This window comes from Bhargavaea sp. CC-171006 (assembly GCF_009761675.1).
GTDB lineage: Bacteria > Bacillota > Bacilli > Bacillales_A > Planococcaceae > Bhargavaea > Bhargavaea changchunensis.
In genome coordinates, this window is record NZ_QUZH01000022.1 from 1 (window position 1) to 57,671 (window position 57,671).

53 protein-coding genes, 1 other RNA gene, 1 pseudogene and 1 riboswitch (1 of these 56 running past the window's edge) are annotated in these 57,671 nt (G+C 53.5%); of the genes and pseudogenes, 8 read left to right on the forward strand and 47 right to left on the reverse strand.

The genetic code is table 11. From position 1 onward, the window contains the following. Positions 1-45: 45 nt before the first annotated feature. Together DZC51_RS09095 and DZC51_RS09100 are read right to left on the reverse strand one after the other, a co-directional pair. A protein-coding gene (locus DZC51_RS09095; protein WP_157294948.1) for an IS3 family transposase occupies positions 46-1,601 on the reverse strand; the annotation gives its coding sequence in 2 pieces (ribosomal slippage) (positions 46-950 and positions 950-1,601; 1,557 coding nt in all). Between the two features lie 109 nt (positions 1,602-1,710). Further along, a complete protein-coding gene (locus DZC51_RS09100) occupies positions 1,711-2,250 on the reverse strand; it encodes an integrase (protein ID WP_157295069.1) in 540 nt (179 codons plus the stop codon). 379 nt (positions 2,251-2,629) lie between these two features. Here DZC51_RS09100 and DZC51_RS09105 point away from each other — a divergent pair. Both DZC51_RS09105 and DZC51_RS09110 read left to right on the forward strand, forming a co-directional pair. Continuing rightward, a pseudogene (locus tag DZC51_RS09105) lies at positions 2,630-2,860 on the forward strand (KGG domain-containing protein); the annotation flags it as partial. Between the two features lie 40 nt (positions 2,861-2,900). Further along, entirely contained in the window at positions 2,901-3,131 is a 231-nt protein-coding gene (locus DZC51_RS09110; RefSeq protein ID WP_157295071.1) for a KGG domain-containing protein, read from the forward strand. Positions 3,132-3,275: 144 nt separating this feature from the next. On the opposite strand, the gene DZC51_RS09115 is transcribed toward DZC51_RS09110, so the two are convergent. The 7 genes from DZC51_RS09115 to DZC51_RS09145 all read right to left on the reverse strand — a co-directional run bounded on the left by DZC51_RS09115 (position 3,276) and on the right by DZC51_RS09145 (position 13,907). Further along, the gene (locus DZC51_RS09115; protein ID WP_008296913.1) at positions 3,276-3,473 is read right to left on the reverse strand and encodes a DUF2188 domain-containing protein; all 198 of its coding nucleotides are present in this window, start codon (positions 3,471-3,473) and stop codon (positions 3,276-3,278) included. Between the two features lie 462 nt (positions 3,474-3,935). Further along, on the reverse strand, positions 3,936-8,303 hold the full coding sequence (locus tag DZC51_RS09120) for a S8 family peptidase (RefSeq protein WP_157295072.1): 4,368 nt from the start codon (positions 8,301-8,303) through the stop codon (positions 3,936-3,938). 681 nt (positions 8,304-8,984) lie between these two features. Next, positions 8,985-9,455: a 6,7-dimethyl-8-ribityllumazine synthase gene (ribH, locus tag DZC51_RS09125; RefSeq protein WP_157295073.1), complete on the reverse strand. Its 471-nt coding sequence runs from the start codon at positions 9,453-9,455 to the stop codon at positions 8,985-8,987. Between the two features lie 13 nt (positions 9,456-9,468). Beyond that, positions 9,469-10,662 carry a bifunctional 3,4-dihydroxy-2-butanone-4-phosphate synthase/GTP cyclohydrolase II gene (locus tag DZC51_RS09130; protein WP_157295074.1) on the reverse strand — a complete coding sequence of 398 codons (1,194 nt, stop codon included), beginning with the start codon at positions 10,660-10,662 and terminating at the stop codon, positions 9,469-9,471. A gap of 17 nt (positions 10,663-10,679) precedes the next feature. Continuing rightward, the gene (gene ribE, locus DZC51_RS09135) at positions 10,680-11,324 is read right to left on the reverse strand and encodes a riboflavin synthase (protein ID WP_157295075.1); all 645 of its coding nucleotides are present in this window, start codon (positions 11,322-11,324) and stop codon (positions 10,680-10,682) included. A gap of 680 nt (positions 11,325-12,004) precedes the next feature. Next, a riboswitch (FMN riboswitch) is annotated at positions 12,005-12,140 on the reverse strand. A 139-nt stretch (positions 12,141-12,279) separates the two neighbouring features. After that, entirely contained in the window at positions 12,280-13,059 is a 780-nt protein-coding gene (fabI, locus tag DZC51_RS09140) for an enoyl-ACP reductase FabI (protein WP_157295076.1), read from the reverse strand. Positions 13,060-13,184: 125 nt separating this feature from the next. Continuing rightward, complete coding sequence (locus DZC51_RS09145) at positions 13,185-13,907, reverse strand: gamma-glutamyl-gamma-aminobutyrate hydrolase family protein (protein ID WP_157295077.1); 723 nt, start codon at positions 13,905-13,907, stop codon at positions 13,185-13,187. 194 nt (positions 13,908-14,101) lie between these two features. Between DZC51_RS09145 and DZC51_RS09150 the strand changes: the two genes are divergently transcribed. Next, a complete protein-coding gene (locus DZC51_RS09150) occupies positions 14,102-14,311 on the forward strand; it encodes a cold-shock protein (RefSeq protein WP_008296927.1) in 210 nt (69 codons plus the stop codon). Positions 14,312-14,352: 41 nt separating this feature from the next. On the opposite strand, the gene DZC51_RS09155 is transcribed toward DZC51_RS09150, so the two are convergent. Then, a complete protein-coding gene (locus tag DZC51_RS09155; protein WP_157295078.1) occupies positions 14,353-14,541 on the reverse strand; it encodes a zinc-finger domain-containing protein in 189 nt (62 codons plus the stop codon). 98 nt (positions 14,542-14,639) lie between these two features. Between DZC51_RS09155 and DZC51_RS09160 the strand changes: the two genes are divergently transcribed. Further along, on the forward strand, positions 14,640-15,026 hold the full coding sequence (locus DZC51_RS09160; protein ID WP_157295079.1) for a reverse transcriptase-like protein: 387 nt from the start codon (positions 14,640-14,642) through the stop codon (positions 15,024-15,026). Between the two features lie 90 nt (positions 15,027-15,116). Here DZC51_RS09160 and DZC51_RS09165 read toward each other — a convergent pair whose 3' ends face one another. The 7 genes from DZC51_RS09165 to DZC51_RS09195 all read right to left on the reverse strand — a co-directional run bounded on the left by DZC51_RS09165 (position 15,117) and on the right by DZC51_RS09195 (position 25,115). Continuing rightward, entirely contained in the window at positions 15,117-15,716 is a 600-nt protein-coding gene (locus DZC51_RS09165) for a metallophosphoesterase family protein (protein WP_157295080.1), read from the reverse strand. Then, entirely contained in the window at positions 15,713-16,417 is a 705-nt protein-coding gene (locus tag DZC51_RS09170) for a DUF421 domain-containing protein (RefSeq protein WP_157295081.1), read from the reverse strand. Before DZC51_RS09170 ends, DZC51_RS09165 begins: the two co-directional genes overlap by 4 nt. An 88-nt stretch (positions 16,418-16,505) precedes the next feature. Next, positions 16,506-17,333, reverse strand: coding sequence for a sulfurtransferase (locus DZC51_RS09175; protein WP_157295082.1), 828 nt, complete (start codon positions 17,331-17,333; stop codon positions 16,506-16,508). After that, positions 17,330-20,953 (reverse strand): dynamin family protein, encoded by a 3,624-nt coding sequence (locus DZC51_RS09180; RefSeq protein WP_157295083.1) that lies wholly within the window; start codon positions 20,951-20,953, stop codon positions 17,330-17,332. The genes DZC51_RS09175 and DZC51_RS09180 overlap by 4 nt, the downstream gene beginning before the upstream one ends. Positions 20,954-21,287: 334 nt before the next feature. Then, complete coding sequence (locus DZC51_RS09185) at positions 21,288-23,183, reverse strand: ATP-dependent DNA helicase (protein WP_157295084.1); 1,896 nt, start codon at positions 23,181-23,183, stop codon at positions 21,288-21,290. A gap of 131 nt (positions 23,184-23,314) precedes the next feature. Further along, positions 23,315-24,619 (reverse strand): DUF4179 domain-containing protein, encoded by a 1,305-nt coding sequence (locus DZC51_RS09190; RefSeq protein ID WP_157295085.1) that lies wholly within the window; start codon positions 24,617-24,619, stop codon positions 23,315-23,317. After that, positions 24,612-25,115, reverse strand: a complete 504-nt coding sequence (locus DZC51_RS09195; protein ID WP_232524103.1) for a sigma-70 family RNA polymerase sigma factor — start codon at positions 25,113-25,115, stop codon at positions 24,612-24,614. The genes DZC51_RS09190 and DZC51_RS09195 overlap by 8 nt, the downstream gene beginning before the upstream one ends. A 540-nt stretch (positions 25,116-25,655) precedes the next feature. Here DZC51_RS09195 and DZC51_RS09200 point away from each other — a divergent pair. Then, positions 25,656-26,747 carry an acyltransferase gene (locus tag DZC51_RS09200; protein WP_157295087.1) on the forward strand — a complete coding sequence of 364 codons (1,092 nt, stop codon included), beginning with the start codon at positions 25,656-25,658 and terminating at the stop codon, positions 26,745-26,747. A gap of 107 nt (positions 26,748-26,854) precedes the next feature. Here DZC51_RS09200 and DZC51_RS09205 read toward each other — a convergent pair whose 3' ends face one another. The 6 genes from DZC51_RS09205 to DZC51_RS09230 all read right to left on the reverse strand — a co-directional run bounded on the left by DZC51_RS09205 (position 26,855) and on the right by DZC51_RS09230 (position 32,922). Then, positions 26,855-27,988: a THUMP domain-containing class I SAM-dependent RNA methyltransferase gene (locus DZC51_RS09205; protein ID WP_157295241.1), complete on the reverse strand. Its 1,134-nt coding sequence runs from the start codon at positions 27,986-27,988 to the stop codon at positions 26,855-26,857. 121 nt (positions 27,989-28,109) lie between these two features. Continuing rightward, positions 28,110-28,490: RNase P RNA component class B (rnpB, locus tag DZC51_RS09210), an RNA gene on the reverse strand. A 93-nt stretch (positions 28,491-28,583) separates the two neighbouring features. Continuing rightward, a complete protein-coding gene (gpsB, locus tag DZC51_RS09215; RefSeq protein WP_157295088.1) occupies positions 28,584-28,883 on the reverse strand; it encodes a cell division regulator GpsB in 300 nt (99 codons plus the stop codon). Between the two features lie 159 nt (positions 28,884-29,042). Beyond that, a complete protein-coding gene (locus DZC51_RS09220) occupies positions 29,043-30,290 on the reverse strand; it encodes a ribonuclease H-like domain-containing protein (RefSeq protein ID WP_157295089.1) in 1,248 nt (415 codons plus the stop codon). Positions 30,291-30,296: 6 nt separating this feature from the next. Beyond that, positions 30,297-32,564 (reverse strand): DEAD/DEAH box helicase, encoded by a 2,268-nt coding sequence (locus DZC51_RS09225; protein WP_157295090.1) that lies wholly within the window; start codon positions 32,562-32,564, stop codon positions 30,297-30,299. Continuing rightward, complete coding sequence (locus DZC51_RS09230; RefSeq protein WP_157295091.1) at positions 32,536-32,922, reverse strand: YppE family protein; 387 nt, start codon at positions 32,920-32,922, stop codon at positions 32,536-32,538. The genes DZC51_RS09225 and DZC51_RS09230 overlap by 29 nt, the downstream gene beginning before the upstream one ends. Positions 32,923-33,110: 188 nt before the next feature. Between DZC51_RS09230 and recU the strand changes: the two genes are divergently transcribed. Continuing rightward, positions 33,111-33,716: a Holliday junction resolvase RecU gene (gene recU, locus DZC51_RS09235; RefSeq protein ID WP_157295092.1), complete on the forward strand. Its 606-nt coding sequence runs from the start codon at positions 33,111-33,113 to the stop codon at positions 33,714-33,716. A 24-nt stretch (positions 33,717-33,740) separates the two neighbouring features. Continuing rightward, positions 33,741-36,464: a transglycosylase domain-containing protein gene (locus tag DZC51_RS09240; RefSeq protein ID WP_157295093.1), complete on the forward strand. Its 2,724-nt coding sequence runs from the start codon at positions 33,741-33,743 to the stop codon at positions 36,462-36,464. Between the two features lie 340 nt (positions 36,465-36,804). On the opposite strand, the gene nth is transcribed toward DZC51_RS09240, so the two are convergent. The 16 genes from nth to DZC51_RS09320 all read right to left on the reverse strand — a co-directional run bounded on the left by nth (position 36,805) and on the right by DZC51_RS09320 (position 51,560). Then, positions 36,805-37,473 carry an endonuclease III gene (gene nth, locus DZC51_RS09245; RefSeq protein ID WP_157295095.1) on the reverse strand — a complete coding sequence of 223 codons (669 nt, stop codon included), beginning with the start codon at positions 37,471-37,473 and terminating at the stop codon, positions 36,805-36,807. A gap of 70 nt (positions 37,474-37,543) precedes the next feature. Continuing rightward, entirely contained in the window at positions 37,544-38,254 is a 711-nt protein-coding gene (locus DZC51_RS09250; RefSeq protein WP_157295096.1) for a DnaD domain-containing protein, read from the reverse strand. Positions 38,255-38,277: 23 nt separating this feature from the next. Then, the gene (asnS, locus tag DZC51_RS09255) at positions 38,278-39,573 is read right to left on the reverse strand and encodes an asparagine--tRNA ligase (RefSeq protein ID WP_157295099.1); all 1,296 of its coding nucleotides are present in this window, start codon (positions 39,571-39,573) and stop codon (positions 38,278-38,280) included. Positions 39,574-39,596: 23 nt separating this feature from the next. Next, positions 39,597-40,790: a pyridoxal phosphate-dependent aminotransferase gene (locus DZC51_RS09260; protein ID WP_157295101.1), complete on the reverse strand. Its 1,194-nt coding sequence runs from the start codon at positions 40,788-40,790 to the stop codon at positions 39,597-39,599. 15 nt (positions 40,791-40,805) lie between these two features. Continuing rightward, a complete protein-coding gene (locus DZC51_RS09265; protein ID WP_157295103.1) occupies positions 40,806-41,285 on the reverse strand; it encodes a cell wall elongation regulator TseB-like domain-containing protein in 480 nt (159 codons plus the stop codon). A 7-nt stretch (positions 41,286-41,292) separates the two neighbouring features. After that, positions 41,293-41,463 carry a YpmA family protein gene (locus tag DZC51_RS09270; RefSeq protein ID WP_157295105.1) on the reverse strand — a complete coding sequence of 57 codons (171 nt, stop codon included), beginning with the start codon at positions 41,461-41,463 and terminating at the stop codon, positions 41,293-41,295. Between the two features lie 20 nt (positions 41,464-41,483). Next, on the reverse strand, positions 41,484-44,267 hold the full coding sequence (gene dinG / locus DZC51_RS09275) for an ATP-dependent DNA helicase DinG (RefSeq protein ID WP_157295107.1): 2,784 nt from the start codon (positions 44,265-44,267) through the stop codon (positions 41,484-41,486). 146 nt (positions 44,268-44,413) lie between these two features. Beyond that, positions 44,414-44,797, reverse strand: coding sequence for an aspartate 1-decarboxylase (gene panD / locus DZC51_RS09280; protein WP_157295109.1), 384 nt, complete (start codon positions 44,795-44,797; stop codon positions 44,414-44,416). After that, the gene (panC, locus tag DZC51_RS09285) at positions 44,794-45,651 is read right to left on the reverse strand and encodes a pantoate--beta-alanine ligase (protein WP_198304093.1); all 858 of its coding nucleotides are present in this window, start codon (positions 45,649-45,651) and stop codon (positions 44,794-44,796) included. Before panC ends, panD begins: the two co-directional genes overlap by 4 nt. Beyond that, positions 45,638-46,486, reverse strand: coding sequence for a 3-methyl-2-oxobutanoate hydroxymethyltransferase (gene panB / locus DZC51_RS09290; RefSeq protein ID WP_157295112.1), 849 nt, complete (start codon positions 46,484-46,486; stop codon positions 45,638-45,640). Before panB ends, panC begins: the two co-directional genes overlap by 14 nt. Positions 46,487-46,736: 250 nt before the next feature. Continuing rightward, entirely contained in the window at positions 46,737-47,726 is a 990-nt protein-coding gene (locus DZC51_RS09295) for a biotin--[acetyl-CoA-carboxylase] ligase (RefSeq protein ID WP_157295113.1), read from the reverse strand. Further along, positions 47,704-48,897: a CCA tRNA nucleotidyltransferase gene (locus tag DZC51_RS09300; protein ID WP_232524104.1), complete on the reverse strand. Its 1,194-nt coding sequence runs from the start codon at positions 48,895-48,897 to the stop codon at positions 47,704-47,706. The genes DZC51_RS09295 and DZC51_RS09300 overlap by 23 nt, the downstream gene beginning before the upstream one ends. Further along, positions 48,894-50,033 carry an N-acetyl-alpha-D-glucosaminyl L-malate synthase BshA gene (bshA, locus tag DZC51_RS09305; protein ID WP_157295114.1) on the reverse strand — a complete coding sequence of 380 codons (1,140 nt, stop codon included), beginning with the start codon at positions 50,031-50,033 and terminating at the stop codon, positions 48,894-48,896. Before bshA ends, DZC51_RS09300 begins: the two co-directional genes overlap by 4 nt. Then, positions 50,030-50,446, reverse strand: coding sequence for a methylglyoxal synthase (mgsA, locus tag DZC51_RS09310; protein ID WP_157295115.1), 417 nt, complete (start codon positions 50,444-50,446; stop codon positions 50,030-50,032). The genes bshA and mgsA overlap by 4 nt, the downstream gene beginning before the upstream one ends. Before the next feature lie 14 nt (positions 50,447-50,460). After that, on the reverse strand, positions 50,461-51,228 hold the full coding sequence (gene dapB, locus DZC51_RS09315) for a 4-hydroxy-tetrahydrodipicolinate reductase (protein ID WP_157295116.1): 768 nt from the start codon (positions 51,226-51,228) through the stop codon (positions 50,461-50,463). Then, positions 51,225-51,560, reverse strand: coding sequence for a nucleotide pyrophosphohydrolase (locus tag DZC51_RS09320; RefSeq protein WP_157295117.1), 336 nt, complete (start codon positions 51,558-51,560; stop codon positions 51,225-51,227). Before DZC51_RS09320 ends, dapB begins: the two co-directional genes overlap by 4 nt. A gap of 105 nt (positions 51,561-51,665) precedes the next feature. On the opposite strand from DZC51_RS09320, the gene DZC51_RS09325 reads away from it, so the two are divergent. Then, positions 51,666-52,541, forward strand: coding sequence for a YitT family protein (locus DZC51_RS09325; protein ID WP_198304096.1), 876 nt, complete (start codon positions 51,666-51,668; stop codon positions 52,539-52,541). An 81-nt stretch (positions 52,542-52,622) separates the two neighbouring features. On the opposite strand, the gene DZC51_RS09330 is transcribed toward DZC51_RS09325, so the two are convergent. The 8 genes from DZC51_RS09330 to DZC51_RS09365 form a co-directional block, all read right to left on the reverse strand. Then, complete coding sequence (locus tag DZC51_RS09330) at positions 52,623-53,291, reverse strand: zinc metallopeptidase (RefSeq protein WP_157295121.1); 669 nt, start codon at positions 53,289-53,291, stop codon at positions 52,623-52,625. A gap of 27 nt (positions 53,292-53,318) precedes the next feature. After that, positions 53,319-53,939, reverse strand: a complete 621-nt coding sequence (gene lhaT / locus DZC51_RS09335; RefSeq protein WP_157295123.1) for a lipoprotein heptaprenylglyceryl N-acetyltransferase LhaT — start codon at positions 53,937-53,939, stop codon at positions 53,319-53,321. Between the two features lie 54 nt (positions 53,940-53,993). After that, a complete protein-coding gene (locus tag DZC51_RS09340; RefSeq protein ID WP_157295125.1) occupies positions 53,994-54,776 on the reverse strand; it encodes a menaquinol-cytochrome c reductase cytochrome b/c subunit in 783 nt (260 codons plus the stop codon). 40 nt (positions 54,777-54,816) lie between these two features. After that, complete coding sequence (gene qcrB / locus DZC51_RS09345) at positions 54,817-55,491, reverse strand: menaquinol-cytochrome c reductase cytochrome b subunit (protein ID WP_157295127.1); 675 nt, start codon at positions 55,489-55,491, stop codon at positions 54,817-54,819. A gap of 23 nt (positions 55,492-55,514) precedes the next feature. Continuing rightward, positions 55,515-56,018: a QcrA and Rieske domain-containing protein gene (locus tag DZC51_RS09350; RefSeq protein WP_157295129.1), complete on the reverse strand. Its 504-nt coding sequence runs from the start codon at positions 56,016-56,018 to the stop codon at positions 55,515-55,517. Positions 56,019-56,168: 150 nt separating this feature from the next. After that, the gene (locus DZC51_RS09355) at positions 56,169-56,615 is read right to left on the reverse strand and encodes a YpiF family protein (RefSeq protein ID WP_157295131.1); all 447 of its coding nucleotides are present in this window, start codon (positions 56,613-56,615) and stop codon (positions 56,169-56,171) included. Positions 56,616-56,708: 93 nt separating this feature from the next. Beyond that, positions 56,709-57,263, reverse strand: a complete 555-nt coding sequence (locus DZC51_RS09360; protein ID WP_157295133.1) for a ReoY family proteolytic degradation factor — start codon at positions 57,261-57,263, stop codon at positions 56,709-56,711. 19 nt (positions 57,264-57,282) lie between these two features. Further along, a protein-coding gene (locus DZC51_RS09365; protein ID WP_157295135.1) for a tetratricopeptide repeat protein crosses the window boundary here: on the reverse strand, positions 57,283-57,671 show its 3' end. It continues 865 nt past the right edge of the window; 389 of the gene's 1,254 nt are visible here — the last part of the coding sequence; its start codon lies beyond the right edge, outside the window; the stop codon is at positions 57,283-57,285.

Genomic DNA, 57,671 nt, shown 5'->3' on the forward strand with positions numbered 1-57,671 from the left:
TGAACTGCACCCGGTCAAGCAGACAGAGGAAATAAGTAAAATTGATTAAGCGGCTTCAGTCCTGTATTCAATGGGACTGAGGCCGTTTAGTCGTTCCTGAAGACGGTCGTGGTTATAAAAACGGATATATGCATCAACGGCGTTCTTAAGCTCATCAAACGATTGATATGTACTCAAATAATACTCTTCGCATTTTAAGGCAGCCCAAAAAGACTCCATCGGCGAATTGTCGATGCATCGGCCAACCCTGGACATGCTTTGCGTGATGCCAGCCTGATCTAGTTTGATCTTGAATTGCCTGCTGGTGTATTGGAATCCACGGTCACTGTGGAGAATCGGCTGGGCACCTGGTTCAGCCCGCAGGGCTTGATCCAATGTCTCGAATACCAATGCATTGTTGTTGGAACGGCCCAGGACATAAGAAACGATGGAACCGTCATGGAGGTCACGGATTGCACTCAGGTATGCCTTGGATTCAACACCGTACTTGAACTCCGTGACGTCCGTGACCCATTTCTGATTGGGCTTGTCCGCAAGAAATTCCCGGTTCAGAATGTTCTCCGCCACGTGTTGCGGAGTGGATAGAAAATAGCGTTTCTTTTTACGGCGGATGACCGATTGGATTCCACCAAGTCTCATCAGGCGGTATACCCGCTTGTGATTGAATTTGCGGCCATGCCTGCGTTCAAGTACCATCTTCATTCGGCGGTATCCGTAGATGCCTTTGCGCTCCTTGTGAATCTCCCGGATGTCTGTAAGGAGTTCCTGGTTCAATTGCTCTTCTTCCGTGGGAACTCGGTTCAGCCATTGATAGTAGGAAGATCGGCCAATGCCAGCGAGTTCACACAATAATTCAATGGGATGTCCTTCCGACTCATGGACCTCGCGGATAGCCAGATAACAGTTTTCCTGCCGGACCCCGCTTAGAAACGCCTCCTTTCGATTTCGTCCAACTTTTTTAGGAGTGCATTCTGAGCCCGAAGGCGCTCATTCTCCTTCTCAATCCGCTTGATCTCCAACTTCAGACGCTCCTCGCTGGTCAGCTCTTCGTCTGCCTTTTTGCGTCCGCGTCCGTCCTTCAGTGCCTCTTCCTGGCCTTCTTCGTATTTCTTCACCCACTGGTAGACCTGATTATAGGAAACCTTGTAGGTTTCGGCTGTTCCCTGATAGTCCTTGCCGGATGCGATACATTGCTGGGCAATCTCAACCCGCTCTTTTAAGGTCGTCTTCCTTCCCTTGGTCATGGGATCCCTCCGTTCCTTAAGTCCCTTGGGGACTTCTCCATGACCATTATACTTTTTCAGCCAATCCCTCAAAACAGAACGGTCGCTGATACTGTATTTGATAACAATTTCACTGGGTGTCAGTCGACCGCTTAAGTAATCCTTAATTGCCGAGAGCTTCAGTTCCTTTGAATAAGAATTCCATCTCGAACGGGGCTTAAGACCGGTTTCTCCAAACGATTTATATAGGATTAGCCACTGTTTTAATGTGCTTTCTGACAATCCAAATTGCCGGCAGAGTCGGGCTTTCGAGATTCCACTCTCATAAGCTCGGATGACCTTCATCTTTTCTTCAAGAGAATATCCTTTGTAAGCCATAGGAAAAGCTCCCTCCAAAGTAAACAGAGTTTTGTTTTTTCCTCTGTCTGCTTTGAAGGGAGCATATCAATCAAGGGATGGTGTTTTTCCTTAGAACAATTTCTTCAAATCATTCGCCCACATCTTCTCCGGCTGCTGCCCGGTATACTTTGATCTTGCCGGCGAGGCGGCGTTCATAGGTGGAGAATGACTGGCGCCTGATCGCCTCGAAATCAAGTTCGCTGATCAGGCGGTGTTTTCGGTTTAATTCTGCTGCGTTGTCCCATGCCGTCTTCTCGGCAATCAGATTCCGCTCTTCTTCATAAATAATCTTTGCCATATTTTCAGGATTGCGTTCAAGGACTTTAGGCGGCGTCGATTTCTTCATCTGATAAACTTCCCGTGAAAGCGGCAGCCCTGCAAGAAGCGCCCTGCGATCCAATGCATGGCCTAGTTCGTGCATCGTAATTGCAGCCACATATGTTTTAAGTGAAACCGTTCGCTTCTGCTCTGCAACTGCCTCAGGAATCCGGTCAGGATCATACGTGATATAGTCATGGATAAAGTGGTAGGTCATGTTAATTCCGTTCCTCTCTAAACGGACTTCACGCGTTACCCCGACACGGACCATCGTCTCACGGATGATCTTCTCTATTTGGTGTCGTTTCACTTTCTCATTTCCCCATTTTTTATTCTTTTTGTTTAGCCTAATGTTATTTTACTATAAGTTCCTGTTTCTCGCATCTAGATGTAATTGGCAATAGAATTAAAAGAATCAATAACTTGTGACTTGTTAAATATAGTGTTGTTTCAAGATGTCCAAAATCGTTCAAATCCATTTTAAACCGCGGTATATTCATATTTATAGTATATGACTGATAGATTAAAAATATTACAAATGTTACGGTTCTTCTTCTTTAGTTTAGAAGTCACAGAACCGGAAATACAGAGGGTGAGGCTGCGATAGCTTCTTTCCAATAATAATATTTGAGGAGGAATGCAACATGGCAGACAACAACAAAAACAATAAGATGTCGAGAGAGGAAGCAGGCCGCATGGGCGGTGAAGCCACTTCCCGCAATCACGATCGTGATTTCTATGAAGAAATCGGACGTAAAGGCGGAGAGGCCACTTCTGAAAACCATGACAGTGACTTCTACTCTGAAATCGGCAAAAAAGGCGGAGAAGCCACTTCTGAAAACCATGACCGCAGCTTCTATGAAGAGATTGGCGAAAAAGGCGGCAACGCACGCAACAACAACAACAATAATAACAACTGATTGAGCACTCCACTAACCGATTAATAAAGGAGGAATCAACATGGCAAAGAACAACAATAACAATAACAACAACCGCAAAATGACAGTTGAAGAAGCAGGCCGAAAAGGCGGCGAGGCGACCGCGGAAAACCATGGCCAGGAGTTCTACGAAGAGATTGGACGCAAGGGTGGAGAAGCCACTTCCGAGAACCATGACCGCAGCTTCTATGAAGATATCGGCGAAAAAGGCGGCAAGGCCCGCAACGACAATAACAACAATAATAACAATTAATTAACGATGTTGCAAAACACGGGTGAGGTTCTCCTCCCCGTGTTTTTTCTGTCTTTTGATGTGAAGAAAAACCGGAGAGCAGCTTAAGCTACTCTCCGGCCAGTTGGTCGGCAGGATAAATTATTCAGATAGATAAAGACATGATTAATACTTGCGTTTGTCGACCACCTCGTGTGCTTCATCACAGATCTCGATCTTGCTCGGGCTGTTTGCCTTGGCCAGCATGATGGCTTCGGCAATCGCCTCGTCCTTATAAATAAAAAGCTCTTCCAAATCCTGATTGCCCATGGTAATCATCCAGCGAGAAGCTTCCTTGTCCGGTGCAACACGATAGCACTGCATGAACGGTTTCCACTCCTTGTAAAATGGTCCCGGCTCGGCCGGGTTTAAAGCTTGTTATTATTTTGTATCCTATTCACCAATTTGTCAAACTTTTTTTAGGACTTTTGGACATGGCATAATTGTATGTAAATCCAGGTTGCCATGTGAAATTTTTCCCAAATTCACCCTTGCAGTCACTCATCCCTTGAAAGGTATAGAACTGTGAGATTTTCTGTGTCTTATCCAACCACTCCATCATAGAAGAAAAACCGGAATCAGGGTATCGGGCAAGCGATGGAGAACGATGTTGCCACCCGCGTGATTGCCCTTTCCCGGTTTCTCATTCGTCCCGGATTATCATTTACTGAGTCTTTTTCGGCATTCAGCCCGACATCCTCCTTTTCGATGTCTGCAACTCCCCTGAAGCAGGAGATCGCAAATAGAAAAAGCACCCTGGATCTTTGGATCCAGGGCGCTCTCTCCTCAATCGATATTGATATAGATCTTGCCGTCCGCTGTTTTGCGGGCTTCGTTTCCGAAGTCGTCCTTCACTTTTACTTCCAGTTGCGCGCCGTTCGCCTTCATGTCTGCCGGTGCGGTCCAATAGCCGACATAGTGGCCCGGCGAGGCTTCCGTCATCGGAAGCTCAGTCGCATTGGCCGGAAGATTCGTCAATGGCATATGAATGACGAAGCTTGCCTTCAGTCCAGGCTCACTGTCAAACTCGAACTTGAAGGATTGGCCTGTTTTCAGGTTGACGTCTTCAGCAGGAACCAGGTTCTCAATGGCCGGTGCTCCATATTTAGCCTGGATCGTGACGCTTTTCGTCACTTTGTTTCCTGCCGAATCCTGTGCGACCACGCGAATCACATTTTCCCCATTATCGAGGAGGATGCGCTTGGAGTATTTACCGTCGCTCACTTCAGCCTTCTGTCCGTTTACCTTTACCCAATCAAGATTGGCATCGGACACAGAACCTTGGACCGTGACGGTCTCGCGGTTCGTCTTTTCGCCGTCAGCCGGGCTATCGATCGTGAGCTCAGGCTTCTCGGTGTCCAGCGTCACAGAGACCGGAGCGGAAACGCCGGTTTCCTTGCCGTTCAGTAGTGAAGCAGCCGTGAACGTGTTTTCGCCTTCGGCAAGCGTTACGTCAAACGAGAACTTCCCGTCGTCGCCCACTGTAGCCGTACCGACTTCTTCACCATTGTTGTCGAGGCGGATCTCGGTTGTAGCCGATGCCGTGCCCTCGACAGTGATGTCCGCTTCGTTCGTCAGTTGGCCATCGGATGGGCTCGTGATGACCGGAGTCGCGACTTCATAATCCACGCGTGCGCGGATCATATAGTTGCCCTCTGCCGCAGGTGCCGGGGACCATGCACCACCGACGAACTGATAGCTGCGCTTGGCATTCGGTCCGTTTTCATCCGTTGCGAGACCCGGAGTGTTCGGGTTCGGATTCGACTGAATGTAGACCATGTAGAAGTCTTTGCCGACATTGATGCCATGTTCTTTAAGGTCGACAACCGTCCATTCCCCGTTGCGGAGAGCTGTCGCATCGAATGGTCCGGCAAGTTTCTTGCCAGGCGCTCCGTCAGCGCCGGAAGCATCCCAGACTTCAACTGCAAAGTCTGTTCCGCCCGGCACCGGCCATGAAGTATCCCAGAAGCGGAAGACCCCGGCGGAGACGATGCCTTGCTCTTTGCCTTCAGGTAGGGACATTTTAACTGCCCAGCCGTTGCCCGCATCGTAGAATGCACGTGCGTTCTCGCCTGTGCCGTCATCATAGCCGATTTCCCCGCCCGGTACCGTGTAGAACGGCTCGAGTGTAATGTCTTGTACAGCCGGTTCGCTGCCGATTGTGACATTCTCTTCTTTGCCGTGGTAGCCGGATGCGACGATTTTCAGCGTGTAGTCGCCTTCATAGGCTTCGATCTCGTAGCGTCCTTCCGCATCGGTCGTGACCGGAGCGATGTTCGCATCTTCCACAAGGATTACGGTCGCGCCTTGGACAGGCGAACCATCCGAAGAATCCGTGATGGTACCGCTGACCGTGTTCATCGGAATTTCTTCAAGGGTGAAATTGGCTGTCGCCGTTTCATCCGCACCGACGGATACGCTTTGGTTTTCAGAACGGAATCCGTATGCTTCGGCTACAAGCGTATAGTCGCCTGCAGCAGTGCGCATCGAATATGTTCCATCCGCAGGATTCGTGTAAACCGAAGAACCTGTTTCGAGTACGCTCACCTGTGCATTAAGAGGGAGAAGAGTTGGAGCAGGCTTCTGGCCGTCTTCTACAGGCTTCACTTCATTTTTCGGCATGACCGGCTTGATCGTTGTCGGATCTATCGGATCGCCTTTCTTCAGCGCTTCGTTTTCCTTCTTGATCACGCCGAGCTGGTTGCCGTTATTTTCGGCTTTGGCATTGCCCTTGGTCTTGCCTTTGGCTTTGCCCTTGCCTTTGACCGCCGCGGATGTGGACTCGGATGTGTCAGAAAGGGCGACATCATCGAGGTACCATCCATCACGGGTCACGCTGCCGTCCGAATAAGCATTGAAGCCGATATAGACACGCTGCCCGGCATACTCGGAAAGGTCCACTTCAACATCCGTCCAGCCATCTGACTGGCCCTGAACCATGTGGAGCTGTGTCCAATTCTCGTAATCCGTGGAGATGACCACATGGCCATAGTCCCATGCGCGTCCAGTGGACGTGGACTGTTCAAAGTTGTGCCAATGCTTGAACTGCAGGTAGCTATTGCCTTCCGGAAGGTCGACCGGAGGCATGACGAGCGTCGCATTCATGCGGTTCGCATACTGGCCAGCGAGATTGGTTGCATAGACGTTCTCTCCGGAGGCCGCATTGCCCGGCCCGGAAGTCGGTACGCCCTGCTCCCAGCTATTTTCTTCACCGAACGATACCCATCCGGTCGCGTCCGCTTCAAAATCTGTCGAGTAACCGGTTGTGATGCCCGGCTTGACTATCACCGAATACTCGTCGGACGTCACTTCGTTGTTGCCGAAGTCATTGATTGTGAATGAGTAGTTGAACTGCTCGCCACCGATATGGTCACCCGGTACGGTGATGGCATAAGTGCCGTCCGTAAAGCTGCCCGACGTGCGGACGAGTTCTGCAGACTGCGCGTTGCCTTCTGCATCGGTGTAGTTGATGACTGCCGAGCTGACCGAGATGTTGTCGGTGATCCCGACAGCAAGAGTGAGGTCCATGCCGGCATATGTCTCAGTAGGTGCCGTGTGGCTGAACTCAGGTGCTTCCTCGTCATCGCCTTCCTTCATGACCTGGCCTTCAATCGTGCCGATGCCTGACATGAGAGAGGACACGGCAGCCATCGCGTCAACAAGACCATAGCCGTAGCCGTGGTTCGGAACTGTCGGATATTGGCTGTCCGTCAGAGGAACCGCTGTGTCGAGAAGGATCTGTTCCATTTCATCAACAGTGATGTCAGCATCCACCTGGCGGAGCAATGCCGCAACGGCAGAAACTGCGGGACCTGCCATCGATGTACCGTTCCAGCCGCCCTCATAGCCGCTGCCCGGAACCGAAGAACGGATATTTACGCCAGGCGCGGAAACGTCCGGCTTGATTTCGTCATAAGGAGAAGGTCCGCGGAGTGAGAAGCTTGCGACTTTGTTGTTGATGTCAGTCGCACCCGTTGCGAAAGATTCAGGATAGTTGGCAGGTGCAGCCACAGATCCCGGTCCGCCAGGATTGAAGAGTGTCGTATTGCCTGCGGAGAACTCAGGGAAGATCTGAGCCGCGCGCCAGTTTTGGACGACTTCGCGGTACCATTCGTCAAGGCCCGGTCCGCCGCCCCACGAGTTGTTCACGACATCTGGTGCCATGTCGACGCGGGCATTGCCCTCCGAATCAGTCGGTGCAAGAATCCATTGTGCCGCTGCCAGGAGGTCACTGTCTGTGCCGCCCGCTGCAGTAAAGGCTTTGACAGCGATCCACTTCGCTCCCGGTGCGACACCGACTTGGTTGCTGCCGTCCGGCTCAGCGCCGACCATCGTACCGGTCACGTGCGTGCCGTGGCCCTGGTCATCATAAGGTGTCGTGTTTCCGGCCGTTGCATCGAACCAGTTATAGTCGTGGTCCGCTTCGCCGGTCGCCGTGTTATAGCCCCGATACTTTTCCTTCAGAGCCGGGTGGTCCCACTGAACACCGGTATCGATGCTCGCGACAACCGTACCCGTACCGTCGATGCCAAGGTTCCATGCTTCAGGAGCCTTGACCCGCTCGACGTTCCACTCGACGTTTGCAATTTCGGCCTTCGGCGTTTTAGCCTCAGGCGTCTTCGTCACGAAAAGCTGGCGGTTTTCATCCGGAAGAATCTTTTCGACTTCACTGAAGCTTGCGATCTTCTCGGCCACTTCCTTCGTCGCTGTCACCGCCATGCCATTGACGATGTGGTAAGAGCGGACGTTTTCGGCTTTACCGCTCTTCTCAAGCGTAGTCAGATACTTTTTGACATCTGCCTGCGATGTCTGCGCGGTCGCCTTAAGTTCGGAGACAACTGCCGAACGGGTCGCCATCTTGGTCTGGTGCGAGGACAGCTCAGCTTTCTGTGCTGATTTCCTTGCAGCGGTCGCGGCCTTGACAGTATCGGCTTTGTCCTTGAACTTGATCAGGAATGTGACTTTCTCATCATCCTTGAACTCAGTCAGGAGCCGGTCGCTGAGTTTAGCCTGCATTTCCTTGGCAGTGTCAACCGCCGACACACTCGTCCGCTTTTCCGCGGACACGAGGCCCGGCGCGATCAGTGACGACACCATCAGCACCGTGGCGGCCATGCTCAGTAACTTCGTGGATTTCTTCTTCGATCCCGGCATTGCGTTTCCTCCCCTTCGAATGGTGTTGCCCGGTCCTGTTCAGGCCGTCCATTCCCCGGGAAGAAAAAAGACGGCCCATGCCCCACTCCTCCTTTCTGTTCTCGAGTGTCCGATCATGCTGCCGTCTTGCTTCTGTGTTGTTAGCACTACTATACATCCTAAAAACTGATATTTTTGAATAGTCAAAAGCCAATCAAAACAAATGCTTCATTAGGACCGTTTGGCACTGGGAAGAAAGCATTATCCAAAAAATGACTGATTCAGAGAGGTAAACATTTATTTCCATACAGGGCAAGGGTTTAACGATAGGACTTTCGGATATGCAGGAATGCATATTTTTCTTTAATTTGGAAAATGAACCTTTTGGAGGATTCTCCTAATTTTTGCAAGAGGCACTCCATTTTGCGCGATGGGACAATCGGGTCCTAAAGTAATCGGTCATTGTTTCCGAATGAAACTATTTACATACCGTCTGCAATAACAGAACATCATAGAGTCCTTAATCTTTGGAAACTCCGACTTATGTAACAGGTACCTTTTCTGTTGCTTTTAGGGGAGGCTTGTCATCTTTCTGTAACACCTTTAATTTCAATCCTGAATAAGGCAAACAAAAAAGCAGGCCCCGAATTCGGAGACCCACCAACTTAGCTTAAGTTTGTCTGATATGAAACAGTAAACTCCTCAATCCCTCAGTTGACGCAGCAAATTTGCCATCTCAATAGCGGCTGTTGCGGATTCGGCGCCTTTGTTTCCTGCTTTTGTTCCTGCACGTTCGATGGCCTGTTCGATCGTATCTGTAGTGATGACGCCGAAAAGTACCGGGATGCCGGTATCTGCGGCGGCTTTGGCAACACCTTTTGCAGCTTCCGCGCATACATAGTCGAAATGGGCTGTAGCGCCGCGAATGACGGCTCCAAGAGTGATTACGGCATCATATTTACCCGAGGCTGCCAGGTTCTGTGCGGCCAACGGGATTTCAAAGGCTCCCGGCACTTTTGCCACATCAATATCTTCTTCAGCTACGCCGTGACGGCGTAGTGTATCCAAAGCGCCTTCAACCAGCCGGCCGGTGATGAATTCGTTGAACCGCCCGGCGACAATAGCGATTTTCAGATCAGTTCCTACGAGATTTCCTTCCAATACGTTAACCATTATTTTGTCCTCCTCATACGTGGAGCAGATGCCCCATCTTGTCCATTTTCGTATTCAGGTAGCGATGATTCTCCTGCACGGGCTCCATCTCGATCGGAAGCCGCTCCGTGATGCGTATTCCGTATCGGATGAGCCCTTCCACTTTTCTCGGATTGTTCGTCATCAGACGGACATCGTCAATTCCCAGGTCTCTCAGCATCTGCGCCGCGGCTGCGTAATCCCTCATGTCATCCGGAAAACCGAGCCGTTCATTGGCTTCCACGGTATCAAGACCTTCTTCCTGCAGTTTGTACGCCTTCAACTTATTGATGAGGCCGATTCCTCGCCCTTCCTGTCTCATATAAAGCAGGACCCCTGCCCCTTCTTCCTCCATTTGGCGGAGGGCGGCATGGAGCTGGGGACCGCAGTCGCATCTGCGAGAGCCGAAAACATCCCCGGTCATGCATTCCGAATGGATGCGTACAGGAACGGACTTGCCTTCCCGAATTTCTCCCTTGATCAGCGCAAGATGCTCCTGGCCGGTCAGCCGGTCAGTATAGCCGATCATCCGGAATTCCCCGAATTCTGTCGGCATCCGGACTTCCGCTTCCCGGGAAACCAGGCGTTCATTCGTTTTCCTGTACTCAATCAGTTGCTTGATCGTGATCAGCTTCAGTCCCAACTCCCCTGCCATTACAGTCAGCTCGGGAAGCCGCGCCATCGTGCCGTCGTCATTCATGATCTCACAGATGACACCGCCCGGGGAGTGACCGGCCAGTCTTGCCAGGTCAACAGCAGCTTCTGTATGCCCCGGCCTTTGAAGAACCCCGCCCGGTTTTGCAATCAGCGGGAAGATGTGGCCGGGACGCCGGAAATCTGTAGGTTCCGCATGATGGTCCATTGCGTGGCGGATCGTCTCTGCCCGCTCCCCGGCACTAATACCGGTAGTCGTATGAATGTGATCGATGCTGACGGTGAAGGCAGTGCCAAATGTGTCGGTGTTATGGTCAACCATCAGCGGGAGATGCAGGGCTTCCGCCTTTTCTTCAGTGATCGGCATGCAGATCAGGCCACGGCCGTATTTCGCCATGAAGTTTACCGTTTCTGCATTCGTCAGCTCCGCAATAGAGACAAGATCTCCTTCGTTCTCCCGGTCTTCGTCATCCGTTACGATGACGGGCCGGCCAGCTTTCAATTCTTCCAGTGCTTCCTCAATCGATGAAAACATCTCATTCTCCCCTTTCATCAGGCAAAGCCGTTTTCCTTGAGCGTGCCGAGTGACAGGCCGTCTGATCGTCCGGCTGAGGGCTGCAACATCCGTTCCGCATACTTTGCGAGGATGTCACACTCCAGGTTGACCAGTTCCCCCGGCATTTTTGAACCAAGGATTGTGGAGGCGCTTGTATGCGGGACAAGCGAAACAGTGATAGAATCTGTCCCGGCGTCGAACACAGTCAGCGAAGTCCCGTCCAGCGCGACGGATCCTTTACGGACCAGGTAGAGCGAGAACTCATCCGGTATAGCAAGCTCCAGGTAAATCGCGTTGCCTTCCGGCCGCCTGGAACGTACCTTCGCCGTGCAATCGACATGACCGGAAACGATGTGGCCCCCAAGACGCCCGTCGGCCCTGAGTGCGCGTTCCAGGTTCACCCGGGTTCCGTTTTTAACGGACGCAAGTGACGTAGCCTTTAGTGTTTCCGGCATCAGATCAGCCTTGAAGGCATCCTGGGTGAATTCGGTCACGGTCACACATACACCGTTGACTGCGATGCTATCGCCCAGCCGGACGTCTTCCAGTACGATAGATGCGCTGATTTCCAGCGTAGCTGCGTCCCGCCCAGGTTTTACCGACCGGACAGTACCGATTTCTTCAATAATTCCGGTGAACATTGAATCATCCTTTCTTTGGAGGTGAGATGAGAGGCGTTCTATCCGGAACTGCGGTTGAGCCCGGAAAAAACACGGAACGGATGCCGTCTTCTAACCGGCGATCCGCTGCTCCGGTTCAGGGATATGAACTGGAGCAGCATCGCGAATTCGGGTGATTCGTGTTCATTAAAACTTAAATGGGGTTTTTCCTCCGCGGGGCAGACGGGAGGTCAGGAGAGGATAATTGTGAAGGTTTAGTTAAAGTCCCGATCAGAACAGCCTCGTGACGGCTTCTGAGCAGGAGTCTGACTATGCGATCTTGTTCGTTGCGGTCGCCGGGTCCGTGATGGACTGGGATCCTGCCATCGGCTGAAACGGCAGAATGGCTGTAAGAGAGGGTTTCTATCGAACAGTAAAGCAAGGACGGCCATACCATTACCATGGACCACCTATTTTTTCGAAATGATTGGTCTTTACGCAGTGGAGCTTCTGCCGGCTGATCAGGAAATGCCTGGCCGACAGGCTGTTCAGCAGGTGGCTTTAATTGCTGCATTCAGTAATCTTCAGTCAAAAAAGCAGCACTCCTTTTAATCTATAAACAATCAGCCCTGGTTCCGCAAGAACGCAAAAGCCCCGCATCAGAAACGATACGGGGCAAAAAGCATAGCTATATAAACGTCGAACACTGGTGTGTTCAGACGCGGCTCCTTCTCCCATCCAGACTTTCACTGTCGGTCCCGGAGTTGCACCGGGTCCACCGTACGAATACGGGTCACGGACTGAGGGCATGCGCCCATCACCGCCGGCCGGGAATTTCACCCTGCCCCGAAGGATTGCCTATTCAAGTATGCTGTCATTGTTTCACAATTAAATATACAGTACAAGAGGAAATAACTGTTTTGGTGCGATTGAACCATAAAGCTTAATCCAAATATTTAAAACCGGAAGGCAATTAGCCTTCCGGTCTGATGGGCAGTCACCCCATAATATGATAGCCGCCGTCGACATAGATGACTTCGCCTGTAACACCCGTTCCCATATTGGAAAGGAGCGCAACAGTCATGTCGCCGACTTCCCGCTGATCCACATTGCGCTTGAGCGGTGCGGTTTCTTCGATCTGGTGAAGAATGGTGTTGAACGAAGGAACTCCCTTCGCCGCCAAGGTGCGGATGGCACCTGCCGATACTGCATTCACACGGATGCCGTCCTTGCCGAGATCGTTTGCAAGGTAACGCACCGATGCTTCAAGAGCTGCCTTCGCGACACCCATCACGTTGTAGCCATCCAGGACACGCTCCGCACCAAGGTACGTCATCGTCACGATTGCCCCGCCTTCGGTCATGTAAGGTTTCGCTTCCCGTGCGACCGCGACCAGTGAATACGCGCTCGTGTCCTGTGCGAATGCATAGCCGTCCCGGGATGTCTCAACAAAGTCCCCTTTCAGGTCTTCCGCTTTCGCGAATGCCACCGAGTGGACGATACCATGGATTGTTCCGACTTCTTCCCCGATTGCGCGGAAAGCTTCTTTGACGCTTTCGTCATCATTCACGTCACATTGGACGATCAGGCGGGCATTGTACCCTTCCTTGTCGAGTGCGCGCTCCAGCTTCGTGCGGGACCGCTCCTGGCGGTTGGTGAAGATCAGGTTCGCGCCGGTTTCATGCAGTTGCTTGGCGACTCCCCATGCAAGGCTTCGCTCATTTGCGACGCCCATAATCACGATGTTTTTTCCTTCCAGTTTCAGCAGATCTCCCATTCTGAATACCTCCCGGACATTAATACCAGTCATTAGCATCTGGTGCTAATGAGAGTATAGCATAGGAATACGGACCAGAGTGCAGAAGAAATAAAAAACGCACCGGATATTCGGTGCGCGGCAAATCATGATTTACTTTTCTTATACTCCTCAGCGGCTTTGATAAATCCTTCGATGATTGATTTCGAGGGCTCATGACCGTTGAGTGCGAAATTCTCCGGGTGCCACTGGGTTGCGAGGACAAAACGCTTATCCGTCATTTCGATCGCTTCGACCAGTCCGTCCGGTGACTGGGCCGCGATTTCAACGCCTTCCCCGACTGTCTTGATCCCCTGGTTGTGGGAAGAATTGACGCGTGTCCGGCCGCCAGGGAACAGCGGCGGAAGAATCTCGCCTCCGATGATATCCACATGGTGGACCGGATGTTCACGTCCGTGTTCCTGCTTGTGCTTGAGCGGCTCATCCAGCTGCTTTTCAATGCATTGATAAAGCGTGCCGCCGGTCATGACGTTGAGCATCTGCGCCCCACGGCAAGTACCGAAAAACGGCATATCCCGGGCCAGAACATTTTTGATGACACACGAATCAAATTCGTCCATCTCGAAATTTAGCTGTCCTGTTTCCGGCATCGTCTCCTCCCCGTAAAGGTTCGGGTCGATGTCCCACCCGCCCGTCATGATGACACCATCCACCATGTCCAGCACGTCGTCCAGATACTCGGAGGGGACGATCGGAAGCATAATCGGGATGCCGCCTTCCTGAATCACTACTTCAGGATACACGGGCTGCAGTTTATAGTCGTATAGGTTTTCCTGCTGTTGAGCAGTTATGCCGATAATCGGTTTCATATCAATCATCTACTTTCTGAGTTTATGAATACTGATTATGTTGTTCCCGCTTTCAGGCATCCGGTAAACTTGAAAAAATACCCTGATTCCTCGGAATATTCCCGCTTCCGTTGACGCTCAATGTCGGTTCATGTATATTGAAGGGTAGTTCCGGCCATGCTGGACAAAGACATTTGCGCTTTGGAGGGATGGGCATGTACCAGGGCAAGGTGAAATGGTTCAGCAATGAAAAGGGCTACGGCTTTATCGAACTCGATAATGGCGAGGACGTCTTCGTTCACCATACCGGGATCACCGGTGAAGGCTTCAGGACTCTCGACGAAGGCGAAACCGTCTCGTTCGAAGTGGTGGAAGGCAACCGCGGTCCCCAGGCGGCAAATGTCGTGAGATTAGACGCACAATGATATGAACAAATCCCGCTTTGCACAGACGCAGAGCGGGATTTTCATTGGCCGAGCTTATTCAGTTCCGAACCGAGGAAACGGAGCTGCTCCCCTACGGTGCATTGTTTGATGCAGAAGCGGTGGGCAGTTGACTTTCCCTTTTCCGTCCGAAGCTGCTTTTTCAGAAAGCACCCGTCGCAGTATCGGTCCAGCAGCTCATCAATGTCCTGGATCAGGTCAATTTTATTCAACAGCGTTCACTCCAGTTTACTGATTCCCATATTGTACCGGCTTCCTGCTCCTATTTCAAGCGGACGGGGCTTCCGGTTCAGAAAGAGAAGGTGCTTTTATGCTTGAAGTTTATATAGACGGAGCGGCAGCCGGCAATCCGGGTCCTGCCGGCATCGGGGTCTTTATCCGTGGCGAAGGCAACGAAGTCAGGATATCCGAGCCCATAGGAGAACTCGATAACCATACCGCTGAATTCCAAGCACTTGTCAGGGGTGTCGAGGAAGCATCAAAATTGTCGAACGGTATGGTTTCGGTGCGCTCAGACTCGAAAGCGGTCGTCACCGCAGTCGAAAAACGTTATGCGAAAAACCCCTTACATATGGATATGCTCAATCAGGCGCTCCAAATCGCGGACGAGTTCGACTTTTTCTTCATCAAGTGGATACCCGACAGCCAGAACCGGGCCGCGGATTCGCTTGCAAGGGCTGCCATCCGGAGGAAGTGATGTTTAGTATGGCCCGGGAATAGCAGGCGGATTCGTGTGGAACCGAACAGAAAAAAAGGAAGCCGGGGATTCCCCGCTTCCTTTTTTCTCTTAGTCCATGACTTTCTTGAAAATGGCGGTCCCTGCATCGGAGTCGTAGAGCACCCAGTTGCGGTCTCCGACAACGGCACCGACATTCACGAATGTACGGCCTTTCGTTACATCGTACGGAACACCGAAGCCAACCTCTTCCACCTGATTATTGATGGACAGCCCCGAATCGTGACTGTGACCATAAAAAATCAGATCCGGCCCGGTTTCAGGAAATACGGGCATCCAAGGATCTCCCCCCCATTCCCACTGGTGTCCATGGATCACTATAGCCGTCTTTCCGATGCCGATCCGTTCTTCCATCATGCGGATCCTCTGCAGGAGCGGCTCGTCTGATTCAGTGATCTGGGCGATCCGCTCTTCCTGATTGCCCCGGACCGAAGGAAAAGTCAACATTCCGATCAGCTCATCAGAAAACAGCATGACGTCCTCGAGCCTGCTGAATCGCTCAAAGGGCGCACGCTTTTTGCTGATGATACATTCAAACAGATCACCGGTGCCGATCAGCTCGGCATCCGGTGCATATTTTTGGATATCATTCAGGACATCCTTCAGATCCTCCACGGATGAATGGATGTCTCCCAAAAGTGCGTACCTCATTCTCTACCCCCAGCATCAGTCGTATCGGCGTAGGTACGGATATAAAAGCCTTCTGTCTCGGACCATTCACAATATAGAATTTGATCTAGATCGTGATACCCTTGGTCTGCGAGTTGGTCATGGAGCCACTGTTTGTTTTTGCCGACCAGCTCCAGCATATCCTCTTTGACGAATCCGCCATCGATCAGCAAGACGGACGGATCTTCCTCCGGCTTTTCAACATTCAGGTCTGCGGCAGTTGCCGGCTTGTACTTGGCATACGTATTGATTGAGACGGAACCGCCTGGCTCGATCACCAGGTCTTTTACCTCTCTCAATGAAAATACACCTTTTTGCCGCAGCATGATTCGGAGCTGCTCCATTTCCATCATATTGCGGTCCATCCTCTTCGTGTTCAGCTTGCCATCCTTGATGATGTAGTCCGGCGTACCCATGAGGGCAATCCGCGCCCTGTCGGACTTCTCAGCGATTTTCTCAATGGCGAAGACGATAAGTCCAAATAATATTAAAGCGAAGATAAGCATCCAAATAGAAACTTTATCGTCATAGATGGATTCTTCCAGAATCCCTCCGAATATGAGGAGATAGACGATATCAAATGGTGTCATCTCCGCGAGTTCCTTCCGCCCGAGAATGCGGATAATAACGAGCAGGAATGCAAGCCCGATGACGAGTTTTCCTGCAATGAGTAAATAATCCAAGGCAATCCCTCCGTGACAATGATTCTTCCATTATCAAGGTAGTTACCCTGTTACTAAATATTTAAATCTGGCACAGTTTGGAAGAGTGTCAGTCGCTCTTTTTATCTACAGGATTATCCGGATCGGACACCCAGTCGCTGTAGCTTCCGACGTAGAGACGCAGATTCTCCTGCCCGATATGGTCCAGCATGGCGAAGAGCGGAGCGGCGGTCACGCCGCTGCCACAGTATACCGTCACTTTTTCGTCGACGGAAACGGTTTCTCTAAGAGATTGCTCCGTCGCTTCTCCGGTATCAAAGTAACCTTGTTTTTTTAGACGTATCCAGTCGAAGTTCCGGGCACCGGGTATGTGGCCGGCGACCGGATCCAATGGTTCATGCTTTCCAAGGTAACGCTCGGGGGCACGAGCATCCAGCAGGACACCGTCTTCACGGCCTTCCGAGATAACCCTTACGTCTTCCCGGGATGCCAACAGATGTTCCTGCCAGTCCGGCTTCACCGCTGAAACCTGCGGACGGCACGGCTCGGCATCGACCGGATAACCGGCTGTCCGCAGACCATCGAACCCTTCTTTTAGGATATAAGCCTGAGTGAATCCGCCATACCTTAGAAGAAAATAAGCCCGCGCTGCGAACGGCTCGCCTCCTCCGTCATAAATCAGGATCCGATCGTCCAGCGACAGTCCGCTCCGTCTGAAGAGTTCTGTAAGCTGCTCGCGCGAAGGCATCGGGTGACGTCCGCGATCCGATACCATGTCCGACATGTCTTTTTCAAGGTCCCAGTAAACAGCACCTGCAATATGGCCTTCTTTATACGCATTTTTGCCTTCTTCAGGGTCACTGAGCGAAAACCTGGCATCAATCAGCTTGTAATAGCCTTCCGACAGGTCGTCCACCGATTTGAATACGTGCGTCACCTGGATCCCTCCATTTCACAGATGGCTTCATAAACCTCTTTCCATTCCTGCAGATTCACAGTCTTTTCAAGCACTTCCCGCTCGGAAGCGATGCGGGCAAGCGCGCCTTGCAGCAGATGCTGGCGAAGACCTTCCGCTTCAAGTTCCGTCCATTGTGTAAAGTCTTCGATCATCCGCTTCTTCTCTTTCTCCACGTAAGCCTCTGCATCCTCCCTCGCAACGGCTTCAAGTGCATCCCGGAGCTTATCGCGCCCGCCCCCCTCGAAGAAGTCTTTATCATTCTTATACAGTCGGTTGACAGAGGCGTACTTATCCGGTTCCGGATAAACTGCCGGGAATGCAAGACTTCCTTTGTCCCGGGGCTCGTACGGTGTCAGTGAGAACATGGCGTCCATGTCACGGAGTCTCCGCTGTTCCTCGGTGAACCGCAAGCCCAGACGCCGGATGGTAAAGTTCATAAGCCGGAAGTCGGTAACCTTCATTTCTTGTACAATGTCGAAACCTACCGCATCAAGTGCTTCGCGCAGTGCGATGGAGAGGGCTTCCCTGGACGGCTTGGACGCGAAGGTCGCCGGGTTATACGCTTCTCCGAAAAACTCATTGAATCGGAAGAATACCCGCTGAAGCACATAATACAGCAGCTCGTCCAGCTCGGCCTTCGAGTCGTTGAGGATGACCGGTGCAGCCGATTGCACATAGCGTTTCCGCAGTTCCTGCTCAAAACGGCGGAGCTCTTCCATCCGTTCCGCTTTTCTGGACCGGTTCCGCTCTGTCCGTTCGATCAGTTCGCCGAGCCGCTCCGCAGTCTTGCGGCTTTCTTCATTGAGTGCCTGGACCGCCAGCCCGCTCAATTCATCGCCGAGGAATCGATGGAACGCTTCTTCGAATTCCGGCATGCCGGAGGCGAAATCTGTTCGCTCCTGCTTTTCTTTTAATGCAAGCAGGCTAGAGATGCCGTAGAGCCGCGGATTGCGGATGCCAAAGCGCTGAAGTTCGCTGCCGACATATTGCTTGACCATGTCCGATTCCTCTTCATTGGCGGCGAGGTCGATCGCGTTGACGAGGAAGAACATCTTGTCCATCTCGAACGCATCTTTCACACGGCCAAGCTGGATAAGGAATTCCCTGTCCGCAGCCGCGAACGCATGGTTATAGTAGGTCACGAACAGGATTGCGTCTGCATTGCGGATGTACTCAAACGCGACATCGGTATGCCGGGCGTTGATCGAGTCTGCCCCTGGCGTGTCCACAAGCGTGATGCCGCGCCGCGTAAGTTCGCAGTCATAATAGAAGTCGATCGATTCGACAAAGCAGCTTCGGCTTTCTTCGGCCACATACTTGCGGAACTCGTCTTCCTCCACATTTACCGTCTGGCCGAGGAGCATACCGCGTTCCGGATAACCGTCGCGGAATGCCCGTATAAACGAGCGGTGCAATTGCTTTCCGTCTTCGATGTCTTCCTTGCCGATTGCATTATCAGCCTGCCGGAATGCTTCATCGAGCGAGCGGACGGTCATGCCGAGCTGGGCGAACGCGCGGGTGACGTCATCCGTCATGGCTTCAGTTGATTTCAGATGGATGTCTGCGGTTCCGCTTTCGTGTTTGGCGCTCGCCGGCCGGATCCGGTTGATGGCGGCGGTGGTCGGATTCGGGGATACCGGAAGTACCGATTCCCCGATCAGGGCATTGGAGAACGACGATTTCCCGGCACTGAAAGCGCCGAACAGGGCAATGGTAAAGTCCTGCTTACCGAGCCGCTCGGCTTTCCGCATCAGGTAATCAGCGGTTTCCTTAAAGCCCGGAATTGGCCGGACTTTCTCGGCGATCAACGATGCCTGGCTGATGGCCCCTTCGGTGTCGACATGTCCGATTTCTTCCCGCACGGCTTCATCTTCTGTCCCTGTCTGTTCCTCTTCCTTGTCAGGTGCCATTGACGGGTCGAATTCAATGACCGACTCCATCATCGTACGTTCTCTGGCCTTCCAGTCTTCGGCGAGCTCGCCGGCTTTCTTCGCCAGTTGCCGATTTGGTGCCTCCAAGGATTTGCGGAAGTTCTCAATCTCATTGTCGGCTTCTTCGATCGCGCGGATCGCATCCGCTTTTCTGCCGAGCACGGAAGACTGTTGAAGCTCGGAATCCGTGCGCTCGTTGGCTGCATCGGCAATCCTCTCTGCCTGCCCGCTTTTCCATCCGTCGGTTTCTCGGATAAACCAGCGGATGGTGGACTGCCGCACCGATTCCGTAAAGTTCAGAACGGTATCCCCCGTGACGAGGGCCCCCTGCGGAACCTGGCTTTCGATGACCGAAAGCGGCAGATCAAAATCCATACCGTCGATTCCGAGCGCTTCTTCATCAGTCAGCAGGCCTGCTTCCCTGAGTGCCGTCTTCATCAGGCCGCGGAGGTGGACCGACACTTGCGCATCTGCAGTTTTCCGGTATGTGGCGAGAACCGCTTCCGCCCGCCGTTGCCGCTCCTCCTCGGTCTTTTTCCCGCTGAACAGGAAGCCGACCTTGAACGACTTGGATTGCGCTTCCAGGTAATCCTTCATGAGATCGCGGACTTCAAAAGGCATGAGCCCCGCATTTTCAAGTAAATCCTTCCGCTTTGACTCGAAGTCATCCTGCCAGCGCTCAGGTGACAGCAACTCGACCCGCCTCGATGCATCGGCCGCCTCTTCCTTGATTTCCTCTCGGCGGGTCCATTCCTCTTCGGACAGAATATCCGCATAGGTCGACTTCCGCTCTTCCCGCTCATCCTCAAGGAACCGGATATGCTCATCGGCAAGCTTCCGGAGTGTGCCCTCAGCCGCTGCCTGAAGCGATTCCTCACGATTATTGATGGATGTCGCGACCAATGACTTCACCTTTTCAAAATCATTGTTCGGAAGGTCCTTCTCGCGGAGGGAGGTGAAGAAGATCCCTTTCGGATGGACGCCCCACGAAGCGAACGATTCACGTACGGAGTTCCTGAAGTCTTCAAAACTCAGCTCGGCCTCCCGGTGCTTATCAATCTGGTTGACAATCAGGTAGACATTCTCGTTATAGGCCATGAGGTTCTTGGTGAACGTGAAGTTGAGCCCAGATTGGACATGGTTGTAGTCCATGACGTAAAACACCAGGTCCGCCACGTGCAGGGAAGATTCCGTCGACAGCCGGTGGGCATCATCAGTTGAATCGACGCCCGGGGTGTCCATGACGGTCACGCCTGCCGGAAGTGCGGAATCTTTATGGCCCACCTCGATTTCGGAAACGGCCTGGCCATCTTTCGAAAACTCCTTCACATATTGGACGTCAATATCACCCGAGAACCGGATCGGCGCCCCGTCCGTCCGGTGGATGATGGCGAAATCATCATCTGCTTTATGTACATTTACGATATTGGCACTTGTCGGGATCGGCCCGGTCGCCAGGATGTCCACCCCGGTCAGGGCGTTGATCATGCTGGACTTACCCGCAGAGAAATGGCCCGCGAATCCGACAATATAATCGTTTCTCATCAGTTTCCTTGCAAATCGCTCCGCCTTCTCAGCGCGCTCCCGGTCCCCGTTCTTGCGGAACAGTGCTGCCAACTGTGCAGCCTGCCGGATCAGTGGTTCATGATGCTGTTCAAATTGCGCCATTGGCTACAAATCTCCTCTACGTCTGTTTTCTTGTGCTATCATATCATTTTTTCACTGCACCGTGGCAGAGCGGGGATATTTGGGATAGAGGCGCCGCGAAAACGTGGGTGGCGGTCGCGAATTCAGGACTTGCCGACGCGAAACATGGACTTATGGACGCGAATCCCGGGGCCGTCGCAAAAACGTAGGTTGCGGTCGCGAATTGAGGACTTGTCGTCGCGGAACAGGGACTTGCGGTCGCGAATCCCGGTCGTCGCGAAAGCAGTACTTGCCGCTGCAAACACTCGCACACTTACGCGTTCCTGCCAGCTCTAACAACAAAAAACCTTCCGCATCACGCGGAAGGCAGGCTGTCTGGCTGGACGGGAAGCACCTTTAGGATCTCCCCTTCAGCCTTAATGTCATTTTCATCAAGCAGCAATTGAATATCTCCATGGTCCTCGGATGTACGGATCAGGCGGCCGATGCCCTGGCGAAGGCGCAGCAGCATGTACGGCAGGTCGATGTCGCGGTAGGCATCCTCAGCGAACCGGCGTTTCGCTTCGAATAGCGGATCATCCGGCGGGTATGGAAGGTCGTGAATGATGACGCGTGTGAGCGCTTCACCCGGAATATCGAGACCCTCCCACAGATGCCAGGAGCAAAGTACTTGCGCTTTGCCCTCCTGGAAGTCCCTGACCATCGCGGACAACGCACGGTCCCCTTCGAACAGGAAGCGCGGGTCGTGTCCCACGGCTTTCCTGAAGGCTTCCATCGAAGATTTCGACCGGAAGAGGATGAGCGACTGCTGTCCATCATCAGCGAGGCGGAGTACGTCCGCCGCCTTGTCTGCGGCACGCTTCACCCTGATTTTCATCACTTCGTCGTAGTCAAACGGCGACTCAACGGAGAAGGACTTGAAATCTCGGATTCCGAGGGAGCCAGCGAGGAACGAGAAGTCTCCATCCACAGACATGGTCGCAGACGAGAAGATGACCGGCATTTTTTTAGAGAACAGGAGTTCCTCCAGCATATCCGTCACAAGACGCGGCATGATGACAAGTGTCTCGTCGCCGTTCTCATCTTCCAGCCAGTCAACCGCTTCACCGTTTTCACAGAAAAGTTTCATCGAGTGGATGTACTGCTCAAGATATTCCTCGGCCAGCTTCAGATCGTATTCTGGAATCACGTAAAGATCCGCATCGAAAACCAACTCTTCAAGAATATCAATGGAAAGCTTCACAACGGCAGCGGCGCGGTCACCGATCGCCTTGGAGCGAACGATGGCACGACGGTCACTCTCCCCTTCCGCGGATTCATGGAGCAAGCGGAAAAGTTCCGCATGATGATCAATCAGCGCCTCCATGAGGACAAGTGTCTTTTCGCGGACGCCGTCGACCATGATGCGGGACAGTACTGTATCGATCGTGCGTTCCTGTACGCGGTACGTGAATGCCTTCTGCGCCGCATACTCCAGCAGGTGGCCCTCGTCGAATACGACAACCGAGGATTCCGGCAGCAGCGGAAGCTGGCCTTGCCGGCTGCGGGATTCTTTCGTCCAAAGATGTTCCATATAAAAGTCCTGAGAGCATATGATCAGGTCGGTCGACGCCCGGTAATGATTCCGGTGAAGCGTCTGGCCGCAGCGGTTCCGGAGTTCGCATGAACCGCACTGATAAAGCGGATGGTAGTTGACAGAACTCCAGTCTTCGTCGGACAGATCCGGGTAATCGGAACGGGCCCCATAAGGATCAAGCCGCATCATTGAACCGTGGCCGCGAACAAAATCCGGCAGTCCCGCGTCGATGTCGTCAGCGACGTCAGTCACACCTTTTGATTCATCCAGCCGCTTCAGGCACAGATACTGTTCACGGGACTTGGCGAGCCGGACGTCAACAGTCAGGCCGAGCGCTCGCTCGAGCTTGCCGATGTCCCCGGTTTCCTTGACCAGCTGATCGATCAGCGTTTCGTCGGCACACGCGATGATAGCGGGTTTCCCGGTATACCGCGCATACGCGACCGCCGGCAGCAAATAGGCGATCGTCTTGCCCGTGCCGACCCCCGCTTCCGCGAATAACACCGATTTGTCCTTGAGCGCCTGGCCGATCTGAAACGCCATGAACACCTGCTCATCCCGCAGGTCAAACCCCTTCTCGGTCAGCTCATCGTACAGCACGTCGCCGATCCAGTCGTCAAGTGACTCAAAAAACGACCGCTCCCGGTCCAATGCAAACGGAATCGCCTGTTTCAATCGAAAGCCCCCTGTAAACGTAATGAAAGCATTTTTCCATTCAGGCGGAAAAATGCACGATTTTATGAGTATAGCACGCCATGAAAAAAGTGGGAAGCATTTAAGTCTATGCTTCCCATCAGTTGTCCGTTTCATTCAAGGCGGATCGTCACGTCGCCTTCGATGTAATTCGGATAGGCGAAGAATTTGATGGTGATCGGATTCACATAATCTCCGTTTTCGAACTTCATATCACCGTAACTGAAATCGTCGATTTGCCAGGAACCGCTTGAAGTAAGTTCGATTGATTTCCCTTCCGCGTCAACTGCTTCCTGAAGATAACCGTAGCCAAATTCATGACCTGTTTTCAGCTTCGTTTCAACCAATGTCGGCGATAGCTCCGTCACTTCAAGCTTTCCGTCTGACGGCGTCTCCAGAACTTCACCGGTAAGTGTGTCAACAACGAGACGTTCAGTTTTGCCGATGGCCTGTATGCGGTTCATGCGGAAGACCATCAGATCGGGTTGCTCAAAATAGTTGCTCTGCAGGAAATAGATATCAGTGCCTTCTTCGTCCCGCGTTGCAGTCATTCCGTTTGCAATCCGGCTCCACACTTCCCCGTCTCCGTTCTCTATCCGGAGGTCCTCATACTGCAGGACGTCCATCGTATTGTCCGGATCTTCCTTTATTCTGACGGTGACTTTCAGCGGATGGACGGTAATGGATTCAATGGTGAGTTTTTGCCCATCTATGGTGACGGACCGGTTCAGGTCATATATCTTGCCCTCGGCGACCGGTTTCCGGGTCGTGAACGGAAGGCTGAATTGATGGTCTTCCGTATCACGAATACTGAGTTTTAATTCGAATTCCTGACTATCCGTCGGCAGCGGTTCGGTAAAGTTGTATTGGATCAGTTGCTCATTGCTCATCTTGCCGTCTTCGGACGGATAGTTGAAGCTGATGCCCTGGTGTTCGAGCAGTTCATTTCCAGAATAAAGTTCAATCTTGTCGATCTGCGGATCTTTCATACCGGTTGTTGAATCAACCGTGTAGGAAATGACCATCCCGGACTGATCGACAATGACGCCGTTCAGGGTTACCGTGACCGTTCCATCCGAATCGGTCGAATGGATTTCTTCATAATACTCATTGTCAATAATCGCCCTCAATCCTTTGTCATATTGGATCATTTCTACGATCATTGACATGCCCGGGAGGCTGGAGACGGCATGTGCAAATGCCGGCGAGATTCTGATGGTCATGACAAACGCCAGCAACAGGACGGCAACAGCCGCTGATGGCCAGATAAAACGCTGCGTCGTTTTTTTACGGGCATACTGATTTTCCGCCTGCCGGACACCCGCCCTGATTGCATCCGACAGCGCTTCTTCCGGAATCGGAATAATATCCAGTTGTTCCTTCATGCTCCGTAGCCGCTCCACTTCACGCTCAGTCATCTGCACGCCCTCCCTTCCCGTTCATGAAATCCCGCAATGACCGCAATGTCTTGTTGAGACGGGACTTAACAGTGCCCTCCGGAATTTTCTCGATCGCCGCGATTTCTTTGATCTTCATGTCCTCGAAATACTTCAGATGGATCAGCCGGCGTGACGGGCCAGGCAGGGTGTGAAGGGCCTCCTCAATGATAAGGAGGTCGTCACCGGTATGCGCGATGCTTTCCGGTATCCGGTCGGTCACCGGTTCACGCCTCGCCTTTTTCAATTCATCCTGGCAGTAGTTGATCATAATCCGCGTCAGCCACGTTTTTGCATACGACGGCTCTTTCAGCCTCCGGATATTTCGGAAAGCCCTTGCCGTCACTTCCTGCACCGCCTCAACGGCGGCATGCTCAGATTTAAGAAAAGCGTACGCCGTGCGGTACAGCGATGCCTTATGCAGCTCCATCAGCTGGACGAACGCCTCAGCATCTCCCGATATTGCACGCTCAGCCAATTCTCTATCCTCCATGGCCTTCCCCCGCTTCCAATCTCTCTGTACTCATTAGACAGGCGAAACGGAGAAAAGTTCAAGGGGGATTGTCAAAATTTAATTTTGTGGTTTAAGAAAGGACCTCATTTTGCCGACGCAAAATGAAATTTGATACAGAATTAAATAGTGAAATTGAAAATACGAGGTTTGCCCGACATTGCTTTTTCACTCGAGTCTAAAAAGGTGAACGACTAACTATTTAATTGTATTAGGAAGAAAGAGGGAGCAATTGAATGGCTAGAAGAAAGGGAGTTCATCAGTTTGAACGACGAGTGCTAAAGTGACTTCGGAGAACATTACACCCAGTAACGATGCTTTTATAAACATACAATTACTTGCGATGGGCCAGGTAAATTAAGTAATATGATGAGCATGTCAGCTGACCTGGCTTCGATCTGGATTCCAACCAAGCGAAATCATTAGCCGAATCCTTTCGAGGAAGTTTCTTCCTCATGAAAATACATAATATGAGATCCAAATGACCAAGCCAGGGCGCATGATATTGTGAAACGTACTTCTTACTTTGAGGAGGATCTTATGAATCAAAAGATTTTTTATGGTGTCGATTTAATTAAAGTGATTGCCATACTGAGTGTGGTCAGTGTTCACTTCCTTCTGAACACCGATTTTTACAATTCCCCCATTATTGGGACATCGTTGACTCTCCAAGTTTTCTGGCGGCAATTGTTCATTGTTTGTGTTCCACTTTTCTTAATTGCAACGGGATTCCTTCAGTGGAAGAAGGAATGGAATAAAAAGTATTTCAAGAGCGTTCTCAATGTTATATATATTTATTTGGTTTTATCAGTTGTCATCATACTTGCAAGAGCTTTATATTTTGGGGAAGAGCGTACAATTCTGGAGTGGATCCAAAGCGTATTTGAATTCAAGGGTATTCGGTATGCTTGGTACGTTGAAATGTATATCGGCCTTGCTTTGCTGATCCCCTTTTTAAATAACATCTGGAAAGCTTTTAAAACTAAAAAGGAATTCCAGGTCTTCCTGCTGATTCTTATATTCACCACATCTGTTCCTGGTTTTTGGAATGTTTTTAATAACGACATCCCCTACTTGTCTGTGATCGAGTTCCCGGATTTTTGGATGAGATTGTACCCAATTACTTTTTATTTTCTGGGAGTATATATAAGAAAACACGGTTTAAGCATTTCTCCTATGCGCTCCTTTTTCATGTTTTTGATTGTTACTTCTATCGAAACAGCAATCATTTGCATCAAGAGTGGTGATGGAACCATTGTGAACGCCGTCGGTGGTTATCACTCCATTTTAATTGTTGTCCAATCAGTTTTCTTATTTGCTGCCTTTTATAAAATGGAAGCTCCCGTCTCAAAAATCGGTAAAGTGATGTCAATACCCATCACCTCAATTTCTGTTTTGACATTAGATATTTATCTTGCTTCTGCAATTACGGACAAGTTTGTCTATCAGTATTTCTATGAACACTTCTTTACCACACAAAAATACGCCATTCTGTATGCACCGCTATGCGTCATTTCCTCTTTTGTCCTCGCTTATTCTATAGCGCTGTTGAGGCACAGACTGTTGCCCCTAAAACGACGCAACAAAACAGGGAAATAAGCAGTAACTATCAAAAAAGACCTCTCATGTTGAGGTCTTTTTTATTACAATCACGATCCTAGAAAGCATAAAAAAACCGGACATCCGCCCGGTTTCCCCACTTAAAATCAATCTCTTTTCTTTTGTCCCCAGAATTGGTAATAGTCAGTGCGGATGAAACCGTTGAAGAGTTTACGCTTCTTGGTTGCTTTCCGTCCGAAGAGATCTTCGAAGTTCTCCATGGATGAAAGCATGTAGACCGACCATGTCGGGTACTGTTTCATCACCTGGCCGAGTCCGCGGATGACTTGTTCAACTTCCTCGACTTCGCCGATCCGCTCGCCATATGGAGGGTTGGAGGCCATGACGCCATTAGCTTTGTCAGTAGTGAAGTCGGCAGCCTGCATCTGTTTAAAGTGAATGAGATCGGCAAATCCGGCTTCAGCGGCGTTGTCTTCGGCGATTTTGATCATTCGGTGATCAATATCGGTACCTGTGATGTCGAGTTGGACATCGTAGTCGGCGACGCTGTCTGCATGGGCCCGGACGTCTTCCCATACGGAAGCGTTCATCCATGGCCATTGTTCGCTCACGAATTCCCGATTGTAGCCGGGGGCGAGGTTCTGGCCGATCATGGCCGCTTCGATCGCCAGTGTACCGGAGCCGCAGAATGGATCGTGGAACGGCCTGTCAGGGCTCCAGCGAGTCAGCTGGACAAGTGCAGCGGCAAGCGTTTCCTTGAGCGGCGCATCTCCCTGCCCCACCCGATAGCCCCTTTTGTGGAGACCGGCTCCGCTCGTGTCAATCGTGAGTGTTGCCACGTCTTTCAGCACGGACACTTCAATTTTGAACAGCGCTCCGGTTTCCGGCAAAATGCCTCGCCGGCCATAGGCCCCGTTCAGCCGTTCGACGATGGCTTTCTTGGTGATCGCCTGGCAGTCACGCACACTGCCGAGCTGGGATTTGACGGACTTTCCGCTCACCGGGAACTCGGCGTCTGCCGGAAGGTAGTCCTCCCACGGGATCGACTTGACACCCTCAAACAGATCGTCGAATGTGATTGCCTTGAACTCGCCGGCAACGATTTTGACACGGTCGGCAATACGGAGCCACAGGTTTGCCCGCGCGATTGCGGTTTCGTCCCCTTCAAAATAGATCTTCCCGTTTTCAACGGTCGGCTCATAGCCGAGCGCGCGGACCTCGTCGGCAACAGGCTTCTCCAGACCCATCGCTGCGGTCGCCACCAGTTTGAATATAGTCATCGTATCGTACCACTCCTCACCGCCGGGACGTTCCCCGGCGAGTCTGCTGTATGTATCGTACAAAAGAAACGCCCTCCTGTCATGGGAGAGCGTTTCGTTACATGCAAATATACCGTCGCCATTCGATAAGCCATGTTTTGTTCCATCGTACTCAGACGGCTTACGCCTCGTACTCCGGCGGTAATCATCTATCTACAGGCTTCTGCCTGTCCCTTCCTCCGTTCGTTTCCTTCGGAAGGACGCCCCTACCAAAATTTGGGTTTCTCGCTCGAGGGGTTTACCCGTTCCACCCGCACCGTTTCCGATGCGACTACGTCACTGTGGCACTTTTCAGGGGATCTCTGCCATATCCCAAAGGACTTAGGCATTATCCCCGCCGTCAGACCCGGAAGGATCTGCCCCGGCTTATGACTTTGCCGGGCACGAACACTACGGTCATCTCAGAACCGTGCGAGCATGGACTTTCCTCTACAACCCGAAGTTGCAGCGATTACCTGAATGGCGACTTTGGCAACGATCATCATACCATAAACGCGCCCCGGAATCAAATGGAACATCCTTCCACTCGTTTTCATTCCTGGGCGCGTTCTGTGCATCAGTCGTTCAGTTTATTTCCGAATACATGGCGCTCGAGATTCGACAACCGCTTCAGGATGTCGAAGTTCGTTGTGCCTGTCTGCTGAGGTGCCGGTGCGGATGACCGGCTTTTCAGCTCTTCGATTTCCTCGGTAAGCCGCCTGTTTTCTTCGGTCAGTGCGGCAATCTTCTTGTTGAATGCTTCATAGTCTTGGATGATTTCATCGAGAAAATGATCAACTTCGTCCGGCTTGTATCCCCGGACTCCAGTTTTGAATTCGTGTTCGAGGATTTCCTTGGCGGTGAGTTTAGTCTCCATGACTCTCGTCCTTCCGTCTTTGCTTGCTTCCTTAAATTATAGCATATTTTGCCCGCGCGTGTTTAACTCTGTCGGAAAGAATAGGACCTATGTCGGAATCTGCGCTTGCCCGGGAAATAGTCGGAAGACTCCACTATGAATATTTCCCCGCTCCGATTCTTATTTTCCCTGTTTTCTGCGTACGCGGGCCAGGCGGCTTTCAAAACGTTCCTGCCACCGCTCTTTCCGGAAGGGTTTCAGCGCCTTCATGTTCTTCAACAGCCCTGCGGCACGGAGACAGTTCATCTCCGCTTCGGGCAGATTGCCCAGGCGATGTTCCTGCAGCTTTGCCAGCTCCTCGAGAGCCTGCAGGGTTTTCCCTTCATCAAGCCCGCCCTTATAGGCTTGCAGAAAAGCGGATTCCGCATCCTTATAACGCTGCTCTTTCTTCAGGAGGAAACCGAGATAATAATACGCTTCATCGGTTTCATCGAAAAAGACATTCGTCACTTCTTCGAGCACCTCGCGGCTTTTTTCGTATGCTTTCAAATCACCGAACCATTTGCCGATGTTTGTATGCGGAAGCGGGGTCTCTTCTTCATTCTCTTTCATGAGCAGGGACGTCAGCTTGGAAAACAGCGTTACAAGTGACAGCAGGTCCCACTCATTATGACGAAGGACGCGGAGCAGAAGGTCCGGGTTCCCGCTGCGTACTGCATCGGTGTATATGATCGGCGCAAGGAAGCCCGGCACATCGTCTTCCCGGTGAAAGTCGAGTACTTCTTCCTCGACTGATTTTAACGAGAAACTGTCCAGGCTGCCCTTCCAGATGCGCCGGGTCCCCTGGAGCAGGTCGATATGCGCGGGGTCGGGAAGGTTCGGCAGATGATCCCGGTTCATCGTCCAGCGGGTCTGGAGCTGAGGCCAGTCAAAACTCTTTCCGTTGTAGGTGACAAGGGTGCGTCCCGGTTTCCAGAGGCCGGTCTCGAACAAAAACGCCGTTTCGTGTGCCGGATCTGCCAAAACATATTGGTCGAGCGTGAAATCCTCCCCGTCCGTCGAAAGAAGGCCGGCCATGAAAATGAGAGACCCGGTCCCCTTCAGGCCAGTCGTCTCCGTATCAAAAAACAGAAGTTTCTTCTCATCTCCTTCAGCGAAGGGATGGATGCCGTCCGATCCGGACCAGACCGATGCCGCTTCTTCGAGCATGCCAAGCGCCAGTCCGCCATGCACGGTATCCGCTGGATAGTGTGTCCGCTTCAGGAAGACCGTGCCGAATTGGTTGTCGATGCGCTTTAATCCGGCCGTCTCCCACCGCTCCGCATATTCCGGAGCGGACGGCTTCTTGTAGGCCGTTTCCTTCACTTTTTCGGCAGGTGCCTTTTTCAGCATCTTCTTCATCTGCATCAGACGGTTTTCATAGGACATCGCGGCTCACCCCGCAAGCTTTCTGAGAAGCTCTGCGACACGGCGCTTAATGTTGCCGCCAGATTCCTGGGCGCCGATGCAAACCGGACATCCGGACTCGCACGGACATGACTCGACGTGCCCCGCCGTCTGTTCGAGGAGATCCGGCCACATGCCGTGGATGCGTTTGCTGAGGCCGATACCGCCCGGATAGCTGTCGTACACGAAGAACGTCGGCCGCTTGGTGTGGACAGCTTTGACTTGCGGGACGACATGGATGTCGGAACGGTCACAGCTGACGAACATCGGGATGAACGAATGCATCGCATAGGCGGCGCCGGTCATGGCGTCGGTCAGGTCGGATTCCGTCCAGTCCCCCGGCCGCTCAAACGACAGCCAGGCGGAAGACGTGTGCATCTCCTCTGCCGGAAGTGTGATCGGCCCGGAACCGATATTGTCATGGGTGTCGAACCGGATCTTCTTGAAGATGGTCGGCATGGCGAGTACGGCGATGTCTCCGAACGACTCGGTATGGTCTCCCCGGTCCTCGAATTCATCTTCCGCAATGACCTTGAGCTCGACGGCCAGGTTGGCATCGGTGAAGTAATCGACATCGACTTCCCGTACGTATGCCTTCTTTTCTTCCCAGTCGAGTTCCTCGACCTGGTACTGGGTGCCCTGGTGAATGTAGATTGCTTCTTCGTGAAGCAGCGTCATTGCGCTGTAGCGGTCCATCTCACCGATGACTGTCGTGTCGCGCGGGACCGACTTGTCGATGATGATGACGTTCTCCTGGGATGCTGACCGCAGGCTGATCTCGCTTGCCGGGAACCGCTCGCTCATCCAGTGCCACTTGTCTCCCGCCTGGACGAGGATGCCCTCTGAAGCAAGGAAGGCGAGCAGCTCCTGCACGTCAAACTCGCCGTACTGTTCGTCAAGTGTGAACGGCAGCTCGAACGAGGCGCATTTCAGATGGTCCATGAGAATCAGGATGTTGTCCGGATGGATGCGCGCCTCTTCCGGAGACTGGCCGAACAGGTACTCCGGATGGTCAATCACATACTGGTCAAGCGGCAGCGATTGCGCGACATAGATGATCAGCGCCTCGTCCTGGCGGCGTCCCGCCCGTCCAGCCTGCTGCCAGGCACTTGCGATGTTCCCCGGATAGCCCGTCATGATGCACGCCTGCAGCTGCCCGATATCCACGCCGAGCTCAAGCGCATTTGTCGAGACGACGGTCTTGATGTTCCCGTTCCGGAGGCCCTTTTCGATTTCCCTCCGCTCCGACGGAAGATAACCGCCCCGGTAGCCGCGGATCGTCGTGTCCGACAGCTTCTTCTTTGTCATCTCTTTCATATACGTAACTAGCATCTCGACGCGCACCCGGCTTTTGGCGAAAACAATGGTCTGGATGTTCTCTTGGTAGAGCCTGCGGGCAAGATCACGCACCTCCAGCACCGCAGATCTGCGGATTCCGAATGTCGGGTGCACCACGGGGGGATTATAAAAGATGAAGTGCTTTTTGCCCGACGGCGCGCCGTTGTCTGCGATCAGCGCCATCTCCCGATTCGCGAGCGACTCCGCGAGTTCCTTCGGATTGGCGATTGTGGCGGACGTACAAATGATGACCGGGTCACTGCCGTAATAGCGCGCAATCCTTACCAGCCTGCGAAGCACATGGGAGACATGGCTGCCGAAGACCCCTTTATACGTATGAAGCTCGTCGATCACGATATACTTAAGATTTTCAAAAAGCGAGACCCACTTCGTATGGTGCGGCAGGATCCCCGAGTGGAGCATGTCCGGATTTGTCATGATGATATGGCCGGACTTCCTTACTTTCTGGCGGATGCCCGGGCTCGTATCCCCATCATACGTGTGGCTGAGGATTTCCTCTCCACTTTCTTCGATGAGCCGGTGAAGGTCCGCCATCTGATCCTGTGCAAGGGCTTTTGTCGGAAACAGATAAAGCGCACGGGACGACCGGTCTTCCAGCACCGACTGCAGAACGGGCAGGTGATAGCAGAGGGACTTTCCCGAGGCGGTCGGTGTCACTGCAGTAAATGACCTGCCGGAAAAGGCCAGGTCGAACGCTTCGCGCTGGTGTGTATACAGCCGTCTGATCCCGCGTGACTCGAGCGCTTTCCGGATTGACGGATGAAGCCGATCGGGGAAAGGGGCGTAGCGGGCCTCCTTCCCCTCAATCACGCGGTGATGCCGGACCGATTCCTGCATTTCCGGATCGGCCAGCCACTCACCGACCAGTTCACCGATGGTCTTTTGTTTGTTCAGCACCATCCGTCCCCTCCTCCATTGCCGCGATCATGGTCTTCAGCAAATACTCCGCTGATTGGATTGAATCATAGAACCGCTTCTTGCCGGTTTTCGGATAAAACGATTGAACGATGAACTGCGTCATCATGTCAGCCGCATTCTCGATTTGTGCCTCGTGCACATGTTTCGGCCGCTCATGCCGGATCCACTCTTCTGACATTACCTTCCAGTCGGAAATCAGCTGGTGCACAGGGTCCGCATACGGCTTCACTTCTCCGAAAAAGTCCGGCTCCCGCTCCTCTTCCCTCATACGGGCGTGGCGGGGCCGGCATTTTCCGCATTCGTCCAGAAGCTCTTTGGTCATTTCATAAAGTTTCATATATATGGTCTTCCTTTTTTATTGGTTTTCTTCATCCTACCAAATATGATGATCAGTGACCACCTGGAGGGGAACAGACATTCTTCGAATGGAGATTGTAAAAAACATCCTGCCCGCTTTCCGCAACCCGGCGGTGCCATAAGACGTCTTATGGATGTGGTATGATAAGTGAATGCGAGGTGAGAAAGATGGCAATTCGCTATCCCGGCGGAAGAAAGTATACCCCGGCCGAAAAGCCCGCGGTGAAGTCTGCAAAAAAAGACTACTCGTTCAGCAATAGGGGTAAGACATTGGAGGACGAGTTGGACGAGTCCAATGCCTACTATCTTGCAAACGGCATCGCGGTCATTCACAAGAAACCCGTACCCGTGCAGATTGTAAAGGTCGACTATCCGTCAAGAAGTGCCGCGGTCATCCGTGAAGCTTACTTTAAGACACCCTCGACGACCGACTACAACGGGATCTACCACGGCCATCATATTGATTTTGACGCGAAGGAGACCGGAATCAGTTCCTCCTTTCCGCTGAAAAACATCCACGAGCACCAGGTCGAGCACATGCGGAGCGTGACCGACCAGGGAGGCACCGCTTTCCTGATCGTCAAGTTCACCGAAACCGAACGTTATTTTATTGTCCCGTTCGACCTGGTTGACCGTGCCTGGAAGCGGATGAAGGAAGGCGGCCGGAAATCCATTCCGGTCGCCGAACTTGAGGAAGATGCCGTCGAGTTTCACGCCGGATTCCGGCCGAGGCTCGACTATCTGGGCGCCATCGCGAAATTAGGCATTTCTTAACGCAATAGAAAGAGAGGAAAACCTATGAGTGACCAGATTCAATCCCGCTCCCAAAGGCGGCAGCAGCAGGAGCAGGCCCGCAAGACGGACCGCAAAAGCTCCAAAAAGCCCGGGGGCAAGAAACAGCCGACCTGGAAAAAGATCCTGAAAATCGCTGTCCTCGTGGCGGTGATCGGCTTTGTATTCGGCGCCGGTCTGTTTACCTATTACGCGGCGACTGCGCCTGAACTTGACGAGGAGTCGCTGAAGGATCCCCTGGCCTCTGAGCTGTATGTGGAAGGCTCGGAAGAACCGCTTATTACCCTGGGGCCCGAAAACCGGGAATTTGTGGAATATGAACAGATTCCGAAACTAATGGAAGACGCCATCCTTGCAACCGAGGACGTGCGTTTCTACAAGCACCACGGCATGGACCTGTGGCGCCTCGGCGGGGCGGTGCTTGCCAACTTCCGGGACGGCTTTGGTGCACAGGGTGCCAGCACACTCACCCAGCAGGTAGTGAAAAATTCGTTTCTCCAAAACGAGAAAACGCTGAAGCGGAAAGCACAGGAAGCATGGCTTGCATTCCAGCTTGAACGGAAATACGAAAAAGAAGAAATCTTCGAGATGTACTTCAACAAAGTGCTGATGACCGATAATATCTTCGGCTTCGGTACAGCAGCCGATCAATTCTACGGCAAAGAACCGGAAGAGCTGAAGCTGCATGAGGCCGCCCTTCTTGCCGGGATGCCGCAAAGTCCAAACCGCTACAACCCTTACCGACATCCGGAGCGTGCTGAAAAGCGACGGAACATTGTTCTCGGCCTGATGGTCCAGCACGGCAAGATCTCCCAGGAAGAAGCGGATGCGGCAAAAGCGGTGCCTGTCACGGAAGGACTGGTTCCCCCTGAGAAACAGAAACATCACGGCAGCAACAAATATGCAGCATTCGTAGATATGGTCAGAGAAGAGTTGGAAGAACATGATCTCTCCATCGCGGACGGCCTGAAGATTTATACCACTCTGGATCCGGCCGCCCAGGAAAAGGTCGAAGCCACAATCACCAACGATAATATCCCTGGCGAAGCATCTGCAAGCGCGGCAGTGATCGATACGCAATCAGGGGCCGTCAAGGCGGTTGCAGGGCGCCCTGATTATAAGACCGGGGACAAAAACCTTGCACTGGTCAGCAGCCGATCCGTCGGGTCGGCAATCAAGCCGATCCTGGACTATGGTCCGGCCATCGAACACCTTGACTGGTCAACCGGACACACGGTCAATGACGAACGCAGGACTTACAAAGGCAGTGACCAGATCATCAGAAACGCTGACGGACAATACCGCGGCAAGATGACGATGAGAAAAGCGCTGTATATGTCCCAGAACGTACCGGCTGTCGCGACATTCGAAGAAGTCGGAGCTTCAAAAGCGTCTGAGTTCGCAAAAAAAGTCGGCATCAATGTAGATAACCCAAATTCATCTTCTGCTCTTGGCGGCGGCGTGGGAGCATCTCCGCTTCAGATGGCGGGTGCCTATGCGGCATTCGGCAACGGCGGGATGTATACCGAGCCTTACACCATTAACAAAGTCGTCCTGCGCGACGGAAAAACGGAGCGCGATCTCCGTCCGAAACCGGTAAGTGCCATGAAGGATTCCACTGCATATATGATTACGGACATCCTGAGAGACGTGGTTAAAAACCCTCAGGGAACAGCATACAAAAATGTAAATTCGCATGGCCTTGATGTTGCGGGCAAGACCGGAACAACCAACTATGACGCAAAAACATTCACCGAACGATTCAGCGGTGAAGAAATGGCCGTCCCGGACAGCTGGTTTGTCGGTTATACTCCGGAATACTCCATTGCAGTCTGGACCGGCCATGAGGACTACTACAAACCGCTCACCAAATGGGAAGAGCGCTGGTTCCCTCAAAAAGCATTTTCTGAAATCCTCGGGGATCTCGCTCAGCGCGGTGATAACTCGTCGTTCCAGAAGCCGAAATCCGTCGTGGAAGCGACCATCGAGATCGGAACGGATCCTCTTCGGCTCGCGAGCGACTGGACACCATCGGACAAAAAGAGCACGGAACTCTTCGTACGCGGCACGGTGCCTGAACGTGTGTCCAAGACATATGAACCTGAAGAAGAGGAAAAAGAAGCGCTGCCGGCACCGACCGGGCTCAGCGCGGACTATGACGAAGCACAAAATCTTGTCCGGCTCAGTTGGGAACATGAAGGCGGAGAAGATGTGCAGTTCGCTGTCTCCTATAGCGTCGATGGCGGCGGCGCACAGAACCTGACGACCACCACAGAGAAGACCGCAGCGGCGACCGGCGTTGAACCGGGCAAGACGTACACCTTCTCGGTAGTTGCCAAGTCGGGTGATGCTTCCAGTGCCCCTGCCTCTGTCTCCATCCAGATCGGAGGCGCCCCTGAGGAAGAGCAGCCGGCAGAACCTGACGAAAACGAGCAGGAACCGGATGAGAACGAGCAAGCTCCGGACGAAAACGAACAAGAGCCGGATGAAAATGAGCAGGGTGACGGCGGCAATGCCGGTAACCCTGGCAACCAGAATCCCGGCCAGGGTCAGGGTAACGGTTCCGGCAACCAAGGCAACCCGGACGACGGTCAGGGTGGTCAGGACAACCAAGGCGGAGGCCAGCAGCCTAGCCCAGGCGGCCCGGGAGGACAGACCAATCCTGGTAACGGCAATGACAACGGGACCGGTGACCAAGGCGGAACCGGCGAAGAAGACCAGAACCCTTGATGAACAGACGGTCATGCGTGAAATCGCATGGCCGTTTTTTCATGCGTCAACACGGTTGCGCTAGTTTTTCATAGAGGAACTTCTTGGGTTCGTAAGCGAACTCAGGACGGCCTCCCTCTTCGTACGTAAACTTCTTAGATTCGTGCGGGAACCCGGAACACGCTCCTTTTTGTACACGAACTTCTCGGGTTCGTACACAAACCCGAAGCGCACGCCATTTTTGGTAAGCGGACTTGGGAAATGCCCAGCTTTCCACGGAAAAACTCTTGCTGAACTCTTGCAATCAAGCAAATGAAAAAACCGGAATTGCCTTTTCATTGGCCATTCCGGTTTTCTGTGTTTATTCCGCTTCTTCATCTTTGTTGTTCAGTTTCATACGCTTACGCCCTTCGCGGCACATGTTGAGGATTGGGCAGATGCCGCATTCGGGACCTTTCGCTTTGCAGAAATATCGTCCGAAGAAGATCAGCTGGTGGTGGGTCTGCGACCATTCGTCTTCCGGTGTCCAGCGCATCAGTTTCTGCTCAACCTCAAGCGGGCTGTCTTTCCAGCGGTTGAGGCCAAGTCGCTTGGAAACCCTCTCCACATGGGTGTCGACTGCAAATGCCGGCACGCCGTATGCAACGGAGACGACCACATTTGCCGTCTTCCGGCCGACACCGGGCAGTGTCGTGAGGGTGTCCCGGTCGTCGGGGACGATTCCGCCATGTTTCTCCAGCAGGATCTCGCTCATCGCCCTGATGTTTTTCGCTTTGTTCCGGAACAGGCCGATCGAACGGATGTCATCCTGTAGTTCCTCAAGAGGTACCGCCAGGTAATCTTCCGGCCGCTTATACTTTTGGAACAGATCCTTTGTCACCCTGTTGACCAGTGCGTCAGTGCACTGGGCTGACAGCATTGTCGCAACCAGCAGCTCGAACGGATTGTCATGGACGAGTTCACAGTGCGCGTCCGGATACATGTCGGCAATTTCTTCTCGGCATACATTCCATTGGGCTTTCGTCAGCATGTCCTGGTCCTTTCTGAAACGGCCGGCTCCCGCTTGATGGGAGCCGGCCGGCCAATTAGTGGTCTATCGGTCAGTCCCGTTCTTCCAGCCAGTTGTAGAACGGGACTTTCCGTTTGGATTCGTTGCCGGATGCGTGCCGGGAAGGCTGGGCATGGCCGCGGAAATTCCGTGCTTCCCCTTCCGCCTCCTGGACGGTCCGGATGTTTTTCTTTTTCCACTCAAACAGAATCCGGTCGATGTAGCGGAGGCTCACTTTCCGCGCAATCACTGCTTCGCGGAGAGCCGCCTTGATCAGATCGGCGGAATGGCCGTCCTGGTCAAACCACATCGAGATCGTCTCGCACTCCATCGGGGAGAGAAGCCGGCCGAACTCCTGCTCGAACATGGCGAAAATCTCGCCCTCTTCCGCCTGCCGGTTTTCTTCCTCCTTGCCGGAGCATCCGAGTACCTGTGCATCGACCAGACGCGTCCAGAGCGGCTGAAGGCTGTAGTTTTCATTCAGCACGCCATTTTCGTCCATCGTCCGTTCAATCGTCAGGAACCCTGACTGCATCAGGCGCTGGAGGCCGTTGCCGATTTCTTCATCGGACAGCGACATCCTGGCTGACAGGTCCGACGGTCCGGGAAGGCCCTGACCATTTTCGGCAAACGACATCAGCTGCAGGACAAGAAGGGCATCGAGGTCGCGAATGCCGAGCTGCTTATAAGAGCTAAAAAAGAGCTGGGAAATGGAGACATTCCCCTGCTCAATCCAGATGCGGAGCCGATCCTGACTAGTCACCGAATCAACCTCCTTCATCTTCATCATGGGTAGAGCCTGTTCAGCAGACGCGGGAACGGAATCGCTTCACGGACGTGTTCGGCTCCGGAGATCCAGGCAACTGTCCGCTCAAGGCCGAGACCGAAACCGGAATGGGGCACGGAGCCCTGTTTGCGGAGCTCGAGGTACCATGCGTAGGCCTCTGGGTCCAGCTGATGCTCTTCGATCCGCTGCTTCAGGAGGTCATAATCATGGATCCGCTCGGAACCGCCGATGATCTCACCGTAGCCTTCCGGTGCGATCAGATCCGCACAGAGCACGACATCGTCGCGGTCCGGATGCGGCTGCATGTAGAACGGCTTGATCGCCGTCGGGTAGTTCACAATGAATACCGGCTTGTCATGGTGTTCAGCGATCGCTGTCTCGTGCGGTGCGCCGAAGTCGTCGCCCCACTGGATGTCGTCGAAGCCCTTTTCGTGGAGGAATTCGATCGCTTCGTCGTATGTGATGCGCGGGAACGGGGCCTGAATCTTTTCAAGTTTGGACGTATCGCGACCGAGTACGCCGAGTTCCAGCTGGCAGTTTTTCAGCACAGACCGGACCAGGTGAGAGACATATTGCTCCTGAACCTCAAGGCTTTCGTCGTGTTCGGTGAACGCCATTTCCGGCTCCATCATCCAGAACTCGATCAGGTGGCGTCGGGTCTTGGACTTTTCCGCCCGGAATGTCGGCCCGAACGAGAATACCTTGCCAAGTGCCATCGCGGCTGCTTCCAAATGGAGCTGGCCGGATTGGGACAGGAATGCATCCTCATCAAAGTACTTGGTGTGGAACAGTTCCGACGTGCCTTCCGGTGCTGAACCGGTCAGGATCGGAGGGTCGATCTTCACGAAACCGCGGTCATTGAAGAATTCATAAGTCGCGCGGATGATTTCGTTCCGGATCTTCATGATGGCATGCTGCTTCTTGGAACGGAGCCAGAAGTGGCGGTTGTCCATCAGGAATTCGGTGCCGTGCTCTTTCGGTGTGATCGGGTAGTCCTCAGCCTCTCCGATCACTTCGATGCCGGAAACCTGAAGCTCGCATCCGAAAGCGGACCGCCCGTCCTCGATGACGGTACCGGTCACGTACATCGACGTTTCCTGGTTGATCGATTTTGCCGCAGCGAACACGTCTTCCGGAACATCTGCCTTGACGACGACCCCCTGCACAAAGCCGGAACCGTCGCGGAGCTGAAGGAAGGCAATCTTCCCGCTTGAGCGCTTGTTCGCGAGCCAGCAGCCGATGCGGACTGTTTCTCCGACATGCTGCGGCATTTCTTTAATCATGATTTTATCCATAAAGTAAACCTCCGATTATCGTTTCAGTCTTGCCAGCGGGCCTCCACAAATTCACGGATCCGCCGGACGGCTTCCTTGAACTGCGAGAGTTCGGTCGCATAGCTGAGCCGGATCGTATCCGGTGCCCCGAAGCCGCTTCCCGGAATCACTGCGACCTTTGCTTCTTCCAGGAGCGCACGCGCAAAGGCATCGGTGTCTGTGAAGCCGGTGTTCCGGACTGCCTCCGACACGTCAGGAAGCAGGTAGAAGGCGCCCTGCGGCTTCAGGACCTTGAAGCCCGGAATATCTGAAAGGATCGGATAAACGGCATCCAGGCGCTTTCCAAAGTCCTTTCTCATCGTCTCGACCGCATCCCACGAACCTTCATATGCCTCAATCGCCGCATATTGCGAAGTTGTGACCGGGTTGGACGTGGAATGGCTCGCAAGGTCAGTCATCGCCTTGATGACCGCCTCGTCGCCGCATGCGTAGCCGATTCTCCAGCCTGTCATCGAGTGGGACTTCGAGACGCCGTTAATCACAATCGTGCGGTCTTTCGCATCATCTGAAAGCGTCGCAATGGATACATGCTTGGCATCACCGTAGATCAGTTTTTCGTAGATCTCATCGGAGATGATCCAGATGTCCGCTTCCCTGCAGACTTCCAGGATGGCACGCATCTCGTCTTCGGTATAGATCATCCCCGACGGGTTGCTCGGTGAGTTCAGGATAAACGCTTTTGTCTTTTCCGATACTGCTTCTTTCAATTGTTCGGCCGTGATCTTGAATCCGGAATCCACCGATCCTTCTATGTGTACAGGAACGCCGCCGGCAAGTTTCACCTGTTCGGGATAGCTGACCCAGTACGGGATCGGGATGATGACTTCGTCGCCCGGGTCCAGGATGACCTGGAAGAGCGTATACAGAACGTGCTTCGCCCCGATGCCGACGAGTACCTCGGATGGCTTGTATGTAAGTCCGTGGTCCCTTGCCATCTTGCGGATGATGGCATCTTTAAGCTCCGGAAGACCGCCTGCCGGCGTATATTTTGTCTTGCCTTCCTTCATCGATGCATAGGCGGCTTCAATGATATGGTCCGGCGTATTATAATCCGGCTCCCCGGCACCGAGTCCGATGACGTCGATGCCCTCTTTTTTCATCTGCTTCGCCTTTGCTGTGATCGCAAGCGTCGAAGATGGTGTAAGCGTTTCTGTCCGTTTTGCCAGTCTGCGGTCCATGCCGGGAACCCCTTCCTATAAGTTCAATATTTTCGTCCGTGTTTTGCCGTCCCCAAAATTCAAAAGAACATAGTTCAGCTTATCATCAGGCCCGGTAAAGGCCACTTCCCAGTAAGGTCCGGATTTGTCTGTTCCAAGGTGGACATGGATCACATCCGAAACGTTCATCTCCTCACGGACTGCCGAAAGCGCTTCTTTCGGACTGATGCCTTCTGAAAGGAGGACGCCCTGGATTTCACCTTTTTTGCCGTCCGGAACAAATACCGCCTTTGATCGGCCCTCTTTGTCCTTGCCCAGCACCGTAATAGACGGTCGGGTCCCGTTCACAGGGTAGGATCTGGTGATTTCGGTAAGTTGACCTTCCGCGATTGCACGCGTCTCAGCCTTTTCTTCCGCTTTCCCGATCGGCTTCTGGGCCTGATAAAAAACGATAACCCCGATCAGCGTAAATAGGGCGAGCGTGAAGATGGCAGTGAATCTGATCCAGTTTTTCATGACACGGTCACGTCCTGTAGATTGTGAAAACAGCCGTCTCATGATCATCCGGGTCGAGGGCAAGCCCGAACATCAGGTCGTCTTCCTTCAATGTCCGGTTAAGCGCGTCGACAATTTTATATAGATCCGGCTGATACTTTACTTTGATGGTGTTCACAATTTCAATTCTGCTTTCCATATTAGACCTGCCTTCTGTCTTCATACTTCGTCATTATACCAACTTTCCAATTCAAGCACCATATCACCAAGGCCGACTTTCTCGACAGGGACAGGCGGTAGCGCCCGGATGAACTCTGCACCGTAAGATTTCTTCTCGATCCTGCGGTCAAGCACAATATAGGCCCCGCGGTCGGATGTCGAGCGGATCAGCCGCCCGAACCCCTGGCGGAACTTGATGATGGCCTCCGGCAACGAAAGTTCCTGAAACGGATTTTTCCCCAAAGCTGCCACTCTTGCGGCCCTTGCCTTGAACAGAGGGTTCTCCGGTGAGCTGAATGGCAGCCGGACAACGATGACCGCAGCCAGTGCTTCACCCGGTACGTCCACCCCCTCCCAGAAGCTGTCCGTGCCGAACAGCACGGAATGATTGAAACGCTGGAAAGACTTCAGAAGCCGCATCCGGCTTCCCGGTGTGATGCCCTGGGCAATCAGCATATATTCTGCCAGCAGTTCGCTGTCGACGATCAGCTCGTAGGTTTTGCGCAGCATGTCATGGGAGGTGAAGAGAACAAAGCACCTTCCCCCAGTCGCGATCACTGCCTGAACAACTGCGTCTGCGACCGATTCGATGTATTCTTGCTGCGGCACATTCAGGATATCAGGCATATCACTGACGATGTACATTTTTGCACCCCGGTAAAATTCCGGCGGTGCGGTGAACTTCCGGATTTCGACCGTCCGGGGAAGACCGATCTGATCGGCGATGAACCGCTCCCTTCCCGGAATTGAAAGCGTCCCGGATGTCCAGATCACCCCGAAGCGCCCATCCGGATTGACCGCTTTCCGGATCATGCCGGAAACATCAGCAGGCTGCCGGACAATCTTCAGGCTTCCCGGAATGCTTCTCATGTCGGCCTCTATCCAGGCAGCCGCATCCTCAAGTCCTGCCGGGCCGAACAGTTCCATCCAGCCGGCAGCCTGCAGACGGATTTCACGGATCCAGTGCTGCCACTCAGACAGGAACCGGGCTTCTTCAGGCTGGTGTCCTCCTGCGGAAACAAGAGGCGAAGTGAGTTCTGTGACTTTATCCAGATAGGCATACAACTGCTCACCGGCTTCCCTGCAGCGCGGGAGGAGCGGTTCGAGATCAGCGAGCGCATAGGTCCGTTTTTGTTCATGCGGACGGTCTTCACCCAAAGTCTGAATAAGCAGTTGGATGCCCTCGAAAGCGCCATCGAATGCATCCATCGCCCTGTCATACATCTCCCCTGCCCGCACGGCCTCCCGCTCGCCCGGAAAGCCGGTTTTACGGGCAAGCGAAACAAACCGGTCTTGAAGGAGCCCTTCACCGGATCTCCCCATCTGGCCAAGTGTGTATTTGAAATCAGTGTATGAAAAGAGCGTTTCTGCATGGGAGCGTGCCGCCGTGATGAACTGATGGGCCTCATCAATGACCATTCCCGACAAATCCGGAAACGGTGAATGGCTGCGCTCCTGCGCCGACAGGAGCATGGCATGGTTGGTGACGATCAGATCCGCATTCCTTGCAAGCTCCAGCGTACGGAGGTAGTAATCGATGTTCTCCAGTTCCCCATCGCGGACGGCGGCCCGGTATTTGCGGATCTTATCAAGGAAAAGTCCGCCCCCGCCTGACACATTGAGTTCCTCCAGATCTCCGGTCTCAGTGCCGGCCAACCAGACCACCACCTGCAAGATGGCGAGGGTCTCGTCATAGGACTCATCCGCCGCCGCCAAAATGCCTGCAAACCGCTCAAGGTCGATATAGTGCCCGACGCCTTTCAGGAGCGCTGTCCTAATTGGCACTCCGACGGCCCGCTCCACCTTTTCCACATCATTGCCGATTATCTGCTCGGTCAGGTGGTTGGTATAAGTGCTGATGACTATCGGTTTGCCTTCTCGGAGGGTGTGGACCACTGCCGGAAGAAGATAGGCAAAAGTTTTGCCGATACCGGTCGCTGCTTCTGCAGCGAACTCGGATTTTGTTTCGAGTGTGGTATAAACGGTATCCATCATAGCGGATTGTGCCGGCCGATCCTCGTAATGCTCAAATGCATGGCGGAACCGGGATTCTTTCTCCTGCGGATTCCCGGGATAGGCGATATTTGCGGAAATGCGTGACTTTGGCGGTACCGATTTTTTCATTGCGATACCTTTCCAGATCCGGTAGCCGCCTTCTCCAATGGCATGACGCCGTTTTTCCTTAAGTGCACTATAAAACAGTGAACTCAGGTCCGACTTGAGCCGGAATGAACGTTTATGGAGTATGGAAAGCGTCGGCTCCGGCAACCGGGCGGTCTCTTCCCGGAGCCTGATGAAGAGCTCCGCCGTTGCCTTGGCATCCTCGATGGCACGATGGGCATTTTCCAGAACGATGCCGAATTCCGCTGCAATATCCTGCAGCTTGAAGCTTGGCGCGGACGGACGGATGATTTTCGCAAGTTCCACGGTATCGACAGTTTCCCCGCTCCACTTCGGAAGGCCTGCACGCTGGAATTCATGCTGCAGGAAAGGCAGGTCGAACGATACATTATGCGCGACGAACACGCAGCCCTCAAGCCATTCCCTGATTTCGGCCGCCCGTTCCTCGAACATCGGGGCTCGGGACACATCTTTGTCCCGAATTCCTGTCAGGCTGCTGATGAAGGCCGGAATCTTCCGTCCGGGATTCAGGAAGGTGGAATACGTTTTTGTCACGGTGCCGTTTTCCACAAGGGCCATCCCGATTTCAATCATCCTGTCTCCACTTTTCGGTGAATGTCCGGTCGTTTCAAGATCTACGACCGCATATCGTTTTCCGTCCATCTATATCATCTCGCTGTCCGTCGGTGTCTTACCGAAATTGTACCACATACCCGGGCTTTGAATCGTCTGTCCGGCGGCCTGAAATATGCGCAGGTCCACTCCAAACAAAAGAACTCCCGAATAACAGGGTTCGGGAGTCCGGCATTTTAATAAACCGTCGCTTCCGGCTCGTGACCGATGACGTCGTCGATCCGGTTGTCTTCGCCCATCAGGACGATATTCGGCTTATGGTGTTCTGCTTCATTTGCATTGATATGGACATAGCTGAGAATGATGACCGTATCACCGGGCTGGACAAGGCGGGCGGCGGCTCCGTTGACACAGATGACCCCGCTCCCGCGCCGGCCCTCAATGATATAGGTTTCAAAACGCGCGCCGTTATTGTTGTTCACTACCTGGACTTTTTCGTTCGGCAGCATACCGGCTGCGTCCAGGATGTCACGGTCGATTGTGATGCTGCCGACATAGTTCAGGTTCGCTTCTGTGACTGTGGCGCGGTGGATTTTACCGCTCAGCATGATTCTCATCATGATCGCTTCCCCTCCAGATTAACCAGGATGTTGTCAATCAGGCGTGCACCGGAAAATTGGACAGCCGCGGCGATAATCGCTTCCCGAGACGACGCGGAGAGTGGCCGCAGTGACGGATACTCAAGTATTTCCGCATAGTCGGTTTCCGCTCCCGGAATGTGCCCGAGGCTTTTACGGAGAGTGCCGAGGGCAAGGTCAGGATCTCCCGATTCCCTGAACATCCTCGCCCCTTGCTGCAGAGATTCGTAAATAGCCGGGGCTTGCTCCCGCTCTTCGGGAGTCAGCCGGACATTCCGCGAGCTTTTTGCAAGTCCGTCCTCTTCACGGACAGTCGGCACGCGGCGGATTTCCAGCGGGAAGTTATAATCTCTTACAAACGTTTCTATGATGGCCAGCTGCTGTGCATCTTTCTGGCCAAAATAAGCACGCTCCGGCATGGTCAGATGGAACAGCTTGGTGAGAACTTTCAGGACGCCGTCAAAGTGGCCCGGACGGCTTGCGCCGCATAATACATCCGCCTGCCGGCCGGGCAGGATGCGGATTTCACTGTTTTCCGGATACATCTCCTCCGGCGTCGGATGGAACAGGATGTCAACACCCGCCTTTTCCGCAAGTTCCGCATCCCGCTCAAGATCTCTCGGATAGCTGTCGAAATCTTCACCGGGGCCGAACTGCGCAGGATTGACAAAGATGCTCATGATCACGACGTCATTTTCTTTCCCGGCTTCCCGGGCCAGTGACAGATGCCCTTCGTGCAGATAGCCCATCGTCGGAACGAACCCGATGCTTTTCCCTTCCGAAGCGAGGCGCCCCGACACTGCGGCCATATCTGTGACTTTCTCAATGCGTTTCAACCGGGTCGCCTCCATACAGTTTGCCTGCTTCTTCCTCTTTCATCGTGAAGCGGTGGGCATCCGCCGGGAAGGAGCCGTCCCTTACCGCTGTCGCATAGGCGGTGATGCCATCTCGGATCGGTGTGCCGGCGTCGGCAAACCGGCGGACAAACTTCGGTACATGATGACTTCCGTAGCCGATCAGATCATGGAATACAAGCACTTGTCCGTCCGTTTCCGCACCGGCTCCGATTCCGATCACAGGGATGGAAAGCTCTTCGGTAATCCGGCCGGCAAGCTGATGGGGAATGCATTCAAGGACGAGCATGCAGGCGCCTGCTTCCTCCACTTCCTTCGCTTCCCGGATCAGCCGGAGCGCATCTTGCGCCGTCTTTCCCTGAACCTTGTAGCCGCCCGTAACGCCTGCCGACTGCGGCAGGAGCCCGAGATGCGCAACCACGGGAATCCCCGTCGACACGAGTCTCCCGATTGCTTTCGCCACAATGCCCGCACCCTCAAGCTTTAGGGCGTCCGCACCGGTTTCCCGGAACAAGCGGACAGCTGCTTCAAGTGTACGGTCGATGCTCCCGTGGTAAGTGCCGAACGGCATGTCCACAACTGTGAATGCATCTCCAGCCCCCCGTTGCACCGCCTTGCCATGGTGAATCATATCCTCGAGGGTCACCGGCACGGTTGAATCATAACCGAGCACGACCATTCCGAGTGAATCTCCGACAAGCAGTACATCCATTCCGCTATCGGCAGCCATCTTTGCCGTCGGATAATCGTACGCCGTCATCATCACAATCTTTTCGCCGTTCTGTTTTTTCTTCATCAGGTCTGCAGTGGTTGTCATTATTCTTCTCCTTTCCTGGAGAAAACCAAAAGCCCTTCCGCCAAAAATGGCAGAAGGGCTGAATATGCATTCCGGTCTTCTCCGTCCCTGTCTTTTCGGATCAAGGCGGACCAAGTCTATTGGCGATCCTTCCCGTCTTGGGAATGGCTTCGCTTTTCCGGCCGTTCAGCTTGTTTCAGGTGCAGTTCAGTTACGATACCGCCCTTCTCCGCCTCCAATATAGCAGAAAGCGGTTTCCCTGCGCAAGCGGTTATTCTGCGGGCTCGATGTCCGCGGAATAAATGCCGCGGATGCTGCCGTCTTCTGTCCGGATCTCCAGAACGCCGTCTTCTGTGATGCCGACTGCCGTCCCGGTAACTGTCTCCCGCACCATGACCGCATTCACTCTTCGGCCGATCGTATCAGAGTTTTCCTCCCATAGGAACTTGATGGGTGCAAACCCCTCTTCAAGATATAACCTTGAGTAATACCCGAGATTTCTCAGTACCGCGGCCGCAAGCGCAGCGCGGTCAAGCGGCTGGCCGGATTCCATCCGGATAGAAGTCGCGATATCCGCCAGTTCTTCCGGGAAGTCTTCCGGCTCCTGGTTTACATTGATGCCGGTGCCGATGATGATTGCCTGGACACGGTCGGGGTCTGCCTGAAGTTCGGTCAGGATGCCCGTCACCTTCCGGCCGCCGATCAGCAGATCATTCGGCCACTTGATGCGTGCTTCCACATCCGCCAGCTCGCGGATGGCCCGGCAGATGGACACAGCGGCAATCAGCGTAAACTGTGGTGCCCGGTGCGGCGGGATGTCCGGTTTGAGGATGATACTCATCCAGATTCCCTTGCCGGCGGCGGATGTCCAAGGACGCGCCAGCCGGCCGCGTCCTGCCGTCTGTTCCTCAGCGACGATCACTGTCCCGTCGGGTGCGCCGCTTTGCGCTTCCCTGTGGGCGATTGGCATCGTCGATTCGACTGATTCAAAGTGGATGATCTCACTGACGAATGGGTCATCCTTCAGGTGCTTCCGGATCAGTGCGGGCGTAAGCCTGTCCGGTGATGCCTCCAGCACATACCCTTTTTTCCGGACGGAGCGGACAGTAAAGCCGTCCTCCTCCAGTTCACGGACCCACTTCCAGACGGCCGTACGGGAAACACCGGCTTCATCAGCCAGCATCTGTCCGGAGACCGGCTCTCCGCCGGCCTCCATGAGCCGCCTGAGCAGGCTCTCTTTATCTTTTACTTTCGATTCCATCTAAAAACCATCCTTTGATGTCTTCCCGGGTGTTCTTGAGATGCCCGGTGACGACCGCTTCCTCGATGTTTGACAGCCACTCTTTCACCCATGGTCCGCCCTTTTTGCCGGACCATCCGATCAGATCATTTCCGGTAATGGCGAGGTCCCTCAGGGAAGAGATGGGGAGCCCGTTTTTCAGGGACCTGATCTTCCCCGGATCTTCCGGATCACCGGATTTCCCCGTCAGATGGGCGAACTTCGCGCCTGTGATGAGCGCATGCTCCGGCAGCCGGTAGGCATCCATCGGATTATACGGGCGCTCCGAACGGATTTTGCACGACTTGAGAATATCTCCGACCGACCGCTTCTCCGCGTTCGACAATTTGTACGGATTGCCTTCCGGAAAACCGGCCAGAAGGTAGAGCAGTGCCCAGCCCTCGACCGTTTCTGCCGGCTTGCCGAATTTCTGCCAGATGCCGAGGTTCGTTGCTGAGAATGCCCGCTCCATTAGCGGAAGATGTTCCGCAAGGCCTGTCTCCGCCATGAGTTGCGCAGCAAGGCCCGCCCGGCCGCTTGCCCAGACCTTGTCCATTTCCACCTTGATGCGCTCCACGGATACATGGTGGATGCTTGCGGCTTGCCTGCTGATCGCCGCTTTTGTTCCAGGTTCAATTTCAAATCCGGTCCTCGCAGCGAAGCGGACGGCACGCAGCATCCTGAGCGCATCTTCCCCGAACCGTTCGTCCGGGTCGCCGACAGCACGGATAATCCCCCGTCTGATGTCCTCTTCCCCTCCGAAAGGGTCATAGAGAGAGCCATCCCCCCGGATGGCGATGGCATTCATCGTGAAATCCCGGCGCCGAAGATCTTCCCTGAGCGAAGTCACATATTCCACATGATCGGGACGGCGGTGGTCAGTATAGATGCCTTCTGTCCGGTAGGTTGTCACTTCGACCGGCGGAGACGGATCAAGAACCATCACCGTTCCGTGGGCAATGCCGACATCTGCCGTTTTGGGGAAGATCGTCTTGACCTCCTGCGGCAGTGCCGCCGTCGCAACATCCACGTCATGAGCCGGCAGTCCCATCAGACGGTCACGGACCGCCCCCCCGACAATCACCGCTTCATGACCGGCTTCCCTGAGGCGCCCGACAATTTCAAATGCCGATTGCCAGTGTTTGTCCGTCAAGATTCCTTCCGCTCCAGCAGCTCGTAGTAGGCCGACTCGTATTCACGGACAATCCGCTCCGAACCGAACCTCTCCCGAACCGAACGGATGGCATCTTGGGAGAATCTTGAGGCCAGATCGGAATCCTTCAAAATGCGGATCGCCGCCTCTGCGTACCCCTCGATGTCACCGAGAGGTCGGATAAAGCCGTTTCTCCCGTCCTCGATCACTTCAGGTATGCCGCCGATGTCCGAGCCGATGCACGGCACGCCGCAAGCCATCGCCTCGATCAGGACGAGTCCAAATGCCTCTTTTTCAGAGACGAGCATGTTCAGGTTACTGATTGAGAACAGATCAGGCAGGTCGTCGCGCTTGCCCAGGAACAGCACTTCCGTCCCAAGCCCTTCTTCTGCAACCAGTGCATGGATTGGCTCGACTTCCGGTCCGTCTCCGACAAGGAGCAGCTTTGACGGCACTTCCCTGTTGATGATGGCAAAGCTCCGGACGACATCCTCGATACGCTTGACCTTGCGGAAGTTGGATACATGGATGACAATCTTGTCCGCCTCGGCGATGCCGAGGCCCGCCTTCATATGGTAGGCATTGACGGGACGGTAGCTGCGCTCATCAATAAAGTTGTAGATGGTCCGGATCTCGTTCGCCGGCCGGATCAGTTCGTATGTCTCTTCCTTGAGGGAATCCGAGACCGCTGTTGTCATATCGGATTTGTTGATTCCGTATTTCACTGTGCCGGATAGTGTCCGGTCATGGCCAAGAATGGTCACGTCCGTCCCGTGCAGCGTCGTGATGATCGGGATGGGCACACCTGCCATGTCGCGCCCGAGCGCGGAGCAGATCGCATGCGGGACGGCATAGTGGGCATGCAGGATGTCGAGTTCTTCCTCGACGATGACTTCCGATATTTTATTGGCTAGGGCGATGTCATATGGCGTGAACTTGAATACGGCATATTGACTGACCTCAACTTCATGGACTGTGATGTTGGGCTGGTCCATGTAAAGGCGGAACGGACGGCCGGACGTGATGAAATGGACGTCGTGGCCCCGCTCCGCAAGAAGGATGCCGAGTTCAGTTGCAACAACCCCTGAACCGCCGAGAGACGGATAGCAGGTGATGCCGATTTTGAGTTTTCTCATGCCATGCCACCGCCTTCAGGGTTTTTGTTGAGCCGCCAATCGAGATGGTCCTCCGAAAGTCCGCGCAAAAGCACTTCGGCCGTGCCCATGTTCGTGGCAAGCGGCACCTTGTATACATCCGACAGGCGCAACAGTGCCGAAACATCCGGCTCGTGAGGCTGGGCGGTGAGCGGATCGCGGAAGAAAATAATGAGATCGAGGCGGTTCTCCGCAACCATCGCCCCGATCTGCTGGTCGCCGCCGAGCGGTCCTGACTTGAAACGGTGAACATCCAGTCCGGTTGCTTCTCCAACAAGCTTGCCTGTCGTGCCGGTCGCAAACAAAGCGTGTTCCTTGAAAATTGGCAGGTAGGCGATGACGAATTGGATCAGATCATCTTTCTTCCTGTCGTGTGCGATCAGTGCAATATTCATCCGAACCCCTCCAGTTACCCGATAATCTTGTCTAATCCGTCTATGAGACAGTCCCTATTCATGACCTCTTTCACGGCAAGCACCATTCCCGACATGTAGGACTGCCTGCTGAAAGAATCATGCCGGAGCGAGAGCAGCTGCCCTTCGCCGCCAAACAGCACTTCCTGATGGGAGACCAGTCCCGGAAGACGGACGCTATGAACCGGGATTCCGGCAACATCCGTCCCTCTGCCATCCGGTGCATCGCCGCCTTCTTGCGATCCGGCCGCTTCAGCCATCATCCTTGCGGTCAGCGACGCCGTCCCGGACGGATACTCTTTTTTGCCGTCATGGTGCAGCTCAATGATTTCCGCGTCCGGCATATACTTTACAGCCATTGCGGCAAACTTCATGAGAAGAACGGCACCGATCGAGAAATTCGGGGCCAGGATGCACCCGATTCCGTGCTCCCTGGACAGCTCCGAAAGCTTCCCGATCTGATCCACCGTCAGCCCGCTCGTCCCGACAACGGGCCTGATCCCGTTCATGATGGCGTCCCGTGTATTCGGATAAACCGACTCATGGCTGGTCAGTTCGACCAACACATCCGGTTTCGCCTCATCGACGAGGGTCAGCATATCCGTATAGATCGGGACGGACCCTGCAAGCATGTTTGAACTTTCCGCCATCTTTCTGTCCAGAACACCAACCAGCAAAAACTCACGGCCGGTGATCATCGTCTCCACCGCGAGTGCGCCCATGCGCCCGCGGGGACCTGCAACTGCAACACGGATCATCGTCATTCCTCCCCGATTTTGGTCCACCGCCCGCTGTCGCGTCGGTTGAACTTCTCCATGACCCCGGCAAGCGCCCGGTCAAGGTCGATCCCGTTCGCATTGGCGAAACAGACGAGGACGAAGAACAGGTCGCCCGTCTCCTCCTCAAGTGACTTCTCAGCCTCTCCGGGTTTCTTCTTTTTCGTGCCGTATACATGCTGCACTTCCCTCGACAGTTCCCCCAGCTCTTCCGTCAGCCTGGCGAGCATCTCCATCGGCGGGAAATACCCCTCCTTAAACTGGGATATGTAACGGTCCACTTCTTGTTGCATGTCCTTCATCGTACGAGATTCATCCATACATGCATCACTCCTTTGTCAATCGTATATAATCCCCTGCTCTATTGTCAAAACTAATTGAATCAAGGATACTTGACGTGGGGTAAAGACTTGTTCGGAGGGGTGATGCATTTGTTCCGGGGGATCAAAATCAAAAATCTGATCATGATTCTTTTTGGCGCGGCCATCTTCAGCTTTGGCCTTGTCCATTTCAATATCCAGCATGAGCTTGCGGAAGGGGGCTTTACCGGCCTGACGCTGATTCTGCTGTTCGTATTTAAGCTGGACCCGGCCATTATGAACCTGGTCCTGAACGTGCCGATGTTCTTTATCGGATGGAAGCTGCTCGGACGGAAAACGTTCATCTATACAGTCGTAGGTACTGTGGCTGTGTCGGTCTTTCTCCGCATCTTCACAACATATCAATATGACATCCATATGGAGAACGACCTCCTTCTCGTCTCCCTGTTCGCAGGCGTCTTTATCGGCATCGGGCTCGGAATCATCTTCCGTTTCGGCGGAACGACCGGAGGCGTAGACATCATCGCCCGCCTGGCGAACAAGTACTACGGATGGAGCATGGGCCGCACGATGTTCATCTTTGATGCAGGTGTCATCCTTCTTTCCTGGGCGACCTATCTCACGATGCCGAAGATGATGTATACACTGGTTGCGGTCTATGTCGGCGCAAGGGTCATCGACTTCGTACAGGAAGGCGCCTACTCGGGACGCGGCGCCTGGATCATCTCCGAATGGCAGGACGAGATCGCGGATAAAATCACGGCGGAGATGGACCGGGGTGTAACTGTCATGAAGGGCCGCGGCCACTATACCAAGCAGGAGCGCGAAGTGCTGTACTGCGTGGTCGGCAAGAACGAGATCGTCAGGCTGAAGAACATCATCAACAGCGTGGACCCGTCAGCTTTCGTTTCTGTCACGGACGTGCATGATGTCATGGGCGAAGGGTTTACACTGGATGAGGAAAAAAAGCCGCTTGACTGATTTTTCGGCAGACCAAAATGGAGATCATACAAAAACACCCCGTCATTCCTTCAGAGGAAAGCCGGGGTGTCTTGCATGCAATTATTCGCGGTTCTGGAAAATCAGGACCAGTCGCAGGAGTTCGAGGACAGCGACTGCGGCTGCCGCCACATAAGTGAGTGCAGCTGCACTAAGCACTTTTTTGGCATGGGGCTCCTCTTCGTTCCGGATGATGCCCAGCTCGACGATCTGGTTCATCGCACGGCTTGAGGCGTTAAACTCGACCGGCAGCGTCACAAGCTGGAACAGGACGCCGACCGCCATGAGCACGATACCGATTCCAAGCAGATTGTTCATGCTTGAGAAGAACAGGCCTGCCATGATGAAGATCCACGACGCGTTGGATGTGATGTTCGCAACAGGGGCCAGCCGGTGGCGGAAGCGGAGGAATGCATAATCCTGCGCATCCTGGATGGCGTGGCCGACTTCGTGGGCTGCGACGGCCGTACCCGCGACGGAAGCGTTGTGGTAGTTGTCCGAAGAAAGCGCAACCGTCTTGGTCAGCGGATTGTAATGATCGGACAGTACACCCTGCGTTTCGACAACTTTTACATTATCAAGGCCGTTGCGGTCAAGGATCATCCGTGCCACTTCCCTTCCGGTCATGCCGGACGTGGAGCGGACACGGGCATACTTGTTGTACGTGTTTTTGACTTTGAACTGCGAATAGAGGGGCAGTGCAATGATGATGATCAGATAGATCAGGAACATTCTTCTTCCTCCCTTTTGTCTCTCTCTTTATTTTACCGGCTGAGGAGCTTCTCCGGCAACTGATACGTTCCGGCGGCGCCAAGCATAAATCGCCAGCGAGATGCAGGCAATAGACAGCCAGAACGTGAAGTAGCCGATGACCCGGATATGCTCCATGATCCGGCCGTAGATCGGCATCTGCCCGAACACATAGTCGATCACATCATTATGCAGTGTCCAGACAGCAGCGATGGCGATATGCCAGACGCCAAACGCATACTTCGGCAGATAAAGGACCGCCTGGACCGCCATCAGGAAGTGGGAAGCGACGAGCATCCATCCCGTGGCACCGATCTCGCCGACTTCCACAAGTGTCCAGATGTTCATGACGACCGCCCATAAGCCGTATTTGACAAGCGTGATCAGGGCGAGTGCCTCAATCAGCTTCCAGTGCCTTCCCCAGATCCAGGCGGCAATTGCGAGCGTGAAGAACAGGCTGGCCGTCGGGCTGTCCGGCACGAACAGGAGGAAAATCGGTTCGGTGATCCGGAGCTGGGACTCGTACCAGATATAGCCGTAGATCGTGCCGCCCAGGTTGATGAAGAATAGAAGGGTGAGGAAACGCCGGTCTTCCAGGACCGCGCGGATGTATGGGATCACGGATTGCATGGGAAACCTCCGGGTAAGAAAAAAGAGCCAGTCCCCTGGCTCTTTCTTTCGGAATTATTGTTGGGTAACAGTAGAGAGGAACTCAGCAAGCTGCTGAAGCTCTTCGTCACTGCCTTCGAATGCGTCAGCCGGCATGACCTGCTGGCCGTCTTTGACGACGCCGTTTACGGCGATGTCCGCAACTTCTTCAGGTGTATGGCCTGTACCCGTGAGCGGAACCCCGGCAGGAGTCCCTTCGAAGTTCTCGCCGTGGCAGGTGACACACGATTGGCCCATATAGATTTCATAGCCCGGATCAGACGTGTCAAACTCTGCTTCTTCGACGATTTGACCTTGTGCTTCTGCCGCTTCCCAGTCATGGTTGACGACAGATTCCCAAGTGAGGTAAATCATCGCAAACAGTGTGAGAAGCATGAAAGCTGTAGGCAGTGGGCGCTTGAACGGACGGCGCTCTTTGGACGTATCCAAAAATGGCATAAGCAGGAGCGCGCCGATTGCGAGGCCCGGGATAATGATGGCACCGACAACGTTATACGGGCCGGAAGCAAATTCATATTTCAGGAGCTGATACATCTGAAGGAAGTACCAGTCAGGCAGCGGGATGTACCCGGTGTCTGTTGGGTCGGCCTGCCGCTCAAGCGGCGACGGGTGCGCGACCGTAAGAATCAGGTAACCGACAAGGAAGATGGCGCCGATGATCCATTCTTTCAGAAGGAAGTTCGGCCAGAAAGCCTCCGTCTTGCCAGGATACTCTGAATAGTCTTTAGGGATCCGGTTCTTCTCGTAAGAACGGATACGGGAATCCCCGACAAATTTCATCCCTTTACCGCGATGCATAGTGTCCCCTCCTCTATAAGGATCTTAGTGTCCGCCAGTCTTACAACGGACCGGAAATACCTTGTCTCCGGATCATGATGAAGTGCGCTGCGAGCAGTCCGAGCAGGGCAGCCGGCAGGAAGAAGACATGAATCGCGAAGAAGCGTGTCAGTGTCTGCGCACCAAGGATCGTGGCGTCCCCTGCAAGGAGGATCTTGATCCAATCCCCTATGAACGGTACGGAAGCGGCAATCTCGATGCCGACCTTAGTAGCGAACAGGGCTTTCATGTCCCATGGGAGAAGGTATCCTGTAAAGCCGAGTCCGAGCATGACGATGAAGATCAGGACACCGACCATCCAGTTCAGCTCACGCGGCTTCTTGTAGGAGCCTGTGAAGAATACCCGAAGAGTATGGAGGAACATCATGACAATGACAAGAGAGGCTCCCCAGTGGTGCATACCGCGCACAATTTCTCCGAATGCCACTTCGTTCTGAAGATAGTAAACGGATTTCCATGCATTTTCAATGTCCGGCGTGTAATACATGGTGAGGAACATTCCGGACAGGATCTGGATGACCGTAACGAAGAATGTCAGGCCCCCGAAACAATAAATGAATGCAGAAAAGTGATGCGCAGGGTTTACGTGCTCAGGTACTTCATGGTCGGCAATATCGCGCCAGATCGGCGTGATATCCAACCGCTCGTCCACCCAGTCATAGATCTTGTTCAGCACGGTTGTCTTACCCCCTAACTAGATTAAATCAACGTATTCGGTTTTGTGGCCCCAAGGTAGAGCAGGTCATCTTCGATTTTTACATCAAATTCGTCCAGAGGTCCGGTTGGTGGCGTTCCCGGAACGTTCTGGCCGTTCTTCTCGTAGCGGCCTGCGTGGCATGGGCAGAAGAACTGATTCGGGTGTGCCGAATCCCCTGCCCAGTTGACTGTGCAGCCAAGGTGCTTACATACAGGCGAAAGAGCTACGACTTTATCGCCTTCTTTGTAAACCCATGCTGTACCGGTCACTTCGGACTCGTACCAGCCGTCAACCTGATCGTACGTGAAGTCTACACGGACAGGCTCTTCTGTCAGCTCGCTCACCTTTTGGCTTGTCGGGATGTAATCTCCCGCAGCGCCGGCTTCGAGGACAGGGTCCACTGCGAAACGGATCATTGGCATGAGCATTCCGGAAGCCATGAATCCGCCGACGCCCATAAGTGTGTAGTTCAGGAATTGGCGCCGTGAAACTCGAGTATTGCTCATCATGTTCCCCCCTCTTACTAAAGGTTCAGTCCATCGGACAAACTTTTACTGAATAGCTTAGCTAGGACATATCTATGATATCCCAATCAAATTCGAAATTCAACAAAGCATTTGGCGGTATGTGGAGATTGTGAACTTTTTTTGTCGGCTTTATTCGCTTGTCCATCTGGCGGTGAGAACCGGGATGATCTGCCGCACCTGATCTTCAAGGACGGACTGTTTCAATTTCTTGTCCATGCTCTCCAGCGGAATCGACGGAATCCAGATGGCATCCGGGATGATGCCCTCTCTTGACCAGGAAGGATCAGTCGTCAGGTGGAACACATGCTTAAACGGCATGTCCGAGATCGAGGCGGACCATTCCGAAGCAAGCCGGCTCTTGTCATTGCCATCTGTATAGCTGAATGGCGGAAACAAGACGACCCGCCCCTTGAACTGCCGTTCGATGAATGCGGCCAGGTTCATGAGAAACTCGGCCGAAGACGCGCTCTGCTTCATAGCGCCCCCGCTTCCGATATGGACGAGGGGAATGATGGCGGTATCGATATATTCCTGCTGCTGCATATAAAGATCAAGGTCATTCGCTGTCCAGTTCATAGAAAAACTCCTCCTAAAAGCTTCCATTCAAACTTTCCTGCCTTTTCACTTTACCACAAGCAAAAGAAAAAGACTTCATCCGGGAAGATGAAGTCACTTGGAGCCAATCTCCTTGATCGACTGGAGCGTCTTGGAGAGGGCGAAAAATTTATCTTTGTCGTTCTGGTCGAGCGCCTCGTCGATCTGGCGGAGAAGCTGCTCCTCGCGGAAGGCCAGGACGCTCTCTTCGAGCAGCTGTTCGGCTTCCCTGCGGTCCTTGTCGCTGATTTTGATGTATTCCGGTACGTACGGATTGTCCTCCAGCACTGCCGCATACTCTGGGCATGCATGCCGGTTCGGGAAGTTGAGCTGGAGGTACATATGCTCTTCCGGATGGAGCCGCAAGTCATGGAATGACTTCTCGGCATCCGCAGTCATCAGATTCCCTTTGTAAAAGCGGAATGGGATGCCGTCCGAATCGGTTGTGGACATTACCATCGCCCTCGGGCAGTAGTGTGCCTCATCAACGAAACGCACATGATTCAGCAGCTGATCGTGGCTCAGGAGATAATTCAGGATCCAAACGCACTCCCGCCGTTTTAAATGGTAGGTTTTCAGAAACCACCTGACAAACTCCTTTTTCTCGGCGACCGGGACTGACGCTGTCACACCATCCCCTCCTTTCCCTTTACATTTCCGTCTCCAGGAATGAAGACCATCTCGGATCGTCCGGCATGAGGACGGCGAGTTGCTTTATCAATTCGATGGCCTCTTCCCTTTTTCCTTCATCCAGCAGGAAAAGGGAGAAATTCTCAAGGAACTGCGGGTCTTCCCTGAAATCATTATATGCAAGCCGGTAAAAATCATATGCCTCATTGAACTGTTCTTCGCGCTCGTGGGCGGCCGCGGCAAACGGATAGAGTGCCGGCCAGTCCCGGCCCTCATCCCGCAGCTCTCCGATCATCGAGATGATTTCTTCATTCCGCTCCTGATGATCGTAAAGCGACATGAGTGCATGGAGGGCATCCATATACTCGGGATCGAGTGCGATCGCCTCATTGAAGTGGGATTCGGCTT

Excerpts from the sequence above, each read along its gene's own strand:
- DZC51_RS09160 (WP_157295079.1), top strand. The coding sequence starts at position 14,640 with ATGCTTGAAGTTTATATAGACGGAGCGGCAGCCGGCAATCCGGGTCCT.
- DZC51_RS09145 (WP_157295077.1), bottom strand. The coding sequence starts at position 13,907 with ATGAAACCGATTATCGGCATAACTGCTCAACAGCAGGAAAACCTATAC.
- DZC51_RS09205 (WP_157295241.1), bottom strand. The coding sequence starts at position 27,988 with ATGACTATATTCAAACTGGTGGCGACCGCAGCGATGGGTCTGGAGAAG.
- DZC51_RS09165 (WP_157295080.1), bottom strand. The coding sequence starts at position 15,716 with ATGAGGTACGCACTTTTGGGAGACATCCATTCATCCGTGGAGGATCTG.
- DZC51_RS09190 (WP_157295085.1), bottom strand. The coding sequence starts at position 24,619 with ATGACTGAGCGTGAAGTGGAGCGGCTACGGAGCATGAAGGAACAACTG.
- mgsA (WP_157295115.1), bottom strand. The coding sequence starts at position 50,446 with ATGAATATTGCACTGATCGCACACGACAGGAAGAAAGATGATCTGATC.
- DZC51_RS09350 (WP_157295129.1), bottom strand. The coding sequence starts at position 56,018 with ATGAGCAATACTCGAGTTTCACGGCGCCAATTCCTGAACTACACACTT.
- dapB (WP_157295116.1), bottom strand. The coding sequence starts at position 51,228 with ATGACGATGATCCGTGTTGCAGTTGCAGGTCCCCGCGGGCGCATGGGC.
- DZC51_RS09230 (WP_157295091.1), bottom strand. The coding sequence starts at position 32,922 with ATGAAACTTTATGAAATGACCAAAGAGCTTCTGGACGAATGCGGAAAA.
- DZC51_RS09320 (WP_157295117.1), bottom strand. The coding sequence starts at position 51,560 with ATGGATGAATCTCGTACGATGAAGGACATGCAACAAGAAGTGGACCGT.
- DZC51_RS09110 (WP_157295071.1), top strand. The coding sequence starts at position 2,901 with ATGGCAAAGAACAACAATAACAATAACAACAACCGCAAAATGACAGTT.
- panD (WP_157295109.1), bottom strand. The coding sequence starts at position 44,797 with ATGATGAGAATCATGCTGAGCGGTAAAATCCACCGCGCCACAGTCACA.
- nth (WP_157295095.1), bottom strand. The coding sequence starts at position 37,473 with ATGCTGACGAAAGCCCAATGGAATGTATGCCGAGAAGAAATTGCCGAC.
- DZC51_RS09330 (WP_157295121.1), bottom strand. The coding sequence starts at position 53,291 with ATGTTCCTGATCTATCTGATCATCATCATTGCACTGCCCCTCTATTCG.
- ribH (WP_157295073.1), bottom strand. The coding sequence starts at position 9,455 with ATGGTTAACGTATTGGAAGGAAATCTCGTAGGAACTGATCTGAAAATC.
- DZC51_RS09355 (WP_157295131.1), bottom strand. The coding sequence starts at position 56,615 with ATGAACTGGACAGCGAATGACCTTGATCTTTATATGCAGCAGCAGGAA.
- DZC51_RS09260 (WP_157295101.1), bottom strand. The coding sequence starts at position 40,790 with ATGGACCGCAGACTGGCAAAACGGACAGAAACGCTTACACCATCTTCG.
- DZC51_RS09220 (WP_157295089.1), bottom strand. The coding sequence starts at position 30,290 with ATGTCCTATGAAAACCGTCTGATGCAGATGAAGAAGATGCTGAAAAAG.
- DZC51_RS09130 (WP_157295074.1), bottom strand. The coding sequence starts at position 10,662 with ATGTTTTCATCGATTGAGGAAGCACTGGAAGAATTGAAAGCTGGCCGG.
- DZC51_RS09180 (WP_157295083.1), bottom strand. The coding sequence starts at position 20,953 with ATGGCGCAATTTGAACAGCATCATGAACCACTGATCCGGCAGGCTGCA.
- DZC51_RS09120 (WP_157295072.1), bottom strand. The coding sequence starts at position 8,303 with ATGCCGGGATCGAAGAAGAAATCCACGAAGTTACTGAGCATGGCCGCC.
- fabI (WP_157295076.1), bottom strand. The coding sequence starts at position 13,059 with ATGGGAGATCTGCTGAAACTGGAAGGAAAAAACATCGTGATTATGGGC.
- DZC51_RS09240 (WP_157295093.1), top strand. The coding sequence starts at position 33,741 with ATGAGTGACCAGATTCAATCCCGCTCCCAAAGGCGGCAGCAGCAGGAG.
- panB (WP_157295112.1), bottom strand. The coding sequence starts at position 46,486 with ATGACAACCACTGCAGACCTGATGAAGAAAAAACAGAACGGCGAAAAG.
- lhaT (WP_157295123.1), bottom strand. The coding sequence starts at position 53,939 with ATGCAATCCGTGATCCCATACATCCGCGCGGTCCTGGAAGACCGGCGT.
- DZC51_RS09325 (WP_198304096.1), top strand. The coding sequence starts at position 51,666 with ATGCATTTGTTCCGGGGGATCAAAATCAAAAATCTGATCATGATTCTT.
- DZC51_RS09115 (WP_008296913.1), bottom strand. The coding sequence starts at position 3,473 with ATGCAGTGCTATCGTGTTGCACCGGACAAGGAAGCTTCTCGCTGGATG.
- asnS (WP_157295099.1), bottom strand. The coding sequence starts at position 39,573 with ATGGATAAAATCATGATTAAAGAAATGCCGCAGCATGTCGGAGAAACA.
- DZC51_RS09340 (WP_157295125.1), bottom strand. The coding sequence starts at position 54,776 with ATGCATCGCGGTAAAGGGATGAAATTTGTCGGGGATTCCCGTATCCGT.
- ribE (WP_157295075.1), bottom strand. The coding sequence starts at position 11,324 with ATGTTCACCGGAATTATTGAAGAAATCGGTACTGTCCGGTCGGTAAAA.
- DZC51_RS09295 (WP_157295113.1), bottom strand. The coding sequence starts at position 47,726 with ATGGAATCGAAAGTAAAAGATAAAGAGAGCCTGCTCAGGCGGCTCATG.
- DZC51_RS09150 (WP_008296927.1), top strand. The coding sequence starts at position 14,102 with ATGTACCAGGGCAAGGTGAAATGGTTCAGCAATGAAAAGGGCTACGGC.
- DZC51_RS09265 (WP_157295103.1), bottom strand. The coding sequence starts at position 41,285 with ATGAAAAACTGGATCAGATTCACTGCCATCTTCACGCTCGCCCTATTT.
- gpsB (WP_157295088.1), bottom strand. The coding sequence starts at position 28,883 with ATGGAGACTAAACTCACCGCCAAGGAAATCCTCGAACACGAATTCAAA.
- recU (WP_157295092.1), top strand. The coding sequence starts at position 33,111 with ATGGCAATTCGCTATCCCGGCGGAAGAAAGTATACCCCGGCCGAAAAG.
- dinG (WP_157295107.1), bottom strand. The coding sequence starts at position 44,267 with ATGGACGGAAAACGATATGCGGTCGTAGATCTTGAAACGACCGGACAT.
- bshA (WP_157295114.1), bottom strand. The coding sequence starts at position 50,033 with ATGAGAAAACTCAAAATCGGCATCACCTGCTATCCGTCTCTCGGCGGT.
- DZC51_RS09270 (WP_157295105.1), bottom strand. The coding sequence starts at position 41,463 with ATGGAAAGCAGAATTGAAATTGTGAACACCATCAAAGTAAAGTATCAG.